51 protein-coding genes and 1 pseudogene (1 of these 52 running past the window's edge) are annotated in these 57,671 nt (G+C 40.4%); 14 read left to right on the top strand and 38 right to left on the bottom strand.

Annotation, left to right across the window (positions count from 1 at the left end):
• The 7 genes from QMA12_RS07655 to argC all read right to left on the bottom strand — a co-directional run.
• A protein-coding gene (locus QMA12_RS07655; protein ID WP_087533501.1) for a hypothetical protein crosses the window boundary here: on the bottom strand, window positions 1–129 show its beginning. 402 nt of this gene lie to the left of the window's left edge; only the first 129 of its 531 coding nucleotides appear in the window; its start codon is at window positions 127–129; its stop codon lies off the left edge, out of view.
• A gap of 14 nt (window positions 130–143) precedes the next feature.
• Complete coding sequence (locus tag QMA12_RS07650) at window positions 144–350, bottom strand: hypothetical protein (protein ID WP_087533500.1); 207 nt, start codon at window positions 348–350, stop codon at window positions 144–146.
• Between the two features lie 292 nt (window positions 351–642).
• A complete protein-coding gene (gene argH / locus QMA12_RS07645) occupies window positions 643–2,508 on the bottom strand; it encodes an argininosuccinate lyase (RefSeq protein ID WP_290209115.1) in 1,866 nt (621 codons plus the stop codon).
• A gap of 49 nt (window positions 2,509–2,557) precedes the next feature.
• The gene (locus tag QMA12_RS07640) at window positions 2,558–3,760 is read right to left on the bottom strand and encodes an argininosuccinate synthase (RefSeq protein WP_290209114.1); all 1,203 of its coding nucleotides are present in this window, start codon (window positions 3,758–3,760) and stop codon (window positions 2,558–2,560) included.
• Between the two features lie 9 nt (window positions 3,761–3,769).
• Window positions 3,770–4,690, bottom strand: a complete 921-nt coding sequence (locus QMA12_RS07635; protein WP_087533497.1) for an ornithine carbamoyltransferase — start codon at window positions 4,688–4,690, stop codon at window positions 3,770–3,772.
• An 8-nt stretch (window positions 4,691–4,698) separates the two neighbouring features.
• Window positions 4,699–5,460, bottom strand: a complete 762-nt coding sequence (gene argB / locus QMA12_RS07630) for an acetylglutamate kinase (protein WP_290209112.1) — start codon at window positions 5,458–5,460, stop codon at window positions 4,699–4,701.
• 7 nt (window positions 5,461–5,467) lie between these two features.
• A complete protein-coding gene (gene argC, locus QMA12_RS07625; protein WP_087533495.1) occupies window positions 5,468–6,472 on the bottom strand; it encodes an N-acetyl-gamma-glutamyl-phosphate reductase in 1,005 nt (334 codons plus the stop codon).
• 210 nt (window positions 6,473–6,682) lie between these two features.
• Between argC and argE the strand changes: the two genes are divergently transcribed.
• Complete coding sequence (gene argE, locus QMA12_RS07620; protein ID WP_290209110.1) at window positions 6,683–7,831, top strand: acetylornithine deacetylase; 1,149 nt, start codon at window positions 6,683–6,685, stop codon at window positions 7,829–7,831.
• A 51-nt stretch (window positions 7,832–7,882) separates the two neighbouring features.
• On the opposite strand, the gene panP is transcribed toward argE, so the two are convergent.
• Window positions 7,883–9,511 (bottom strand): pyridoxal-dependent aspartate 1-decarboxylase PanP, encoded by a 1,629-nt coding sequence (panP, locus tag QMA12_RS07615; protein ID WP_087533493.1) that lies wholly within the window; start codon window positions 9,509–9,511, stop codon window positions 7,883–7,885.
• 268 nt (window positions 9,512–9,779) lie between these two features.
• On the opposite strand from panP, the gene QMA12_RS07610 reads away from it, so the two are divergent.
• Window positions 9,780–11,717 carry a GGDEF domain-containing protein gene (locus QMA12_RS07610; protein WP_087533492.1) on the top strand — a complete coding sequence of 646 codons (1,938 nt, stop codon included), beginning with the start codon at window positions 9,780–9,782 and terminating at the stop codon, window positions 11,715–11,717.
• On the opposite strand, the gene QMA12_RS07605 is transcribed toward QMA12_RS07610, so the two are convergent.
• From QMA12_RS07605 to mpl, 5 genes are read right to left on the bottom strand one after another with little or no spacing between them, the layout of a single operon-like run.
• Window positions 11,647–12,315, bottom strand: coding sequence for an SAM-dependent methyltransferase (locus QMA12_RS07605; RefSeq protein ID WP_290209106.1), 669 nt, complete (start codon window positions 12,313–12,315; stop codon window positions 11,647–11,649). The two genes, QMA12_RS07610 and QMA12_RS07605, sit on opposite strands and share 71 nt — an antisense overlap.
• Complete coding sequence (locus QMA12_RS07600; RefSeq protein WP_087533490.1) at window positions 12,315–13,082, bottom strand: ABC transporter permease; 768 nt, start codon at window positions 13,080–13,082, stop codon at window positions 12,315–12,317. Before QMA12_RS07600 ends, QMA12_RS07605 begins: the two co-directional genes overlap by 1 nt.
• Window positions 13,083–14,012, bottom strand: coding sequence for an ABC transporter ATP-binding protein (locus QMA12_RS07595; protein WP_087533489.1), 930 nt, complete (start codon window positions 14,010–14,012; stop codon window positions 13,083–13,085).
• A complete protein-coding gene (locus tag QMA12_RS07590) occupies window positions 14,009–14,632 on the bottom strand; it encodes a flavin prenyltransferase UbiX (protein ID WP_290209104.1) in 624 nt (207 codons plus the stop codon). Before QMA12_RS07590 ends, QMA12_RS07595 begins: the two co-directional genes overlap by 4 nt.
• A gap of 19 nt (window positions 14,633–14,651) precedes the next feature.
• On the bottom strand, window positions 14,652–16,001 hold the full coding sequence (gene mpl, locus QMA12_RS07585; protein WP_087533487.1) for a UDP-N-acetylmuramate:L-alanyl-gamma-D-glutamyl-meso-diaminopimelate ligase: 1,350 nt from the start codon (window positions 15,999–16,001) through the stop codon (window positions 14,652–14,654).
• Window positions 16,002–16,575: 574 nt separating this feature from the next.
• Between mpl and QMA12_RS07580 the strand changes: the two genes are divergently transcribed.
• Window positions 16,576–19,479, top strand: a complete 2,904-nt coding sequence (locus QMA12_RS07580) for a TonB-dependent receptor (protein WP_290209103.1) — start codon at window positions 16,576–16,578, stop codon at window positions 19,477–19,479.
• Between the two features lie 71 nt (window positions 19,480–19,550).
• Here the strand turns inward: QMA12_RS07580 and QMA12_RS07575 are convergent, their stop codons facing one another.
• The 5 genes from QMA12_RS07575 to folB form a co-directional block, all read right to left on the bottom strand.
• Window positions 19,551–20,636: a hypothetical protein gene (locus QMA12_RS07575; RefSeq protein WP_290209102.1), complete on the bottom strand. Its 1,086-nt coding sequence runs from the start codon at window positions 20,634–20,636 to the stop codon at window positions 19,551–19,553.
• Between the two features lie 57 nt (window positions 20,637–20,693).
• Window positions 20,694–24,341, bottom strand: coding sequence for a hypothetical protein (locus QMA12_RS07570; protein ID WP_290209101.1), 3,648 nt, complete (start codon window positions 24,339–24,341; stop codon window positions 20,694–20,696).
• A gap of 283 nt (window positions 24,342–24,624) precedes the next feature.
• Window positions 24,625–25,428 carry an undecaprenyl-diphosphate phosphatase gene (locus tag QMA12_RS07565; protein ID WP_087533483.1) on the bottom strand — a complete coding sequence of 268 codons (804 nt, stop codon included), beginning with the start codon at window positions 25,426–25,428 and terminating at the stop codon, window positions 24,625–24,627.
• A complete protein-coding gene (gene folK / locus QMA12_RS07560) occupies window positions 25,425–25,913 on the bottom strand; it encodes a 2-amino-4-hydroxy-6-hydroxymethyldihydropteridine diphosphokinase (protein ID WP_087533482.1) in 489 nt (162 codons plus the stop codon). The genes QMA12_RS07565 and folK overlap by 4 nt, the downstream gene beginning before the upstream one ends.
• 1 nt (window position 25,914) lies before the next feature.
• Complete coding sequence (gene folB / locus QMA12_RS07555; RefSeq protein WP_290209100.1) at window positions 25,915–26,274, bottom strand: dihydroneopterin aldolase; 360 nt, start codon at window positions 26,272–26,274, stop codon at window positions 25,915–25,917.
• Between the two features lie 238 nt (window positions 26,275–26,512).
• On the opposite strand from folB, the gene plsY reads away from it, so the two are divergent.
• Window positions 26,513–27,130, top strand: a complete 618-nt coding sequence (gene plsY / locus QMA12_RS07550) for a glycerol-3-phosphate 1-O-acyltransferase PlsY (protein WP_087533480.1) — start codon at window positions 26,513–26,515, stop codon at window positions 27,128–27,130.
• Here plsY and tsaD read toward each other — a convergent pair.
• From tsaD to QMA12_RS07535, 3 genes are read right to left on the bottom strand one after another with little or no spacing between them, the layout of a single operon-like run.
• Window positions 27,127–28,140: a tRNA (adenosine(37)-N6)-threonylcarbamoyltransferase complex transferase subunit TsaD gene (gene tsaD, locus QMA12_RS07545; protein ID WP_087533479.1), complete on the bottom strand. Its 1,014-nt coding sequence runs from the start codon at window positions 28,138–28,140 to the stop codon at window positions 27,127–27,129. The genes plsY and tsaD overlap by 4 nt on opposite strands.
• Window positions 28,141–28,168: 28 nt before the next feature.
• Window positions 28,169–28,759 (bottom strand): YjaG family protein, encoded by a 591-nt coding sequence (locus QMA12_RS07540; RefSeq protein ID WP_290209098.1) that lies wholly within the window; start codon window positions 28,757–28,759, stop codon window positions 28,169–28,171.
• Window positions 28,743–29,081, bottom strand: a complete 339-nt coding sequence (locus QMA12_RS07535; RefSeq protein WP_290209097.1) for a DUF2007 domain-containing protein — start codon at window positions 29,079–29,081, stop codon at window positions 28,743–28,745. The genes QMA12_RS07540 and QMA12_RS07535 overlap by 17 nt, the downstream gene beginning before the upstream one ends.
• A gap of 99 nt (window positions 29,082–29,180) precedes the next feature.
• On the opposite strand from QMA12_RS07535, the gene QMA12_RS07530 reads away from it, so the two are divergent.
• From QMA12_RS07530 to QMA12_RS07515, 4 genes and pseudogenes are all read left to right on the top strand, one after another.
• Window positions 29,181–29,588, top strand: coding sequence for a DUF2721 domain-containing protein (locus QMA12_RS07530; RefSeq protein ID WP_087533476.1), 408 nt, complete (start codon window positions 29,181–29,183; stop codon window positions 29,586–29,588).
• 329 nt (window positions 29,589–29,917) lie between these two features.
• On the top strand, window positions 29,918–30,079 hold the full coding sequence (locus tag QMA12_RS07525) for a hypothetical protein (RefSeq protein ID WP_290209096.1): 162 nt from the start codon (window positions 29,918–29,920) through the stop codon (window positions 30,077–30,079).
• Between the two features lie 128 nt (window positions 30,080–30,207).
• Complete coding sequence (locus tag QMA12_RS07520) at window positions 30,208–31,095, top strand: LysR family transcriptional regulator (RefSeq protein ID WP_290209095.1); 888 nt, start codon at window positions 30,208–30,210, stop codon at window positions 31,093–31,095.
• Window positions 31,096–31,213: 118 nt separating this feature from the next.
• A pseudogene (locus tag QMA12_RS07515) lies at window positions 31,214–31,834 on the top strand (2OG-Fe(II) oxygenase).
• A gap of 26 nt (window positions 31,835–31,860) precedes the next feature.
• Here QMA12_RS07515 and ubiA read toward each other — a convergent pair.
• Both ubiA and QMA12_RS07505 read right to left on the bottom strand, forming a co-directional pair.
• Window positions 31,861–32,739 carry a 4-hydroxybenzoate octaprenyltransferase gene (ubiA, locus tag QMA12_RS07510; RefSeq protein ID WP_290209094.1) on the bottom strand — a complete coding sequence of 293 codons (879 nt, stop codon included), beginning with the start codon at window positions 32,737–32,739 and terminating at the stop codon, window positions 31,861–31,863.
• On the bottom strand, window positions 32,736–33,281 hold the full coding sequence (locus tag QMA12_RS07505; RefSeq protein WP_290209093.1) for a chorismate lyase: 546 nt from the start codon (window positions 33,279–33,281) through the stop codon (window positions 32,736–32,738). The genes ubiA and QMA12_RS07505 overlap by 4 nt, the downstream gene beginning before the upstream one ends.
• Window positions 33,282–33,440: 159 nt before the next feature.
• Here QMA12_RS07505 and QMA12_RS07500 point away from each other — a divergent pair, with 159 nt between their 5' ends.
• Window positions 33,441–33,848, top strand: coding sequence for a flagellar basal body-associated protein FliL (locus tag QMA12_RS07500; RefSeq protein ID WP_290209366.1), 408 nt, complete (start codon window positions 33,441–33,443; stop codon window positions 33,846–33,848).
• Here the strand turns inward: QMA12_RS07500 and glpG are convergent.
• From glpG to QMA12_RS07470, 6 genes are all read right to left on the bottom strand, one after another.
• Window positions 33,829–34,656 carry a rhomboid family intramembrane serine protease GlpG gene (gene glpG / locus QMA12_RS07495; protein ID WP_290209092.1) on the bottom strand — a complete coding sequence of 276 codons (828 nt, stop codon included), beginning with the start codon at window positions 34,654–34,656 and terminating at the stop codon, window positions 33,829–33,831. The two genes, QMA12_RS07500 and glpG, sit on opposite strands and share 20 nt — an antisense overlap.
• Window positions 34,653–34,970, bottom strand: a complete 318-nt coding sequence (gene glpE, locus QMA12_RS07490) for a thiosulfate sulfurtransferase GlpE (protein ID WP_099295066.1) — start codon at window positions 34,968–34,970, stop codon at window positions 34,653–34,655. The genes glpG and glpE overlap by 4 nt, the downstream gene beginning before the upstream one ends.
• An 86-nt stretch (window positions 34,971–35,056) precedes the next feature.
• Window positions 35,057–36,082: an L-threonine 3-dehydrogenase gene (gene tdh / locus QMA12_RS07485; protein ID WP_290209091.1), complete on the bottom strand. Its 1,026-nt coding sequence runs from the start codon at window positions 36,080–36,082 to the stop codon at window positions 35,057–35,059.
• A 49-nt stretch (window positions 36,083–36,131) separates the two neighbouring features.
• Window positions 36,132–37,328 (bottom strand): glycine C-acetyltransferase, encoded by a 1,197-nt coding sequence (locus QMA12_RS07480; RefSeq protein ID WP_290209090.1) that lies wholly within the window; start codon window positions 37,326–37,328, stop codon window positions 36,132–36,134.
• Between the two features lie 155 nt (window positions 37,329–37,483).
• Window positions 37,484–38,032: a D-glycero-beta-D-manno-heptose 1,7-bisphosphate 7-phosphatase gene (gmhB, locus tag QMA12_RS07475; RefSeq protein ID WP_290209089.1), complete on the bottom strand. Its 549-nt coding sequence runs from the start codon at window positions 38,030–38,032 to the stop codon at window positions 37,484–37,486.
• Window positions 38,032–39,108, bottom strand: coding sequence for a glycosyltransferase family 9 protein (locus tag QMA12_RS07470; RefSeq protein ID WP_290209365.1), 1,077 nt, complete (start codon window positions 39,106–39,108; stop codon window positions 38,032–38,034). Before QMA12_RS07470 ends, gmhB begins: the two co-directional genes overlap by 1 nt.
• Before the next feature lie 127 nt (window positions 39,109–39,235).
• Here QMA12_RS07470 and QMA12_RS07465 point away from each other — a divergent pair, with 127 nt between their 5' ends.
• On the top strand, window positions 39,236–39,964 hold the full coding sequence (locus QMA12_RS07465) for a 3-deoxy-D-manno-octulosonic acid kinase (RefSeq protein ID WP_087533466.1): 729 nt from the start codon (window positions 39,236–39,238) through the stop codon (window positions 39,962–39,964).
• Here the strand turns inward: QMA12_RS07465 and hldE are convergent.
• The 3 genes from hldE to QMA12_RS07450 all read right to left on the bottom strand — a co-directional run bounded on the left by hldE (window position 39,954) and on the right by QMA12_RS07450 (window position 43,532).
• The gene (hldE, locus tag QMA12_RS07460; protein WP_290209088.1) at window positions 39,954–41,393 is read right to left on the bottom strand and encodes a bifunctional D-glycero-beta-D-manno-heptose-7-phosphate kinase/D-glycero-beta-D-manno-heptose 1-phosphate adenylyltransferase HldE; all 1,440 of its coding nucleotides are present in this window, start codon (window positions 41,391–41,393) and stop codon (window positions 39,954–39,956) included. The genes QMA12_RS07465 and hldE overlap by 11 nt on opposite strands.
• Window positions 41,393–41,983, bottom strand: a complete 591-nt coding sequence (locus tag QMA12_RS07455; RefSeq protein ID WP_087533464.1) for an SIS domain-containing protein — start codon at window positions 41,981–41,983, stop codon at window positions 41,393–41,395. The genes hldE and QMA12_RS07455 overlap by 1 nt, the downstream gene beginning before the upstream one ends.
• A gap of 61 nt (window positions 41,984–42,044) precedes the next feature.
• On the bottom strand, window positions 42,045–43,532 hold the full coding sequence (locus QMA12_RS07450) for a capsule assembly Wzi family protein (RefSeq protein WP_290209087.1): 1,488 nt from the start codon (window positions 43,530–43,532) through the stop codon (window positions 42,045–42,047).
• A gap of 153 nt (window positions 43,533–43,685) precedes the next feature.
• Here QMA12_RS07450 and waaA point away from each other — a divergent pair, with 153 nt between their 5' ends.
• Both waaA and QMA12_RS07440 read left to right on the top strand, forming a co-directional pair.
• Complete coding sequence (waaA, locus tag QMA12_RS07445; protein ID WP_290209085.1) at window positions 43,686–44,948, top strand: lipid IV(A) 3-deoxy-D-manno-octulosonic acid transferase; 1,263 nt, start codon at window positions 43,686–43,688, stop codon at window positions 44,946–44,948.
• Window positions 44,945–45,505 carry a DUF1415 domain-containing protein gene (locus tag QMA12_RS07440; RefSeq protein ID WP_087533461.1) on the top strand — a complete coding sequence of 187 codons (561 nt, stop codon included), beginning with the start codon at window positions 44,945–44,947 and terminating at the stop codon, window positions 45,503–45,505. Before waaA ends, QMA12_RS07440 begins: the two co-directional genes overlap by 4 nt.
• A gap of 36 nt (window positions 45,506–45,541) precedes the next feature.
• Here QMA12_RS07440 and QMA12_RS07435 read toward each other — a convergent pair whose 3' ends face one another.
• From QMA12_RS07435 to purL, 4 genes are all read right to left on the bottom strand, one after another.
• Window positions 45,542–45,877 (bottom strand): YdbL family protein, encoded by a 336-nt coding sequence (locus QMA12_RS07435; protein WP_290209084.1) that lies wholly within the window; start codon window positions 45,875–45,877, stop codon window positions 45,542–45,544.
• 9 nt (window positions 45,878–45,886) lie between these two features.
• Window positions 45,887–46,069 (bottom strand): YnbE family lipoprotein, encoded by a 183-nt coding sequence (locus QMA12_RS07430; RefSeq protein ID WP_087533459.1) that lies wholly within the window; start codon window positions 46,067–46,069, stop codon window positions 45,887–45,889.
• On the bottom strand, window positions 46,062–48,503 hold the full coding sequence (locus QMA12_RS07425; protein ID WP_290209083.1) for a YdbH domain-containing protein: 2,442 nt from the start codon (window positions 48,501–48,503) through the stop codon (window positions 46,062–46,064). Before QMA12_RS07425 ends, QMA12_RS07430 begins: the two co-directional genes overlap by 8 nt.
• A 201-nt stretch (window positions 48,504–48,704) precedes the next feature.
• The gene (gene purL / locus QMA12_RS07420) at window positions 48,705–52,589 is read right to left on the bottom strand and encodes a phosphoribosylformylglycinamidine synthase (RefSeq protein ID WP_290209082.1); all 3,885 of its coding nucleotides are present in this window, start codon (window positions 52,587–52,589) and stop codon (window positions 48,705–48,707) included.
• 210 nt (window positions 52,590–52,799) lie between these two features.
• Between purL and mltF the strand changes: the two genes are divergently transcribed.
• On the top strand, window positions 52,800–54,275 hold the full coding sequence (gene mltF, locus QMA12_RS07415; RefSeq protein ID WP_290209081.1) for a membrane-bound lytic murein transglycosylase MltF: 1,476 nt from the start codon (window positions 52,800–52,802) through the stop codon (window positions 54,273–54,275).
• Between the two features lie 270 nt (window positions 54,276–54,545).
• Here mltF and tadA read toward each other — a convergent pair whose 3' ends face one another.
• Complete coding sequence (gene tadA, locus QMA12_RS07410) at window positions 54,546–55,049, bottom strand: tRNA adenosine(34) deaminase TadA (protein WP_290209080.1); 504 nt, start codon at window positions 55,047–55,049, stop codon at window positions 54,546–54,548.
• A 180-nt stretch (window positions 55,050–55,229) separates the two neighbouring features.
• On the opposite strand from tadA, the gene QMA12_RS07405 reads away from it, so the two are divergent.
• Window positions 55,230–56,534, top strand: coding sequence for an inosine/guanosine kinase (locus tag QMA12_RS07405; protein ID WP_290209079.1), 1,305 nt, complete (start codon window positions 55,230–55,232; stop codon window positions 56,532–56,534).
• Between the two features lie 8 nt (window positions 56,535–56,542).
• Here the strand turns inward: QMA12_RS07405 and glsB are convergent, their stop codons facing one another.
• Window positions 56,543–57,466 (bottom strand): glutaminase B, encoded by a 924-nt coding sequence (gene glsB, locus QMA12_RS07400; RefSeq protein WP_290209078.1) that lies wholly within the window; start codon window positions 57,464–57,466, stop codon window positions 56,543–56,545.
• Window positions 57,467–57,671: the final 205 nt, after the last annotated feature.

Below are 57,671 nucleotides of genomic sequence, written 5' to 3'. Positions count from 1 at the left end.
ACTAAGTAATAAAGTTAAATTTTTTTTAGGTGTCGCAAAGTAAAGAAATATATTAAAGAAAAAGGCCATCATGAAGCCCCATATAACTAGGGCTCCTAAGGATAAACCAAAATGTTCAGTCAAGTACATTCATATTCCAATAGCTATTGAGGTCGCTTATCTGGATCAATGATAATCCCGCCACCGCGTTGAATTTCTGCACCGCCAGCTGCCGCTAGTGCTTCTTGTGATATAGACACTGTATCAGATTGTAGGGTTTTATTGCTAGCGCTTTGTTCTAAAGCTGGCTTTGATTGTTGCATAGAGTTGTATGCTTGCATTTGCAGTTGGCTGTTACCTGTAACTTGCATGAGAGTGTTCCTTTCATTAATTGTTGAATTGATTGCTTAAGCAATTTAAGTTGTTATTGCAAAACGCTATGATATTTTTTTGGCGTATTGCAAAGATGTACCCTTACAGAAACATCTAATTAATACAAAGCAAATAGCGATCCAACTTTTAATGAATTCTGATCTATTTATGATCTTTTTACTATTTTTAGTAATATTCCAAGGAAGAAAAAGACGAAGGAGGTCATACCAGATGTGCTGGAACATAAAAAAACGCACAGGGGTAACCGTACGTCTTTTACATCCAGGGATTTTAAGCTACGTTTTTACACGGGATCTCCGTGTTTCGACTTGGCTTCAAAATAAATTCCATTGCGACTTCGTCACAATTGTCTTTGCGTAAACAAAGTTCACAGTCTTTCATTACCTTTTCAGGTAAGCTTTCTTTAGTACAGAATGTAAAACCTTGCTTTTCAAAAAAATCAGGTACTCGCGTCAATACAATGATGCGATTGAGTGCCAATTTTTTGGCTTTGCCAAGTAAATGCTCAACAAGTTGCCGCCCTTGCCCTGTTACGCCAGTTTCAGGGTCTATTCCTAGTGAGCGTATTTCGGCAAGTCCAGTATCATAAATATACAAAGAGGCACAGCCTGCAACCGTTGAGTTCACCTCAGTGACTGCAAACTCATTGATTGAATGCACCATATCGCTTTTAGCTCGCGGTAAGTTTTCACCTACTGTTGCCCAGTGCTGAATAAGCTTAGCAATAGACTCAACATCATCTAGGTTTGCATCACGTACCGTTATTTGCTGTTTTTTTTTGGCATCTTTCACAGCATTGGTTACTTGCTCTAATGATGTGCCACCGAGTGCTTGACGCGCTTTAATACAAGCGTCTATTTCTAATACAGGATATACATCTTGTTCAAAAATACTATGTACTGACTTAAATTGTTCTAAACTTAAATCTTCTAAGTTATTACCTTGTGCAATAGCCATTTGTACCAGCACACCTACAATGTGGTGACCTTCTCTAAATGGGATCCCTTTGGCAACTAAATAATCAGCAAGTTCGGTCGCATTTGAGTGTCCACCCTTTGCTGCAGCGAGGGTACGTTCGCCATTTACTTTTACACCTTTAATACACGCTTGTGCCATATGAATGCAGGCAAGCCAAGTAGGCATTGCATCAAACAAGCCTTCTTTGTCTTCTTGCATATCTTTATTATAAGCAAGTGGCAAGGCTTTAAGGGTCATCATCATCGCACTGAATGAGCCAAACACACGACCAGTTTTACCACGAATAAGCTCAAGTGCATCTGGGTTTTTCTTTTGCGGCATTAAAGATGAGCCAGATGTCACGTTATCAGCCAACTCAATAAACCCTGCTTCACCTGAGTTATAAAAGATCAAGTCTTCTGCCATCCGCGATAAGTGAATCATTGAAATAGACGCGCAACTTAATAGCTCTACCACAAAATCACGATCCGATACCGAGTCTAAGCTATTTTTAGTCGCAGCGGTAAAACCTAGCCCCGTGGCAAGTGTTTGCCTATCTATTGGGTACGCCGTCCCCGCAAGTGCACCGCTGCCTAATGGGCAAAAGTTCATCCGCGCTTTGGCATCACTTAAACGACTTTCATCACGCTCAAGCATTTCAACATATGCCATACACCAGTGACTAAATAACAGTGGCTGCGCACGTTGTAAGTGCGTGTAGCCAGGTAAAATAGTACCTAGTTCACGCTCTGCTAAAGCAATAAACTCACCTTTTAATTGCCCTAATGCTTCAAGTAAGTGATCGGCAGTATCACGACACCACAATCTAAAATCTGTCGCTACTTGGTCATTACGGCTACGTCCTGTGTGTAGCTTTTTCGCCAAGTCACCGACTTTTTCTATCAGTGCAGCTTCAACATGTGAATGAATATCTTCAGCGCCCGACGTCGCCACAGCTTGTGGGTTCGCTTTAACTTCATCGAGTAATTCATATAATGCTGCAACAAGCGTTTCATGCTCGCTACTCGTTAGTACATCAACTTGCTTTAGGGCACCCGCCCATGCCACAGAGCCAATAATGTCTTGCTCTGCTAATTGATAATCAAAGGGAAGTGAGTCGTTAAATTGTTTAAACGCTTCATCTGGACCCGTAGAAAAACGTCCGCCCCATAATGCCATGAAATATCTCCAAACCCTGAAACTGCCCCGTTTAACGGGGCGTATTAAATTACTTCTTCGCTAATGCCGAAATTCTGCTTGAAAGCGAGAATAAACGAATAAACCCTTCAGCATGCGATTGGTCATACACATCGTCTTCACCAAAGGTTGCGAAATCTTCGCTATATAAGCTGTTTGGTGATTTTTTCTGCACAGCTGTTACTTGGCCTTTGTAAAGTTTTAATACTACTTCACCCGTTGCCAGTGTTGATAATGCTTCTGCACCCGCTAAGATTGAATCTTTCAAAGGTGTAAACCAGCGACCGTCATACACTAGGTGTGAGAACTCACCGCCCAATACTTCTTTCCATTTACGGCTTGATTTATCAAGTACAAGCTCGTCAATTGCTTGTAATGCTGCCATGATCACCGTACCACCTGGTGTTTCATAACAACCACGTGATTTCATACCGACTAAACGATTTTCCACAATATCAACACGACCAACACCATGAGGCGATGCAATATCATTAAGCTTCACTAAACAGTCATACGGTTTTAATTGCTCACCATTTACGGCAACCACTTCACCTTCAACAACATTTAAGGTAACTAACTCTGGCTCATTAGGCGCTTGCTCAGGAGAGTTCGTCCATGTCCATACTTGATCACTTGGTTGGCACCATGGATCTTCAAGCTCGCCACCTTCGTGAGAAATATGCCATGCGTTAGCATCGCGACTATAAATTTTGGTTGCAGACGCTGAACAAGGAATATCACGCTCGGCTAAGTAATCTAATAGCGATTCACGGCTTGATAAGTCCCACTCACGCCATGGAGCAATCACTGTTAAGTCCGGCGCTAAAGCTGCAAAGCACGATTCAAAACGAACCTGGTCATTACCTTTACCTGTACAACCATGAGAAAGCGCATCTGCACCTACTTTACGCGCAATTTCAACTTGTGCTTTAGCAATGATTGGGCGTGCCATCGAAGTACCTAATAAATAAGTACCTTCGTAGATTGAGCCAGTTTTTAACGTTGGGTAAATGTAATCACTTACCATCTCATCTTTTAAATCAACTACATAACATTCTGATGCGCCTGATGCGATAGCTTTTTCTTCTACGCCTTCAAGTTCTTCAGCGCCTTGACCTACATCAGCCACAAACGCGATAACTTCACAACCGTAGTTTTCTTTTAACCATGGCACGATAGCCGATGTATCTAAACCACCAGAATAGGCTAATACGACTTTTTTAATTGAACTCATTGGTATACCTTAAACAAAATTTGGATTTAATAATGTAACAAGCAGTGCGTTTTGCGCGTGCATACGGTTTTCTGCTTGCTGTATAATTTTTGACGCCGGACCATCCATTACCTCAGAGGTAATTTCAAATTCACGGTGTGCTGGCTGGCAATGTAGTACAGTATCAGCCCCTGTTTGCTCAAGTAATGCTGCATTTAATTGATACGGCATGTACTTTTCTTTAACTTGTTCAAGCGGTGTGTCATCACCCATTGATACCCAGGTATCGGCATAAACAACATTAGCACCTACCGCAGCTTCAACACGGTCGCTCACCATTACGGATGCACCATTCATTGCGGCTATTTGCTCTGCTTGCTTTAAAATTTGCGAATCCGGTGAACTTCCCTTCGGACAAACCGCAACAAAATCAGTACCCAATGTTGCCGCCAATAACATCAGTGAATGCGTTACATTGTTGCCTTCACCTAAATAAGCAAGTTTGAGCTGGCTTACATCACCATACACTTCTTGCAGCGTTAAAAAGTCAGCCAAGGCTTGGCATGGGTGATATAAATCACACAAGCTATTTACCACTGGCACACTGGAAAACTCAGCCAGTGTGGTCAGTGTTTTATGCTGATTAACACGTGCGACAATTCCGTCTGCCCAGCTAGCTATATTTAATGCAAAATCTTTTACTGACTCACGGGCGCCCATAGCGCCATTTTGCGAATCCAAATAAACCGCATGGCCGCCTAATTTGTTAATACCAATATCAAACGATAAGCGAGTGCGCAAACTTGGCTTTTCAAATAACGTGACAACTGATTTACCCGCGAGCGCTTGGCTAAAATCAGCGGGATTTGCTTTTATTTTTTGCGCAAGATTAAGTAATTTAAGTGCGCCTTTTTGGTCTAATTCAAGACCAGATAAAAAATGATTAAACATGTAAAAACCTATGGTGTAATTTTTGTTCCGACGTGCTCACCGTTAAGTAAAGCAATTAAGTTATCTGGCTTTTGCCAGCTCGAAATATACACACCTCGTCGTAAATGTTGGGCAGCGTGAAGACTGGTCTTAACTTTGACCTCCATCCCGCCCACAATTACTCCTTCTTCAATTAAAGTATTGATCTGATTTGTGTCAAGTTGATGTAACGGCTGTTTATTTGCATCAAGTACCGCTTCTACATCGGTCATAAAAATAATTTCAGCATCGAGCTCTTTAGCTATCGCTGCGGCTGCTTCATCTGCATTTACGTTATACCAAAGACCGTCCTCACCAAATCCTATTGAACTGACGAGCGGTAAACGACCCTGTTTTAAAAGCGCAGGCAATACACTTTGAACACCGCTTTGACATTGACCAACCTGACCTAATGCTTTTAGTTTTTGCGTAGCAATAATACCGGCTTCATACAAGCTAAGACCTACAGGTTTATGACCTGCAACAATAGCTTGGCTCATTAGCTGCTTATTTGCACAACCTGCTAGCGCGCCGACAATGTAAGGCATTTGCTCTTTAGGGCTAATGCGTAATCCTTGGTGCTTAGCACTGGCAAAACCAGCCTCTTTTAACCAGCTATCCACTAAAGCCCCACCACCATGCACAATCACATATTGCGCTTGGGTTTGTGAGGCAAGCGCAGCAAACAATGCTTTTGCGGCATCTTCAGTATTAAGTACTGCCCCACCTAACTTAATTACCCATGTTTGCATTACTTAACTACCCTTTTAAACCTGTGCTATGAGGTAATCCCATAACTAAATTAATACATTGTAGCGCTTGACCAGCAGCGCCTTTTAATAAGTTATCAATAGCAGCCATAACAATCAGTTGCTCACCTTGCTGTTGCCACGCAATGTCGACATAAGGCTGTTTTGCAACCCCTTTGATGGACGGGATCTTACTACCAAGCAAACGAATTAGCGGCTCGTCGGCTAAGACCTGATAAGCATCTGTTACTTGCTCTGGCGTTACGTCTGTCTTTAATTGGACGTAGATAGTTTCTAAAATACCGCGAGGAAAATTACCTAAATGCGGTGTAAATAAAACCTCATGGCCCAAGTGTAATTCTATCTCAGGGCTGTGCCTGTGATTAAATAAACCATAAGGTGCAAGTGACACTTCACAAAAGTGGGTACCAACACTTGCTTTACGCCCAGCGCCGGTAACACCCGATACCGCATTTATAATCACAGGCTGATCAGCTAATAAACCCGCTTGTTGTAATGGCTTTAATGCATTCAATGCCGCCGTTGGGTAGCAACCCGCAACCGCAACAAGTTGCGCCGCTTTAATTGTTTCGCCATTCCACTCAGCTAAGCCATAAGCCGCTTGGGCTAATAAGTCTGTGTGCTGGTGTTCAAAGCCATAATAAGTTTGGTAGTCGTCATTGCTACTTAAACGGTAACCACCGGATAAATCAAACACCTTTTTACCCATAGCTAAAAAACGAGGCGCTAACTCAACACTCACTTTGTGATCTGTACATAAACAGACAAAGTCAGCGCTCGTCTCTATCTCGTCGAAAGCAATTTCGCTTAGCGGTAATAAAGGTGTGTCCAGTAAACCTAAATGCTCTGGATATAAATCACTCAACAACTTGCCTTTATCTAAGCTTTGCTCAGATACATAACAACCTGTTAAGGTTAATTGAGGATGCTTAACTATTAAGCTGGCTAACTCAGCACCGCTATAACCACTTGCGCCAATAATGACTACTTTCATTCGTTACTCTTTTAATCGTTAATACTGTTATTCATATAGGTGTTCAGTGCAGAACAATGCACTATTAATTAGGAATGAAATTTCGTTATCGTCGTATAATGAACATAGCTCTACTTAAATATATTTATGCTTAAAAAGTGAATTGATATTCATCATAAATACTTTTATATTGTTATGCAATTAGATTGAATAATTATTTTGGATTTTTTTATGCCTTTACCGTCGTTTTTATCTATGTATCAGCAATTGATTGCTGCGCCTTCAATTAGTGCTATGGACGAGTCTTTGTCTATGAGTAATAAAGGCGTTATCGACTTACTCGCAAACTGGTGCAAAGAGTTAGGCTTTGACTGTGAAATAACTGAACTTTCTGGGCCTAAGGGTCGCTTTAACTTATTAGCAAAGCGTGGCGAAGGCGATGGTGGTTTAATGCTCGCAGGCCACACCGACACAGTTCCTTTTGACGACAGCCGCTGGAATTATGACCCATTTAAGTTAAGCGAACATGACAACAAACTTTATGGTTTAGGTAGCATTGATATGAAAGGTTTTTTCGCTTTCGTATTGCAAGCGATTAGCGAGCTAGATGAAAATCAGCAGAGCCAACCTATATTAATTTTAGCGACCGCAGATGAAGAAACCACAATGGCAGGGGCGCAACAAATATGCAAACACCCCAATTTAAAACCAGCACGCTGTATTATTGGTGAACCAACAGATATGACTCCCGTATTTACTCACAAGGGGCACATGAGCACAGCAATCAGAGTAATAGGCCGCTCAGGTCATAGCTCAGATCCTGAGCGTGGTTTAAATGCCATTGAAGTCATGCATCAAGTCACTTCAAGGCTGTTAGTATTAAAGCAAGAATTAAAGAATAAATATTCAGTAGAGCATTTTGTTATCCCTTACCCTACTCTTAACCTTGGCCATATCCATGGTGGTGACAATGCTAATCGCATTTGTGGTTGCTGTGAAATGCATATTGATATGCGACCATTACCGGGTTTAAGTGTACAAGAATTACAAGCTATGCTGCTAACAATCGCGGCAGATATAAATAACCAATACCCTGATGCAGTCAGTGTAGTTGATATGCATGAACCTATTCCAGCGTTTACAGGTAGTACTGATTCGGCGCTCGTCAAACTAGCCGAAAAAATCTCAGGCGAACAAGCTGTAGCTGTAAATTACTGTACCGAAGCGCCGTTTATTCAACAACTTGGTTGTGAAACGATCGTGATGGGACCTGGTTCAATTAACCAAGCCCACCAGCCAGATGAGTTTTTAGCAATGGAAAAAATTAAGTCATCACAACATATTATCAGTGAGATGATTAAAGCGAGTTGTTTTAGCTGAACAGTAAAAAGCTGTGGTGTTTCTTTTTAGTAAAGTAACACCACTAAGCTACTAATCCATATATTTAGCTAAGAACTTTTTAAATACGGGGTCTGTTTTAGCGAGCTCTTTTTGCTCGGCTAAAATCTCTTTTAAAATGGCTTCTGAGGTCAATGGGTTTGCCAGCACTACACGAAATACCACAGTTGGTTGGTGGTCGTACTTTGCAGGAGTAAGGCGAGTACGTGATACAAAAGAGCGTCCGGCTTCACGTTGACGTTTTTGCATACTCGCAGTAAATCGATTTAACGAGGCATAAATTTCTAAGCGAGTCTGTTCATCAGCTTGTGCGATCTTTTGCTGAATTTGCTTAGGTACGTAACGGTATGTCAGCAAACACAGTTCAGGCGCTGATATTAACTCAAAATCTTCATCAGCATTTACTAGATCAGCAAAGTAACGTGCTTTTTCAATCCCTTTATCTATCAATATCTCGTAGCCTTTACGGCCAATAACACGTAAGCAGGCATGTACTAACATCGCCATACCTGGCCGGCTACCTTCGAGTGTGTGACTGCCTAAGTCTTTTGAGCCTTTACGTAAGATGTATTCTGCATGATGCTCAATTGCATCGGTTGCCGCTGGATCTTTAAATAAAACCAGTCCGGCGCCCATTGGCACATACATTTGTTTATGGGCATCGATGGTGATTGAATCTGCCCGTTCAATCCCTTTTAGTAAAGGACGGTACGTATCAGATAATAAAGTGGCTCCGCCCCACGCAGCATCAACATGAAAGTGGCAACCAAGTTCTTGACTTAAATCAGCCATATCATCGAGCGGATCAATGCTGCCAGTTTCAGTTGTGCCTGCTACGCCGACAATCGCCATCACTTTAATACCTTGTGCTTCAAGCTCATTTGCTTTGTCGCGCATTGCCCCGATATCAACTTTATTATTACTGGCTGTTTTAATAGCGATAAAGTTGTCACGACCTATCCCCAGTAAATCAGCTGATTTCCCTAACGAATAATGGCCACGTTCAGAAACCAGTACAGCAAGTCCTTTATAGCCATAATGTAGCATGGCACTTATTAAGCCTTGTGCACCAATACCTTTAAACTCACCGTCGGCCTTCAACAGTCGATTTCGAGCAATCCATAAAGCAGTAATATTCGCAACCGTACCACCAGAGCAAAACGCGCCCAATGACGTTTTAGCACTGTGCATCCACTTACTATAAAAAGCATCATTTTGGCCATACGCAAGATGATGCATCATGCCAAGTACTTGGCGCTCTAATGGGGTGAATGCTTTTGACGTTTCTATTTTTACTAGGTTTTGGTTAAGGCCAACCATGAGCTTTGATAGCGGTAATACAAAGTGTGGTAAAGCAGACGTCATATGCCCGATAAAGCTAGGCGCAGCAGTATGCACCGAATGAGCAACAAGTTGATCCATAATGTCCTGCGCATAAGCAGAAACAAACGTGGGATCTTCAGGGATCACTGCCGATTGAAAATCTTTTTCAATTTCATGCAATGGCTTTTCTATTGCCGCTATATTTTCATTCAAAAAGCCAGCCAAGTTACTCGAAATCTCAAGCTCGATTTTACTCAATGTTGAGTCAGGGGCTTCTGGTACAGTAAATATACGCATCAGCGTTTCTTTAGAGGCGACGGCACTACGCTTTTGATCCATCTTGATACCCAGTAAATGCAGTTTTTCACAATCTTAATACCCAAATAGACTAACATTCGATAAGTAAGGCAAACTGCAGTGTTGCTACGAAATGCGCTAACTTTACTGCAATATAGTATAAATGTCTCGTATTAAGCCATAAAAGCCAACAATTGCATGACAGATTAATGATAAATTGATTAATTATTTACCTCGCTAAAGACTAATTATATATAGTCGCCGTCAAATTTTTTTGTATAATGTCCACGTCAATATATAAGGGACTAACATGATAAGTGCAAGTTTGAGGACAAACTGGATAATTGCGGGCTTTTTGGTTTTTCTAATTAGTTTGCTTAGCTATGTTTATTATACTTATCATACTACGCGTGCAGATATCATGCGCCAAGTTGATGCCCGTTTACTCAATGCTGCAGTCAGCGTAAAGCACATATTAGGAAATGAGTACCACGACCAAATAAACGCAGGGGTTTTAATCCCTCATTCAATGTATCAACTAAAAAGTCGCCAGTTGTCTGAGTTTGCCAACGCACTGGATGTTGCCTATGTGTATTCAATGGTATTAAAAGATTCCAATGTACACTTCAGCGCGTCTAGCTATACACAAGAAGACCAAAACAGCGGCAAAGTAACACAGTTCCTTGATTTATACCCAGAAGCCACCAAAGCTAATATAAGCGCTTTTTATTCCACCGAACCGGTGTTTGAAACATCCAAAGATCAATGGGGTCATTTCAAAAGTATATTCGTGCCGTACGTTGATAAAAACGGTCATACCTATTTAACCGGTGCTGATATCACAATCTACGATTTAAACGAGCAACTGAGCGAGAGTGTTTCTAAAGCGGCAGCCCTTGCTAGCTTCTTCTTTTTTATTGCGTTGCTGGTAGCAGGCATTTATATCTATTTACTTAAACGTGCTTTATCTACTGATAGCAGCAGCGGTTACGCAAATCACATAGCACTTGATTACTATATAAAACAATCATCGACCTCTCACATGCAAGTTGCAGTTATTTGGGTAAATGAAATAGAAGACATTAATAGTTTTTATGGTACAGAAGTGGGTGACAAAGTAATGAAATGCCTCCTAGAACACTTTGCATTACGTCGCCCAGCTAGCAGTAAAATCTTTCGCTTAGCAACGAATAAAATAGTCTTGATTGCCCCTTTTGATGAAGAACACACGGGGTTTAGCGATCTTATTCAAAATTATAATTGTAGCACTCCATTACTAACCGACCCCTTTATTTACATTACATTATGTGCAGGTATAGCCAGTGGTAATAAAGCCATGCTTCTTGAGAATGCGCACATTGCTGCGCTACAAGCTAAGCAAGGCCGATTCAATGTTGTGAACTACTCAATCGCATTACATGATGTTAAAAATCAATACCAATATAATGTAGAAATGGCAAAGGATGTGCGAGAAGCGTTTGAAAATAATCGCATAGTGCCTTATTTTCAACCTGTTTATGACTATGAAAACAACTCAATTATACAATACGAATGCCTAGCACGTATGATCACTTGTCATGGCGAGATATTACTGCCCGATGCATTTTTAAATGTAGTAAACCGCTCTCGTATGGATGGTATGTTAACCAGAACCATGCTTAATCAATGCTTTGAGCGATTTAGAAAAACAAGTATCTGCTGGAGTATAAATATCACAGCACAAGACATGCTAGATCCAAGCTTAACAGAGTTCTTAGCAGACGAGCTTAAACGCTACCCACAGCCAAGCAATATTACTCTCGAATTATTAGAAACCGAAGCAATCGCGAACTTCTCCGAAGTGAAAACATTTATAAGTATGGTTAAACAGCGTGGTGTAAAAGTGATCATTGATGATTTTGGTACTGGTTACTCTAATATCTCCAATGTTTTAAAGCTCGACGTAGACGGTATAAAGTTAGATGGTTCTTTAATACGACAAATTATTAACGACCAAGATATTTACCTTTATATTGAACATATTGCTAGTTTCGCAAAACAACTAAATTTACATGTTATTGCAGAGTGCGTTGAAAGTAAGCCGATAGTCAACGCACTAATAAAAGCAAAGGTAAACTTAATGCAAGGACACTACTTTGCCTGTGCGGCTCCGCAGATATCTCCCCACACGCAGATCGTTAATCCAAATCGATTACTAGCCGGTGACTCTGTTGACCACTCGCCCAATATTTACGCTCAAACGGAGTGATTGCTTCTTCGCTTTCATACAGTTCAACCTGTGTCTCTTGGCCTGCCAAATAAAGAGCATGAGCGAATTCTTTGACATATATATCCCAATTACTGCGCACTTCTAACCGGCCACCTAATTTAACAATAAATGGAAATATTGCAGCGCCATGCCAACGACGCTGAATATGCTTCGCTTTAGGCCAAGGGTTTGGATAAAGTAAATAGTGATGTGTTGGCTGCCAATTAGCTGCCACAGCTAAACGCCAAAAATCGTTTAAGTCAGCCTGCACTAAAATATAGTGGCCTGAGTCAGTCTGCTTGTATTCAACTTCATGTTTATCCAAACGATGTGATGATTTGTCTATACCGATAACTAACGCATCAGGGTGACGCTTAGCTAAGTTAGCTGTACTCTCACCCACCCCACAACAAGAATCTAAAATAAGCGGGCCTGTAAAAGCCTGTACCTTTTCATTTACTTGATCAAATGCTGTTTGTGTATGTGCTGCAATAGGTTTTTTAAACTGCGCTGTTAAATGCTTATTGACTATTTCATCCAGCTTATCATGTAAGCCATCTTGGTTTGATACAATACTACGTGAATTTGCATCACTCATCAGTGTCTAAGCCCCACACCTTTTTTAATTAACGTCAATGCTAATGTAAATAAGGCTGTAATAAATAAAAATAACACACCAAATGCAACTGATAAATCAACATCTGACACACCTAAAAAACCATACCTAAAGGCATTAACCATGTAAATTATTGGATTAACCTGCGATACACCTTGCCAAAAATCAGGCAACAAAGTAATTGAATAAAACACCCCTCCCAAGTAGGTCAGTGGCGTTAAAATAAACGTAGGAATAATGCTTATATCATCAAAGCTATTTGCATAAATTGCATTTATTAATCCACCTAATGCAAACACTGCCGAGGTTAAAGTCACAGTCGCGATAATAACAAAAATGTTATGAATTTGAATATCAACAAACAACAAGGATACACAAGTAACAATTAAGCCTACCAACATGCCTCGCGTCATCCCGCCACCCATATAACCAAGTACAATAATATAATTAGGTACAGGTGCAACGAGTAGCTCTTCAATACTTTTTTGAAATTTTGTAGAGTAAAAGCTGGATGCCACATTAGAATATGAATTAGTGATCACCGACATCATAATAAGGCCAGGTACAATGAACTCCATATAACTAAACCCACCCATATCACCAATACGAGAGCCGATTAAGTTACCAAAAATAACAAAATACAAACTCATTGTAATAGCAGGTGGTACGAGTGTTTGAACCCAAATACGCAAAAAGCGGATACATTCTTTTATCCATAAACTCTTTAAGGCTACGCCGTATTTAAACATCTACTTCTCCCGCCCTTGCTCTAGTAAACCAACAAACAATTCTTCTAACCTATTTGCCTTATTTCGCATACTTAATACTGTATTACCTTGCTCAGTAAGTGCTGAAAATACGGCATTTAAGCCTTGTGCTTTCGCAACTTCAACTTCAATTGTATGATCATCAACCATAGAGAACTGATAGCCATCTAGGGTCACCGCCTGCACAGGCTGCTTTAAGTCCAGAATAAAGGTTTCTTTATCCAGTTTGGCTAACAAAGCTTTAATTGTAGTATTTTCAACGATGATTCCCGAGTCAATAATTGCGATGTTTTTACACAATAATTCAGCTTCTTCAAGGTAATGAGTAGTCAGTATAATCGTCACCCCTTGCTCGTTAATTTGCCTTAAAAAATCCCACATGGAGCGGCGAAGTTCAATATCAACACCAGCCGTTGGTTCATCTAAAATAAGTAACTTAGGTTCGTGCATTAGTGCGCGAGCAATCATTAAGCGACGTTTCATTCCACCCGATAATGTGCGCGCTTGTTTATCTTTTTTATCAAGTAAGCCCAGCTGCGTCAGGTATTTATCGGCTCGCTCATGGGCTAATTTACGAGGAACACCGTAATAACCTGCTTGATTTACCAATATTTGAGTCAGAGTTTCAAATTGGCTAAAATTAAACTCTTGTGGCACTAAACCTAGCTCTGATTTAGCCGCTTCTAAATGGGTATCAATATTATGACCAAATACTTCAACTTCACCTGCGGTTTTATTTACTAATGAAGAAATAACCCCTATTGTTGTTGATTTACCAGCGCCATTGGGACCAAGCAGTGCAAAAAAATCGCCTTTTTGTACTTCTAAATCAATGTTTTTTACTGCTTCTACACCATTTTTATAAACCTTATTCAGGCCTTTAATGTTTAACGCTATTGTCTGTTTGCTCACTTTTTACCTTCCCCATAACCCCAGCGTTTAGTGAGGGTATGCTCAATGTTTAAATGATCTAAAATCCGTGCCACCATAAAATCAACTAAGTCACTTATTGACTCCGGTTGATGATAAAAACCCGGCGCTGCTGGCATAATTGTAACCCCTAACCGAGCAAGTTTAAGCAGATTCTCTAAATGAATTTCACTAAATGGGGTTTCTCGTGGCACTAAAATAAGCTGTCCACGCTCTTTAATAACCACATCAGCAGCACGCTCTAGTAAATTATCAGATGCACCTACTGCAATCGCTGAAACCGAGCCTGCGCTACATGGGCAAACAATCATTTTTTTCGGTGCCGCAGAGCCTGACGCAACCGGGCTAAACCAGTTATCTTTACCAAATACTTGTAGTTGCTCAGGTTGCGCATTAAAAAGTGTGCATAATTGCTCGGTGGCTTTGTCTTCATTAGCTGAGAGCTTAATATTTGACTCAGTATCAAGCACCACACGTGCTGCACTTGATATCAATACATACACTCTAAATTGTTGTGCTAAAAGCACTTCAAGCAACCGTAAGCCATAAGGGGCACCTGACGCCCCGCTAAACGCAAGAGTGATGGTTTCTTTATATTGCACTGTGGCTCTCTCTTTAAATTTAATTAAACTTATCAGTTAAATGGCTAATCAATAGCTCGTGTAAACCATTAAACCCACCATTACTCATAATTAAAATATGCTGATGCGGGCGCACTTTATCAACCACTTGAGTCACTATTTCGTCAGTACTGGATAAGCAGTTCATTCCCGCTTGCTGCGCTTGCTCATTCAAAGACCAGCTCAGATTGTCAGGTTCAAATAAATAAACCTCATCGGCATCAACTAATGATGCTAATAATGTATGTTGATGAACGCCCATTTTCATTGTGTTAGAGCGCGGCTCTAAAATAGCGATAATCTTATCATTACCTACTTTAGCACGCAGGCCCGCAAGCGTGGTTTTAATTGCCGTTGGGTGGTGGGCAAAATCATCATAAACCTTAATATCAGCAATATCCGCTTTAAGTTCCATTCGCCTTTTTGGACTAATAAACTGTGCTAAAGCTGCAATACTGTGCTCCATTGCAATGCCCACGTGACGCGCCGCAGCAATAGCCATAATGGCATTTTTAACATTATGCACACCAATTACTTGCCACTTAACAGTCCCTACAGACTCGCCATTAAGCAAAACGCTAAACTCACTGCCATCAGACTTAAGTAAGTTATAATTCCAATCACTACCAAGCGTTTCACTTTCGCTCCAACAGCCTTGATTAATGACCTCAGTTAAAGCCTGTTCATCATTGGGCCAAATTACTTTACCTGTACTTGGTAGTGTACGCATCAAATGATGAAATTGTTTTATTATTGCATTCAAATCGTCGAATATGTCAGCGTGATCAAATTCTAAATTATTCAAAATCAGTGTACGCGGCAGGTAATGTACAAACTTACTGCGTTTATCAAAAAATGCAGTGTCGTATTCATCTGCTTCAATAACAAAAAACGGGGTGTCACCGACTCGGGCTGACATTCCAAAATTTTGTACAATTCCACCTATTAAAAACCCTGGTTTCAAACCGGCATATTCGAGTATCCAAGCAAGCATACTTGCTGTTGTGGTTTTACCATGAGTCCCCGCTACAGCTAACACCCATGAATCTTGTAGTAAGTTATGTTTTAACCACTCTGGACCTGATGTATAAGGTAAGCCTTTATCTAACACATACTCTACACACGGATTACCACGACTCATCGCGTTCCCTATGACAACCATATCTGGCGCAGGCTCTAGTTGAGAAATCCCATAGCCTTGAGTAAGTGTGATACCAAGCTCTTCAAGCTGGGTACTCATTGGGGGATATACGTTTTGATCTGAGCCAGTAACTGTGTGACCTAATGATTTAGCTATCGCGGCAATGCCACCCATAAAAGTGCCGCAAATACCTAAAATATGAATATGCATGTCTATTCCTTTGCTGCACTAGTTATAAGCAGCATTGTTTTTATTACCTGCCATAATGCCAAAATTAGCAGCTAGTTGCCATTGCCATATCGCATTACAGTTTTGCAAAAAATCAGCTAATTAAGCAGCTTATTGCAAAAAGTTCCATGCCACTTGTCTAACTGGTGACAAAACAAACACCACTTTTTATACAAAATTAACATTAGTGCCGATTTAAACCACTAAAATATTTATATTTAATTTAAATAAAGTTAATAACAGGAATAAAAAAACACTAAAAAACAATCTAAACAGGACGTTGTAAATATATGCTTACATAATTTCACCTTAAATATCATATTGATACCAATATATATTCAAAACAAAAACAAAGCACACATTATTGAAACAACATACACATTACCATTTTTTAAGACTCTTATTAGGTACTATGTTAAAACGTAGCGCTAAATTACATCTGGTTACATTGTCTGCCATTTATTTAACTTCTTAAGTTAAAAGTGCCTACCTTGATAACTAGTTAGTTCAATCATGCTTTAACTCCTAGTTGAAGCTTGTCGAAATTAAAGGTGTTATGTTGAAAAAATTAAATCTTATCGCAACAGCCGTAAACGCAGTTTTAGTGACAACTGCATTTAGTGCATTAAATACATTTGCACAGTCAACGACTGAAACGAAACCCGTTGAACGCATTCAAGTTACCGGCTCAAAAATAAAACGCTTTAACCTAACGTCTCCAACCCCTGTTACTGTGATCAGTGGTGTTGAGATGGAAAACCAAGGTATAACTAACGTCAATGATTTACTTGCAGAAATGCCACAGGCAACAGTTGGCCTTTCTCCGGAAACAACAACTAACACTATTTATGCGTCAGGCCTTAACACTACGGACCTTCGTGGTTTAGGTTCAGAGCGAACTTTAGTGCTTGTAAATGGGCGCCGTTTTGTACCTGGTTCTGTGGGTGATACAGCAGTTGATTTAAACAACATTCCTACCACAATGATTGAACGTATCGAGATAGCTACAGGTGGTGCAGCAGCCGTTTACGGCGCAGATGCAGTAGCTGGTGTGGTAAATATAATTACTAAAAAATCAATGGATGGGATTGAACTTGATGTCTCTACCGTACGTCCAGAGCAAAGTGGTGGCGAGCAAAACAACTTCTCAATTACTGGCGGTATGGAAGGCGATAAACTCTCTTTTATTGCCTCATTTAATTACACTGAAAACAAAAGTTATGGCAAGCTGAGCCGTGATTTCTACCGCAACCCTGTAAACTCATACGCAAACCCGGCAAATAAAAGTGGTAGTGATGGCATCCCTTCACGGGTTGTTTTAGGTCAGCCGACAGGCCTTGCTTATTACTCAGAGGGTGGCGACTTCTTCGCTAAAGACTCACTTAAAGATAATGGTTACGACAATCATCACTACACCTTTGATGCAAATGGCAACCTAAAACCGTTTGACTATGGCTTGGGGCGCATTCCTAATCCAGGTGTTGGAAGCGATGCGTCAAACTACTTTCAAGATAATCAAAATCAAGGCGATGGTGTTTTTGGCCACGGCTATAAAGATTACTTTCAAACGCCATTAGAAAGAATAATTGCTTCTGCGTACGGCACATATGAACTCAATGACGACCACGCTTTAACCTTTGATTTCACCTATTCAAATACAGAAGCCACAACAGAGAGCTCACCTTCTTTCTTTCGCCATACGATACGTCGCGACAATGCGTTTATTAAAAACGATATGGCTAAAGTAATGGACGACAATGAGCTTACAGAGGTAACACTTCGCCAAGCTAATGAAAACTTATGGGGCGACCGTGCATATAACCAAGAGCGTGAGGTATTTCGCACCTCAATCGGCGCTGAAGGTATTTTAAACGATGACTGGGGCTACTCTGCTTACGCACAATTTGGCCGCATCGAGCAAAACACTCTTTGGACTGGCGAAGTATTAACACAAAACTTAGCTAACTCTATTGATGCCGTTGAATACCAAGGTAATGTAGTGTGTGCCAAGCGTAATGAAAACGGCGATGTTATAGGTGCTATTGAAGGTTGTACACCATTTAACACAATGGGCGCGACGTCAGCAACACAAGCACAGTTAGACTATATAGCGACTGATGCAACACGTTTTGCTAAGCACGACCAAGCCGTGTTTGCTGTTACTGTAGATGGCGCCTTATTTGAACTACCAGCAGGATATGTTGCTGCGGCCTTCACTGCTGAACACCGCAGAGAATCAGCGATCACTAGGCCATCTGAAAACATGGAAAAAGGCCTTATCTTTGGTAACTCAAGTTCACCGATGGACGGCGAAATAGATGTAAACGAACTTTCAGCTGAAATTTCAATTCCATTATTAGAAGAAACCTTCCTAACAACAGATTTAACCCTTGAAACAGCGTTCCGTTATATGGATTATTCGGTTACAGGTGAAGATAATGCTTGGAAGATAGCTTTAAATTGGGGCGTCACTGATGAGTTACGCGTACGTTTAAATCGTTCAAAATCAGTACGCGCTCCTAACTTAGGTGATTTATTTACTCCTAACTCAAAAACGTTCAGCTCAGGACGTGCTGATGTATGTAGAGCTGATTCTATCGCTGAGTCAGGCAGCAAATATAAAGATAACGTAATCAAAAACTGTCAAGCTGCAGGACTGCCTCAAGGTTGGATGCCTTCTGAAGAGTGGTTAGCAGGAGGTAGTTTACCGGGTTATATTCAAGGTAACCAAGACCTTAAAAATGAAACGTCAAACGATTACACAATCGGTGTTATTTACACTCCAGAGTTTATTGAAGGATTAGATTTAACTCTTGATTATTGGTCATTTGAAATTGATGATGCTATTGAATATTATGGCCGAGATAATGTTAAGCTTTGTTATGAATCAACATCACTAGACAATCTATTCTGTAACAACGTGGAGCGAGACCCTCAAACAGGAGAGATAACAAACTTCTACAATCGACCTATCAATGCCGCAACTGTAGCAATTAAAGGTATCGATGTTGAATCTGCATACCGTACAGAGTTGTTCTCTGGTGATTTGGCATTAAAACTAACAGCAACCTATTTAATAGAGGACAATAATAACTCTACAGGTCGTGCTGAAGACTTTAGAAGTGATGTAGGCGAAACAGCTTCACCTCGCTTGAAGGGCCGCTTTAATGCTGTTTATTCACAGGATGACTCTGCTTATGTATTAACAATGAATTATCGCCATGCAACTGTTAATGACAACGACTGGACCATTGAAGACAATAACTACAATGATATCCCGTCTTACACAACATTTGATTTCATGTACAAAACTTATCTAATGGATGAGCTACAGTTACGTGTTGGTGTTAACAACATATTCGACCGTGAGCCGCCACGTAACCCGTTCACTTACGACGATGGTGAGTTCTTTGATGTTAAAGGCCGTCGCTTATCGTTAGGCGCTAAATATACTTTCTAATAAAGCTTGTATTTAATTGCTTATAAAACGGCTCAGTTCATTGAACTGAGCCGTTTATTTTTAACCAGCGACTAGAACAGCCAATTTACCTGCATATTTAACGATAATTGCATCGCTTTGTTTGGGTTCAACTTATCCATCGCCATCTCAAGTTTAAAAAAATCAATTTCATAACCTAACTGAGGCGTTAAATTAATTGGATCAAGCATTAACGCAAACTTGCCTTTTTTGTAAGCAAACTGAGCACCTATCTGCATAAAGTTAATATCACCTTGGCGTGATAAGTTTAACGCATAGTCAATTTTTTCATGATGGTAGGTAAACGCTAAAGCTATTTGTTCTGGTATTTTAAATTTATGCTTGCTTTGCCCCTCAAACCCTTTGAGCAAAGGTCTAAAGCTATTAAATCCTTGATTATCAATAAAGCTACCCTTGGTGTTTATATCTGCTGATGTATAACCTACATTATCAACACTAAAGCGATTGTAAATATCTATCAGATCAGCACGTACAGTTAGGTTATCTAATACATTCATTTCAGCAAATAAGTCGACTGAATAACCCTTGCCTTTACTATCCCAATTACCTTCATTAGGGCGTTTTAAAAAGTTGTTATGCGTGTAGTACTCTTCATAATTAAGGTCGCCTAATAAACTATTATCAGCCCTTCCTTGCACATTACCCGAAACAACAGAGTGACGAAAATAATTAACTCGCCAATAGCTGCCTTTAATGCCAATCAATAAAGCATCACTAAACTCATAGCTATAGCCCGCAGCAAACCCTTTGCTCCTATTAGCAAAGTAATCAAGCTTCACCTTGTAGTTCTCTTTATCTAGTAATGGAATATTATTCTGTTCTTGATAATAGCCTAAAGCAGTATCAGCATGACTTTTAACAAAATAATCTAGGCGCTGTTCGATATGAAATGTAAAGCCTTCTAGACTTGAGTGTTGATAGCTTATGCCTAGCTTTGTTTGCGAGAAGCCCTTATCAGCATCTGGCTGAGGTGGACTCTGCCAGTCATCATCGACTACCGCCAACACCGGTGAGATATTACTAAAACTATTAGAATCAGCATATACAGACACTTTTTGCTGAGCATTACAATGTAATGCCATTAAACCTAAGCAGCTTAGGAGTGTATTTTTTATCATTTATTATTTCTTTTATAAAAAAGGCCTGCAAGAGCAGGCCTTGAACTTCATGCAAAATTATAATGTTTCAACAGTTCCATTTTCATAAACAATGAGCACCAACGAATCACGCTTAACAATTTCAGCTGCTTTTTCATCACCGACCATAATTGTGCCGAGCACTTGCTGCTCTGCTTGTTCATCATCTGAATCAGCTAAAATTAGCTTAACGTTTTCAGCATTCGTCGCTGATAAAGTTTCAAGTTTAGTGTCATAGCTTACAATAAAGCTGCGTAGCTTATCACTCTCTGGCAGTTGATATTTAACATCTAGCGCAAGCTTACCTTGTTCTAGCTCAGTCCGTTCTCCCGTTAAATTTAGCTCAAGGTTATATTCCCCAACCTTAACTTGTACATTGAGTGCGGCATTAACATCTAAAAAGGTTTCTTCATTTTCAACATTAGTGCCAAGTTCTGGTTGGGTTAAATACATATCTATCGTATAAGTACCATCAGCAGACCATTGCATGTGTTCAGGTTGCGTAAAATCAGCTCTTATTTCACCTAAACCACTCACAAAACTACGATAATAAACAGGTTCAAATGTTGGCTCTTCGCCAGAGATTGATGGAGGATTAATACTATATAAACGGCTCTTAAATGTATCTACGGCGGTAAAATTAGCAAGGTTTTCCCCATTTATACCAAAACGAGAAAACTGCCAACTATAAGCAGCAAATTCTGTAAAGTTAGCAAAATGACCGCAATCACCACTTTGCTCGTTAATATCAATTAAGTTCCCATCATAATCGTAATACAGACCATCTGCTGTTTTGCTATGAAAATCAAAGTTAATACAATCGAGAGAGTCCGCTATTTGATCGTCATCATTATCAATTGCTGTCAATTTTTCATAACGACCCCAACTACCATCAAGGTACCGATCAAAAAACTCAACGGTTGTAGTTTGCGCTAGACCTTCACCTTGAGTTATTACGCTAAGCGTTTCACTTTGGACAAAGTCACCACTCTTAGAGACTGTAACATTATCTACTGAGAAATTAGTTTCGGAAGACTTTGCAACATTAATCGTCTGCACTTCCCCATCTTGAACGGATGCTTGTAAAGTTGCGGCTTCATCACTAACTGTAATAGTCAGCATATCTTCTAAAATTGGTGAAACTAAGTAGCCATCCAGATCTATATTGAGGCCAGCTGCAAGTGATGTATCATTATCGTCAAAGATTAAACGATAAGAGCCTTTATCACCAACAGCAACACTAAAGTCATTCGCGAATGCGTCGTCAAAATAATCAGTAATTGTGGAGATTTGCTCAACTGGCGTTTGAATCCCAATATTCAACCCATTTAACGCATCATAATAATCATGGTACTCACCATAATTATTAAACATGATATCAAGTACAGCTATACTGCTTCCGTCCTCAGTAATAAGCACACCATCATTATATTCTTTAAAATACTGATAATGCCTTTTAACTACAAATGGTTGATAATATTCATCAAACTCTACTTGTTCAATGAATTCAACATAGCCATAATAATCATCATTTACCTCGTTATAGTAGTTGTATAAATAAAATTGCACACCTTGATAAGTAAACGCTTCTCTTGTAAAACTCCCTTGAAAGTACCCTTCAATATCAGTAGTTCGATTCGCAGACACTTTCCAGTTTCCAGCATCTGGCGCAGTCTTTACAAATGTATAAGCAGTCACTGTTTCATCGTCATTCACTGATAGATTTAACGCTGTATTGGCTTCATTTATAGTGATTTCAGCAATACCTTCATACATTTCACCAAACCCTTTAAGCTCCGGCGGTACATATGATTCAAGATCTTTAATATTAACGGTTGCAGTGGCTTTTACAAACTCACCATCTAGTGACGAAAACTCACCACTTAAGCTCGCCATTTTAGGTAGCACAAGCGTATCTTGCTCAAGCGTGTAATCCCAAGCTGTTTGTTCCCAACCATTTAATGACTCCGTACTATAAACTCTTAGTGGCAATAATTCAGCAGTTAGGTTACCTGTAAAACTTACCGGGTTTGCCACCGTGTCAGTCGCCTTTTGCGCAAGTGTCACACTCAGCTTTAGCTCCCCTTTGGTTGGCTCTGCATTAACATCACCACTTTCAATTTGGCTTCGCGTAACAGCACTATCCAAGCTCAGTGTTGCGTGACTACCTTCTCCAATTGTTAATGCTACAGCGTCATTCTCAGCCATACCTGATAACAACAATTGATACTGCGTATTTTCTGCTAAGGCGTTAATAGCAACATCAAGGGTTAACTTTTCGGCTCCAGCTTGCGCATCAACACTAAATACAAGGTTTTCTTCATCGATAGTTACACTACCTGTACCTGCTGTGCTTAAATAATCTGCTAAATCAAATACTGTGCCTGTTACTTCTTCGTTTTCAAGTTGTTGGTGAATATCTGTAACAGCTTCGATAACATCACTTAATAGAGCAAAGCTATCACCTTGCTCTGCAACCATGTCACCAGCAGCTTCAACGAGATTTACAAACTGCTCCCCTTGCGACTCAAAGTGTTCTCCCGATGAATTTGTTACATCAAATAAATTAGCAAATAAGCGAATATCATTCACCATCGCACTGGCTTTTGCTATCGCGTCGCCTTGGGTTTCATCACTTACACTACCTTTAATTCGCCCTTCATCATCAGCCTGAGTAAGCTTAACTTGAATTTCATTAGCTATATTCGTTGCAATTTGCTCTAAATCATCTAAGTGTTCAACTAGCGAAGGGTCCTCTGCAATGACTTCTATAAGCTGCGTTAATGCCTGCTCAGAGCCGTTGAGAACATCTTCAATTGAAAGTTCAAACTCATCGTCATCATCTGCATCAGCAGAAACTAACATTCCGCCATTTGCTGCAACCATATCATCTATCGCGAACTTTAATTTAGCACTCAGAGAAAGATCAGGCTCTTCAATGTATAAAGCATGAGCAATACCAGCGTTGATTAAGGCATAACGCATTGCGTTTGTATTTTCTTGATCAAATAAAGAAGAAGGCGTTTCAATTGCACCTGGCGTAAGTGAGTTCAAGGCTCCAACCAATCCAAAAGTATTTGCTATCTCTGATTGTGCATCTGAAATTGTTTGTTCTGATACATCACCACGGCTTTCAGCTAACGCAGTTGCCATATGAGTTAATGGTGTTATATTTGCTGTATCTTGGGTATCAGCTGAGTCACTGCTAACAGATAAGATACTGGTTAACGAAAACTCAGGATCTTGTAGTGTAAGATTAACGTTTTCACCGAATTTAATAGCAACGTCATCAGCACCAACCCCACAACCTGTTGGTGCATCACACACCATAATTGTCGGCGAGTCTGCATCGCTACTTACAGACAGTTCAACCTTAACAACGCCCTGAATATCATTAAGCGTAACTAGGTATTGTCCGTTTTCATCAGTAACTAAGCTTGAATCCCCTAATTCTTCATCAGTTAACTCAACAGCACTGCCTTCTACGTACTTATAGAAAGTAAGCTGTGCATTTTTTAATGTGCCTTTAGATGCCACCCCATTAATTTGTGCCTCACTGACCGTCGGTGTTTCTGGATCTGTGACTACAGGGGGATTGGTAACTTCACTATTATCATCTGAAGAACCACCGCAACCGGCTAAAACCGTAAGTACACTTAACGCTAGAATTGATTGTTTAAATTCCATCTTTGTCCCTTTTAATCAAATTATTATTTTTAAAATCCTAATAATCATAGCTGGAAAAAATAATAAAAACAGCAACGCTTTTATCTTAACGCTAACTGAACGAAGAAAAAAGAAATGGAATAAGGAGGCTTACGTGAAATTTTTTAACTAAATACAGCTGGAGAACTAATTAAATAAAGGCTTCAAGAAAATCCGACAGGATAATCTTGAAACCCAATCACATAATAAATAAACGTTACTACGTAATTTAACTATTTTTTTCTCATATAATTTAAAATTTATTTCAGAGACTCAAGAAAAGAATCAATCCAGCGCCTAATAATAAACGGTAAATGACAAATGGCATCATGCCCATGCGTTCAATGATTTTCAAGAAAAAGTAAATACAGGCATACGCAGATACAAAAGATAAACCTGCACCTAACAAAATTGCTTGCCAGTCAATAGCTTCACCTGCTGTGAACAGTTTGTAGGTATAGTAAGAGCCAGCAGCAGCAATAACAGGGATAGACATTAGAAATGAAAAGCGTGCTGCACTTTGCTTATTTAGCCCTAATAATAAACCAACCGTTATTGTTATCCCTGAGCGTGATGTACCAGGAAAAACCATCGCAATAACTTGTGAAAAACCTAATAATAACGCGCTCACTAAATTGAGTTGATAGATGTTCTTTACCTGTTTTGCTTTTACATCTGCATACCAAAGTAATAAACCAAATACGATCGTAGAAGTGGCTATTACCCATGCATTTCGAGAATAACTTTCTACAAAGTCTTTAAAGAAATAACCAATAACAAGCGCTGGAATAGTCGCTGCAATAATCCACCAGCCTAGTTTACTGTCATCTGTTGCACCTTGTGCTCCAAACGATTTAAACCACGCACCAAGTATATCGACAACTTCTTTTCTAAAATAAATGACAACAGCGATTAATGTACCAACGTGTACTGCGACATCAAATGCCAAACCTTGATCTTGCCAGCCTAAGATTTGTGAAGGAAGAATTAAGTGGGCTGAACTTGAAATAGGTAAAAACTCAGTCAATCCTTGGATCAGGGCTAAAACAATAATTTCTATAATACTCATGGGTTAGTAAACTCCACCTTCCATAGTTTTTGATTAGGGTTATTATATTCATTCCATAGCTGCGCAATCGTCTTCTTTGCGACTGGGTGAATAAAATGAGGGGCTATTTCTGCCAATGGTTGTAGCACAAATGCATTTTTTGTTATTTCATCTCGAGGTAACTGTGCTGGCGAGTCGCAAATTACATCATTATAAAATAATAAATCAAGATCTAAGGTGCGCGGGCTAAACTTTTTATCGTTGAGCTTGCGACCATTATCTCGTTCAATTTTTTTCAATAACAAACACAACTGTTCAAGCGGCATTTCTGTTTGAGTACCAACAACAGAATTATAAAAGTTACTACCTGAAAAGCCAACAGCTTCACTTTCAAATACACTTGAATGCTCAAGCTCGGTAAAGTGCTCTTTTAAGGTGGTAAGTGCTTGGCGAAAATAATGCTCTTTATTCACGTTAGAGCCAAGGCTAATATAAATCTGTGCCATGCTAGTTAGTGGCCTTTTCTCGCGTAATTTGCACACCAACAGTGTGTGCTTGGGCTACCGCAGCTGGCTTGCTCACTTTTATTGTAACCTCTGAGGTATTGAACTCGGCTAAAATAATGACTGCAAGTTGCTCGACTAGCGTTTCTAAAAGCTCTACAGGCTTTGCTGTTGTATGCGCAATAACTCGATCGCTTACTTTGGCATAATCTAAGGCTAAATTGATATCATCACTTTGAGCTGCAGGTTTTATATCGCAGAGCATTTCTATATCGAAATATAAACTCTGTTTGGTTTCTTTTTCAAAATCGTACACGCCAATGATAGTCTCAACATGTAGTTGCGATATAAAAACTTTATCCATAACTGCTCCAACTTGAAAAATTTAAACTCAATTGACGAGTTTTACCCACTATAATTAACTTTTATAGTGTTTATACACTTTAACTATGTTTTATTATGTAAAAATTAACCATACAATAGTCAGTGGGTACAAAAACAACTGCTCTATTGTTGAACATAAAAGTATGCAATGTTATTTTGCCCTCGATATTTGCGGCCAATGATAGCCGAAAAAGCGCGATTAAAAAATAAGGAAGCGTGTGATAGCTGTTTTAATGTTAGTTTTAGCCTACTTACTAGGGTCGATTTCATCGGCTATTCTAGTCTCACGGCTGTTTAAACTACCAGATCCACGCACTAATGGTTCAAATAACCCTGGCGCTACCAATGTCTACCGTTTAGGCGGTAGTTTTCCCGCTTGTTTAGTCCTAGTATTCGATATTCTTAAAGGCACTATACCTGTATGGGCCGCATACTTTTTAAAACTTGACCCGCTTATGCTAGGTTTGATAGGTGTAAGTGCTTGTTTAGGCCATATGTTCCCGGTGTTTTTTCGTTTTAAAGGCGGTAAAGCCGTTGCCACTGCATTTGGAACTTTGTTACCAATTGGCCTTTCTTTAGGTGGGCTGCTAATATCGACTTGGGTGGCAGTTGTTGCAATTACTCGCTACTCGTCGCTCGGAGCGCTGATTGCAGTTTCCTTAGCGCCTTTGTACACATGGTGGATTAAGCCACTCTATACCTTGCCTGTGACATTTTTAACTGTACTTATAATTATTCGCCATCATGGTAATATAAAACGTCTTTTCAGTGGAGATGAACCAAAAGTTGGTGATAAAAAGAAACCACCAACTCAGGATAACAATAGCACTAGTTAAATCGCTTCTAAGCTATCTATAGGCCAACGCGGTTTTGTTTTCATATCGAGACTAGCAAATTGTCCAGCTTTTAAGCGCTGCATACCGGCATAAGCTATCATCGCACCGTTATCAGTACAAAACTCTGTACGTGGATAATATACTCGCCCCTTCATACCTTGCATTACCCGCTCAAGCTGTGCGCGTAGCTCCACGTTTGCGCTTACACCACCTGCGATCACAAGACGCTTAATTCCTGTTTGTTTCAGCGCACGTTTACATTTGATCACTAACGTGTCAATCACAGCGGTTTGAAATGCATGGGCAATATCAGCTTTGGTTTGCTCATCGCTATCATTATCACGAATCGTGATAGCAGCAGCCGTTTTTAAACCACTAAAGCTAAAATCAAGGCCAGGCTTGTCAGTCATTGGGCGTGGGAAAATAAATCGTTTAGGCTCGCCTTGCTCCGCCAGTTTAGCTAAACGAGGACCACCAGGGTAATCCAAGCCTAGAAGTTTTGCTGTTTTATCAAATGCTTCACCTGCGGCATCATCAACAGACTCACCAAGCACTTCATATTGACCTATGCCTTCGACTTTCACCATCATGGTATGACCACCTGAGACTAACAACGCGATAAATGGAAAGTCTGGTACATCTTCTTCTAGCATTGGCGCCAGTAAATGCCCTTCCATATGATGCACTGCGACAGCAGGAATATTCCAACCATAAGCAAGTGAACGTCCAATAGAAGTGCCAACCAACAGAGCCCCTACCAGCCCAGGCCCTGCTGTGTAGGCTATCCCATCAATATCATCTGCAGTACAGCCCGCTTGTGCAAATGCAGCATCAATCAATGGTAGGGTTTTACGAACATGATCGCGTGACGCAAGTTCAGGAACCACCCCACCATAATCAGCGTGCACTTTTACCTGACTATACAACTGGTGCGCCAGCAATCCTTGTTCGTCATCATAGATTGCAATACCTGTTTCATCACATGATGACTCAATGCCTAAAATTCGCACTGCTTTTTCTCCTACCGATAAATTCGTGTTATAGCGCTAAACCAATATTTGTTTGACCATCTGCAATAGCATGTAGTTTCAGTTCTTTAACACTCTGTGATGTGACACGGCCCATTTGCTCGACAAAATCGATCATTTCACTAAGCACTTCAATTTCATATTGCATTAAAGGGTGTTCGCGTACTGTTTTATTATCGGCAACTACCCCCTCAACTGTCAGTTGATATTCAATAAAACGAGCAACGGTTGCTTGTGATATCTTGCTTATACTGACAAATTCACTATCATTTTGGGCAATTAAACCGTGCATTAACCCAAGTAAAGCCGTTGCCGCATCGATCGCGGGATATGTACCAAACATATCAAAATCGGCAAGTTCGGGGACATTAGGTTCAATTTTTTCGATTTGTTTTTCTAAATCAATTTTACTTTTAGGGAGCAGAATTTTTTCCCAGCACACATTCAGTGCACTACGAAGCGTCGCTTCATCACCAAACCCAGTCGCTTCACTAAACAAACCATAGTTTGGTAGCATGCGCTCAATTAATGCAGCCGCTAATACGGCTTGTTGTAAATAATTAAGCTCTCGAATACGCTGAAAATTATTCGCTTTTGTCATTCTTAGGAGTCCTACAAGACCAACAAATTTCAAATGTTGGCCCATTATGCTCATTACAGTTGGGGCATACCCAATCCAGAGCAGATTGCTGTTCTTGGCTATAGTTTAACAATATTTCGCGCGCATGGCGCTCTTTTATCGCATAAACCTGTACACGAACTTCTGTTTGAGCAATGGGAATTTCACCTACTGCGCTTTGTAATGACTCGCCTAACAATTGGCAGTTTATTTCGTTCCCTATTAGCAGCCCTTTCACTATATTTGCTTCAACAGCATCTGCAGCGCTATAAACCGTTATCCAACGAAATGGTTCATTGTTCATAATTTCATTTCCTATTTATTATATGAATGAACTCTTTTACTTTGTAATTAAACTCCCCTAATCTATTCTAAGCGAAGTATTTGTTATTTAGGAATAATCATGACACTAACCACCCCAGGCTTACTTTTTCCTGCTATCTCATTATTACTATTGGCTTATACAAACCGATTTTTAGTATTAGCGCAATTAATTCGGGAATTAAATGCGCGAGAGGGTGAAACTATACGACCACTTGTTGTTGCGCAGATCACCAACCTAAGAAAGCGTATAAAGCTCATTAGAACCATGCAAGTATATGGCGTAGCATCATTTTTAATGTGTACTATTTCAATGTTTGCATTATTTATTGAGTTTAAAACCACAGGCGTTATTTTATTTGGTATTAGTCTAGGTTGTTTAGCTTTATCGCTTTTAACTTCTTTATATGAAATACACATATCATGCGATGCCATAGAAATTGAACTCAAAAACATTGAAAAAAAACCATTAAGTGATAAAGCAGACTAACTATCAGGCAATAACCCTTTTGGTGAAGTATTAAACGAAGGGGATTTATGCGACAGACTTTTTATTTTCAGACGAGACTGTAATTGAGCCACAAAGTGAATACGCAACAGTCATTTTGGCATATTCTTATTGTCGACAATGGTGCAAGTATAGCCACCAAGTCACCAAGTCAGTTTTATCTGGTTTTAAATTTGAAAGCGGACCACTTCGCTTTCACCAAACCTAAAAAGTAAAAGAACTATTACAACAACATAATGACATCTCTCGGGTTAATTGATGTTGTGATGAAAAAAACCATGCTGGACTCGCTCTGAAAAAGTTTAATCGCGATGACAGCAATAATCATTAAAGTATCTTCGATGGCTGAATCAGTGATCGTTATTATCGTGCTTTCATTGATAAAAGAGCAACGCACAAAGCAGCTTTCCCCTAAAATTGTTGATATATCCATCAACAACTTAGCACTTTTTTTTGAGTTTAATCAACGTTAACCTGACTAAAGTTGTAATATTTTTGTAAAAAGAGACTTTTCAAATTAGGTACAATACATTACTATCTGTTAAGATAATTTCAACTATGCTCGCACTCGTGCGACTTACTTATACAAAGGACTATAAAAGTGAGATTTGAACAATTAGAACAGTTTGTTGCATTAGGCCAACTTAGACACTTTCGCCAAGCGGCCGAAACCACTAAAATAAGCACTTCAGCGCTAACACGTAGCATTCAAACCCTTGAAGATGAAGTTGGCTATCAATTAGTTAAACGCTCTACTCGCTCAGTTAAACTTACTGCCGAGGGTGAATTATTTTTAGATTATGCACAAAATACCCTATCAGCTTTAGAAGCGACCAAAAAAAGCTTATTTCAATCATTCAACGGCTGCTCAAGCGAGAAGTTGATAATTGGTTATACGACTAAGGCAAGCGCAATTGTACCTGTATCATGTGGCCAATTTTTAGCACAATACCCGCATGTAAAAATAGAAATGCAGTTACAAGAACAAAGTGAGTTACTTCGTAAGTTGCAACTAGGTGAAATTGATATTAGTGTTTGCTCACAAGCTGTAAATAGTATTGGTACTGATATACACCTACCTGATCAACTAATTTTATTTGTGGCTAAAAGCCATCCATTAGCCAAAAAAAGTGATATCAGCAAGCAAGACCTTATCGACTTCCCAATATATGGCTGTTTTTCGCAATCAAAGCAAATTCAAACTATGCTTAACGAAGCAATTGATGGTTTAAATAAAGCTTCAAGTATTAAAGTTGGTAGTATTGAACAAGTAATGGACGGCTTGTGCAAATCGAACCACTTTGCCATTGCAAGCATTGAACATGCAAATACAGTTGCTGAGCATTCAGATCTCGTGCAGTTAAAAACAAATAAAGACTTAGCTCATGAGCAGCTGATTGTGCAAACTAGTCAGCAAGTATCCCCTGGGGAGCACATAAACCAGCTCTTGTCCTTAATAGAAAAGACAGCGCTGTCGGTTAGTGAGTAAGATTGATATTGAAAGCCTGATTTATTCAGGCTTTTTTTGTTTTAAGTCCGAAATAAAAAGCTCGCTTTAAATAAATATTAAGCTAAACTAGCGCACCTCCCTATACTTAGTATATAAAATGAACGCTCATTTCATTTCTGAAATCTATTTAGATGATATTGAAAGCCGTGGCTATACCATTATAAATAATGCTCTATCTAAAAGTTTAACTGCAAAATTGATGCTTGATTGCTATCGCATTAACCCCGAATTTAGTGTCGCTGGCATTGGCCGTAAACATGACTTACACGTCAATAAAACTGTTCGCAAAGACAAAACATTTTAGTTTGATGGCAGTAGCCAAGCACAACTAGGTTATTTAGCATTAATGGCAAAGATGAGAGTCGTACTCAACCGGAGTTTCTTTTTAGGTTTATTTGATTACGAATGCCATTACGCCAAATACCAACAAGGTGATTTTTATAAAAAACACTATGATGCCTTTAAAGGCCGCTCTAACCGCGTCTTTACCACAGTGCTTTACTTAAATACTCCAGATTCTGGTGGTGAATTAATAATATACAAACCCAAGAGTAAACAAGTCGAAGTGTGCATTAAGCCACTGGCTGGCACACTTGTTATATTTGAAAGCGAGCGCTTTATGCATGAAGTGTTACCTGCAGGTGATGAGCGCTATTCCATTGCGGGTTGGTTCAGGATGAATGCCTCAATTAGCGGCGTGATTGATCCACCGCGCTAGTAAACTAACCGAGCAAGCGATGAAGCTTACAAATTAAGTGGCAAGGACGCCACTAAGCCAACAAATACAACTAAACCTACGTAGTGGTTATTTAAAAATGCTTTGAAGCACCGCTCTCTATCACGAGAATGAATTAATATTTGCTGATAAACTAAGAACCCTGATGCCACCAGCATACTAAGCCAATATGGTGTATCAAGTTGCTCACTCCAACCGATGTAACAAAGTAAAGCTATAAAACTGCCATTAAGACACAAGATGATTGCTCTATCTGCTTGACCAAACAAAACTGCTGTTGACTTTACCCCGATTTTTAAATCGTCATCTCTATCAACCATGGCATACATCGTATCGTAAGCCACAGTCCAAATAACATTGGCCATAAACAGCAACCAGGCAGAGGCAGGCACATGACCGCTTGCAGCCATATATGCCATTGGAATAGCCCAACTAAACGCAGCACCTAATACCACCTGTGGTAAATTAGTAAAACGCTTCATAAAAGGGTAACTAAAAGCTAAAAACAGCGCACCGACAGATAGCACGATGGTTTGCCAGCTGAGTAATAACACAAGTCCAAATGCAATTAATATCAAAAGGACAAATAGGCTAAGTGCTTCTCCACTAGTAACAAGCCCTGCAGCCAAAGGGCGCTGGGCAGTACGTTTGACAGAACCGTCAATTTTACGATCGGCATAATCATTGATCACACACCCTGCACTGCGCATCACAAAAACCCCCAAGCTAAACACTATAAAGTTTAATAAACTTGGTATACCACCACTGGCAAGCCATAAAGCCCAGTAAGTTGGCCACAACAACAAAAGCGTGCCAATTGGCTTATCGGTGCGCATTAGTTGTTTGTAGTGTGCAATGTTCGCAGTTTTTAATGCAGCTAATGTCATTGGTAAATAAACGCCTTAGGTAAAAATATTTCACACACTAAAAAGCGACTTTGCGCTAAAGAAAATATACTACGCCGCCCCCATAATGGACTTACACAATCAAGAGGCTGCTCAGCCAGCTGTTGTACTGGGTGATCCTGATCAAAACATGCAATTTCAATCTCCGTGCGTTTTAAATCAGGGTGTCGAAAAATCACATCACCTAATGGTTTATCCCCAAGCTCAAGTAACTGTTGTTGTTGCATATCTTGAGAAACAGGTAACCAACTTTGTGCATAAACCATAGGGTGACCATTACACCAAAGTAACACTTCACGGTTAATACCTTGCGATAAATGACAATCAAGTAATTGCTGTTGGTGCTTGTTTAAAGTGAATTGTTTTTCACTCAATACCTGAACAGAGAAATCACGACCATGGCTTTTAAGTTTAGCCGTCAGAGAATTTGGCTCAAGCAGCCAGTTTTGTTCTTGCTGTGAAAGTGAGGTAACCGTATTACCACGTTGCCAATTAGCTGTTAGGGAAAGAGGAAATGTAATCACAATAGCTCTATTTAATAAAAACCGAGTAAATGATAACACTGCCTAAGCTATGGAAAAAGTAATTGAAGATATTCAATAACAAATAACTGATTCAGCCTGTATATTAATCAGTATTACGTATAAACTGTTAACATGAAATATGAATCACCTCACTTACCTATGAAAAAAGCGCTTTACTCAGGCATCTTAATAGTTGCATTGTCATTTAGTTTATTAGCAAGCTTTAGCAGTCGCGCAGAGTCTACCGTGGGCTACTTTGGTTTTGAACCAGATATAATCGCCAATTACATCGCGCAAAATAACAAAAAGTTAGGGTATGTCCGCGTAACTGTAGACTTAATGCTAACAGATATGGCAAATATTGCAGTTGTTGAACACCATACACCACTGCTACGCGACGCACTGGTAGAAATTTTATCGAAAGAGCCTGAAGAAAATATAAAGTCACTCACAGGGCGTGAAGAAATTCGTAAACGCTGTGCTGAGCGATTAAAAACCCTGCTTAAACAAGAAACAGGGCAAGAAATTATTCGCGAAGTATTATTTACTAAATACCTTTATCACTAGCTTTAAAAAACTGTGCGGTATAAGCGTAAGCCATACCGCTAAGTAAGCCACCTAAGTGCGCCCAATTAGCCATATTAACAGGCAGCATATTGCCAAACCCTAAAACAACCCAAATAAGCATAAAACCAATCACCGTGTTACTCACCAGAGCAGGCTGCTGTGGGTTGAGGGCTCTGTGAATCCAACAGTAACCCAGCAAACCATAAACTACACCACTCAAACCACCAAAGTTAGGGCCTACCATTAAATACTCAGCCCAATTACTAAACAAGGCTGTGGTTAAAAACAAACCTATTAAAGTGCTTTTACCAGCAAGCTTTTCGATACCATCTCCCAGTGAGATCCACCAGATAATATTAAAAATTAGATGAATCGCGCTAAAGTGCACTATCGCAGGCGTCAACCAAGTTAAAGGTTGATTAGGGTTAAATTGTAAAACACCATAAATTGACTCAAAACCACCGAGTAAGAAGGCGATATAAATTCCTACACATAATAAGGTGACGGTTTGGTTTAGCCAGCTAAGTGCTTTAAAGCGCTCTTTTAAGTTAAGTGACTGACCTTGGTAATTAAGAGGAGATTGCGTATTACCAACTTGCCACGATGCATCTTGATAACGTACATGGTTAGGATTTTCAACAAACGCTTGCCATAATGGTTGAGCTTGATGAAAGTGCTCAGGGGCAATACAAATAATCACATTTTGGCCATCACTTGAGCGCAATTCGCCGCTAAGCCCTTGGCTTTTTATATAGTCGATAAAGCCTTGCGCAGCACGAGGATTATTAATACTGCCAAGCTCTATCATTTTTCAACTAGCTCCGGTAACTGTACTTCCCACTGTGTAAAGCCGCCATCCATACTATACACGTCTTCAAACCCCTGCTCTGATAAGTAATTAGCAGCACCTTGCGAACTCATACCATGATAGCAAACAATAATAATTGGCTGATCAAACTCTTTGTTCATCATAAATTCGCCAATATTCGTATTTGATAAATGCTCAGAGCCGGGAATGTGGCCTGCTTGATATGAATTAGGATCTCGAATATCTGCAATCACCACGTCTTCTTTATTAAGTAGTTCTTGAGTTTGGGCAATTGAAATATGTTTAAATGCCATTGCTGCCTCTTAAAAATTAAATAAATCAATAAAAAAGGCGGCTTTAATCGCCACCTTTATTTAAACTAACTAAAATGAGATTAAAATTAATCCCAATTAAGGATAACTTTACCTGACTGGCCTGAAATCATCATATCAAAGCCAGCTTGGAAGTCATCAACTGAATACTGATGAGTAATGATTGGGTTTAGGTCTAAGCCTGATTGAATAAGGCTGGCCATTTTATACCAGGTCTCAAACATTTCACGACCGTAAATACCTTTTATTACTAAGCCTTTGAAAATAACTTGGTTCCAATCAACCGCCATATCTGACGGTGGGATACCGAGCATGGCAATTTTACCACCATGATTCATGTTATTTAGCATAGCGTTAAATGCCGATGGCACACCTGACATTTCAAGACCAATATCAAACCCTTCGGTCATACCAAGGTCAGTCATTACATCTTCTAGCTTTTCGCTTGCAACATTAACTGCACGCGTTGCGCCCATTTTACGGGCTAAGTCTAAGCGGTACTCATTTACATCGGTGATTACTACGTGGCGAGCACCTACGTGCTTAGCAACAGCAGCCGCCATGATACCAATTGGACCTGCACCAGTTATAAGTACGTCTTCACCCACTAAATCGAACGACAGTGCCGTGTGAACAGCATTGCCAAACGGGTCGAAAATTGATGCCAGCTCGTCGCTAATGTTATCGGGAATTTTAAACGCATTGAATGCAGGGATCACTAAGTACTCAGCAAATGAGCCTTCTCTGTTCACACCAACACCGGTTGTGTTACGGCATAAGTGTACGCGCCCAGCACGACAGTTACGACAATGACCACAAGTAATATGCCCTTCACCTGAAACCCGATCACCTACGCTAAAACCACGTACTTCTTGGCCCATATCGACCACTTCACCAACATATTCATGACCCACAACCATAGGCGTTGGAATGGTATTTTGCGCCCACTCATCCCATTTATAAATATGTACGTCTGTACCACAAATGGCCGTTTTACGTATTTTGATTAATAAATCGTTATGGCCTACTTCTGGCTTTGGTGCATCTGTCATCCAAATGCCCGGTTCTGCCTTTAATTTTGATAATGCTTTCATGATCACACACTCAACAAAAACCGCGGACATGCCGCGGTTTAATAATTAATTAAATAACACCCATTTCTTTACCAATGCGGGTAAAGGCTGAAATTGCTGTATCTAGCTGTTCAATGCTGTGTGCAGCTGAGATTTGCGTACGAATACGAGCCTGACCTTTTGGCACAACAGGGAATGAGAAACCAGTTACGTAAATACCCTCAGCAAGGAGTTTATCAGCCATGGCTGATGCAACTTTTGCGTCCCCTAGCATAACAGGAATAATCGCGTGATCTTTACCTGCACAGGTAAAGCCTACCGCTTCCATTTGTTCACGGAAGTACTTAGCGTTTGACCACAATTTAGCACGCAGCTCACTGCCATCAGCTAGCATTTCAAGCACTTTAATTGAGGCTGTCACAATTGACGGCGCAAGTGAATTTGAGAACAAGTAAGGGCGCGAACGTTGACGTAACCACTCAACAATTTCTTTTTTACCCGAAGTATAACCACCTGATGCACCACCAAGGGCTTTACCTAAAGTACCTGTAATTATATCAACACGATCTAACACGTTGCAGTATTCTGGTGTGCCCTTACCGTTTTCACCGACAAAGCCCACAGCGTGCGAGTCATCAACCATCACTAGTGCATCATATTTATCCGCTAAATCACATACGGCTTCTAAATTACAAATAACGCCATCCATTGAGAATACGCCATCTGTCGCGATAAGCTTGGTTTTAGCACCCGCTTCATCTGCTGCAATTAATTGCTTTTCAAGGTCGTCCATATCGTTATTCGCATAACGGAAACGTTTTGCTTTACATAAACGCACACCATCAATGATAGAGGCATGATTTAAAGAATCTGAGATGATGGCATCATCTGGGCCTAAAATAGTTTCAAATAAGCCAGCATTCGCATCAAAACATGATGAATATAAAATTGTATCTTCAGTTTCTAAAAACTCACTAATTTTTTGTTCCAATGTTTTGTGAATATCTTGAGTACCACAAATAAAACGTACTGACGCAACACCAAAACCATGCTCATCAAGACCATGTTGTGCGGCTGCAATTAGCTCAGGGTTATTAGCTAAGCCTAAGTAATTATTGGCACAAAAGTTAATAACTTTATCACCAGAGGCAACTTGAATTTGTGCTTGTTGTTGCGAGGTGATCACTCGCTCACTTTTATACAGACCTTCGGCTTTTACTTCATCAATTTGTTGCTGAAGTTGGCTAAAAAATGCAGATGCTCTCATCTGAAATCTCCAAATAATTGAACGGGTAATCAAGCGTAAATTTAATCGCCGATCACGAATTGTGGCTATTGTAAAAGTTTAGCCAACTAAATGCACTGTTTGTAGTTCATCGCATAAATTGAGACTGACAACTTAAGCTGCCAGTTTATATTTAGCTACAACAGTAATGCGGGTAAATCAGCTAAAGAGTCACAGATATGATCTGCCGCTGCTATAGCACAGGCATCAAATGCTTGGCCTGAACGTACAAGTACTTTAGTTGCAATATTCGCATTACTTGCGGCTTGCATATCACTGAGCTTATCACCCACCATAATACTTTGCTTAGAATCAATATGATGATCATCAATACCTTGTAGCAACATCCCAGGTGCAGGCTTGCGGCAATGACATTCTTTTAGATATTCAGCAAGTGCTTTTTTTGGGTGATGAGGGCAAAAATAAATCCCACTGACAGTGACATCATGCTCTGCAAATTGCGCTACGACCCAGTTGCTTAACGCATGAAAATCAGCCTCTGTATAATAACCTCGCCCTATTCCTGATTGATTGGTCACAATAATTAATTTATAGCCTGCATCAACAAACGCCTTACAGGCAGAAAATACGCCGTCGACAAATTCAAACTTCTCAGGTTCATACACATAACCATGATCAACATTAACAACACCATCACGGTCTAAAAAAAGCGCTTTATTTAACATTAGCAAACCTTAGTTGCGAGCAACTGCTCTTTTTTAACGACTAGATCAAACATTAATGTTACGTCTTCAACGGTTATCTGGGCCATTAAATCACTCCCTTTAACCCGTGTACCCCAAGCAACTTGCTCAGCGGTTTTACCCGTTTGCTGTAATAAATTTTGATGATAAACCTCAACCACATAATTTTGGTACAAATATGGTCCTGTACGTTTTGGGTTTGAATGGGCATATAAACCAATAACAGGCGTACCAACGGTGACAGCCATATGAGCAGGCCCGGTATCAGGCGCGAGCACCAATGCAGCACGCTTAAGAACACAGAGTAATTGTTTGAGTTTTGTTTTGCCGACTAAATTTAATATAGGTGCGTTAGTGTAGCTAATTATTTGCTCGCTCAGTTCGATTTCAAGCTCAGTTGGACCACCCGAGATCACAACTTGAAACCCTTGGCGATCAGCATGTTCTGCAAGAGCTGCATATCGCTCAGGTAACCAATTACGTTCTTTTTTACTCGCAGCTGGCGATATCACAAAAATAGGGCTGGCAAGACGCTCTGCCCCGAGTAACTCATCAGCGACGATTTGATCTTGTTCTGTCACTGGCATAGCCCAGCTAGGTTGGTAGTCAGGTACACCTATCGCTTTAGCAAACCCTTTAAAACCTTCAAGTACATGTGCTTGTGGCTCTGCCTCTATACGTTTGTTTATAAATAAGCTATGGAGCTCTTTAGCACGGGCCCAGTCAAACCCAACTTTAATCTTTGCCGGAATACAGCGTGCGACGAGGTTTGCGCGTAAAGCGACTTGCATGTGTAAGAGCACATCAAATTTGCGGCCTTTAAATTGCTGCTTTAACTGCTCAAATGCTTGCTTGCCCTGTTTTTTATCAAACACAACAAGCTCTACGCCTGGTAAATCAGCCAACAGCATGGCTTCTATTTTACCCATCACCCAGGTAATTTTAGCATTAGGATGTGCTTTTTGAATTGCTTGGACCGCAGAAACCGCATGGCATACATCACCAATTGCTGAAAGTCGTAAAATACAGATATCTGAATAGTTTGCAGTCTGGCTCACAGGCATTGTTCACTTTATTATTAACGAGAGCTTGATCTTAAATTAACCACTCACTATTGCAAGTACTTATGCTTGGCATTAAAACGCGTTAAGATACCGTTATTGCCTGCTACAAAGTATATTTGCCATGTTTAATCAACAAGTAATCAACCAACACATTATTCTGAGCCACCCAGAGTACAGCGCTCAAATTAGCCTAAATTGGTTTGATGCAGAATATTGGCAACAGCAAGAAAAGATAGTCGGCAGTAAAAAAGGCCGAGCTACCGCATGGTTTTTTTGTCATAAAGAATTAACAGCCGTGCTAAGACACTATTGGCGCGGCGGTTTAGTAGGTAAAGTTTTAAGCGATCAATACTTGTACCTTGGCCTTGAAAAGACCCGCGTTTATCAAGAGTTTGCTTTGATGATGAAGCTTTGTGAAATGGGCCTCAACGTACCAAAACCCATTACTGCAAAAATTACTCAGCACGGTTTAATCTACCGCGGCGATATTATCACTCAAGCAATAGAGGGTGCACAAAGCTTACTAGATGTATTAAAAAAGCGTGCTTTAACAGCTGATGAGTTAACAATGATTGGCAACACCATCGCACAGTTCCATAACTTAGGTGTTTATCATGCAGATTTAAACATTAATAACATCTTATTCGACAATACGGGCGCTGTGTATATTATTGATTTCGATAGAGGTGAGATAAAACCTGTTCAAAAGCAGTGGCAGCAAGCGAATATATCGCGTTTACTACGCTCGTTTGAAAAAGAGCATGGCCGTAACCAGGTAATGCATTGGCAACAAAGCGACTGGCAGCAATTAAGTACTGCGTACCAGTCATCCCTTAAGCCTAAGATTTAATTTTACTGATCACTTTAGAGGTTGAGCAACCGTCTAAAAACTCCAGCACTTCGACCTTACCACCATGGCGTAATACGTGTTCAGCACCCGCGATTTGCTCTACGGTGTAATCCCCGCCTTTAACCAAAATATCAGGGCTGATCTTTTCGATTAATTTTGCCGGCGTGTCATCTTCATCAATGCTGCCAAACGGAATGACCCAATCAACTGATGCTAATGCACTCAGTACCATTGCACGCTCATCAAGCGGGGTAATAGGTCTTTGTGGACCTTTCAAACGTGCAATAGACTCGTCATTATTTAAACCAACCACTAAACGATCGCCTCGAGCTTTTGCTTGCGCCAAGTAACGGACATGACCTGCATGTAAAATATCAAAACAGCCATTGGTAAACACAATTGTTTCACCATTTTGTTTTGCAAATTCAATATGCTGCAATACATCATCAAATGGTGTTTGGTAATGCTCACCATTTTTTTGTAAGTACTGACCAAGTTTACGACTCAACTCTTCAGGGGAAACTGTTGCGGCGCCAAGCTTACTAACAGCAATGCCTGCTGCAAGGTTAGCAACTTCAACCGCATCTTTTGGCTGCATACCCGCTCCAAGCATTACCGCAAGTGTTGCGATAACCGTATCGCCAGCGCCTGTTACATCACTGACTTCAAGCTGCTGCGCCGAATAATCGTACTTTTCATTTGCGCTTATCAGTGACATACCTTGCTCTGAACGAGTAAGGAGCATAGCTGCAACACCGGCATCTTTTATTAGTTGGCGCGCGCTGTCGGTTAAACTTTGCTCTGAATCAGTTTGGCCACCAGCGAGCTTAAACTCATTTAAGTTTGGTGTAATATAGTCAGCACCACGGTACTGATTTAAATCTGATGATTTAGGGTCAATAAGAACCGTTTTACCTGCCGCTTTAACCACTTGAATCATTTTTTGAATTAAGCTCAACGAGCCTTTATCGTAATCTGAAAAAAGCACAAAATCATACTGTTCTAAAACAAGTTCTAAGCGATTTAACAATAATTGACTGTGCTGCTCGGTAAATTTTTCTTCTAAATCTAATCGAACGACTTGTTGGTGGCGACTAATAACACGCATTTTAGAAATAGTGGGTAAATCACACACACTGACTAGCTGCGAATCAATACGTTCATCATTTAAAATGCTTTCGAGGATTTGACCACTTTCATCCTCGCCAATTAAACCAAGCAAACCAACTTTACCGTCTAGCCGAGCAATATTTTTAGCCACATTGGCTGCGCCACCGGCTTTGTCTTCAAACTTACTCACCCTAACAATCGGCACCGGGGCTTCTGGCGATATACGCCCTGAATCACCATGCCAATAGCGGTCCAACATGACATCGCCAACCACCAATACCTTTGCGTTAGATAAATTTTTAAGTAACCCTAAATCCATTACTCTTGCCCCGCAACAACCATATCGATGGCTTCACATAACCAATGACCAATAAACATATGCGCTTCTTGGATGCGAGCTGTTTCATCATCTTTTATAATAATTGGCAATTTTGCGATATCTTTAACTTTGCCACCATCACGACCTGTCAATGCAACAGTGTAAGCACCTATTTCATTTGCTGCTGCCAATGCCAAATTAATATTAGCGCTGGTACCTGACGTTGTTAAACCAATGACTAAATCTTCAGGCTTGCAGAGTGCTTGTACTTGGCGTTCAAACACGGTATCAAAATGATAGTCGTTGCTATGCGCCGTCAAAATCGAAGTATCTGTTGTAAGTGCAATGGATGCCAAAGGGCCACGCTCTAATTTATAACGTACCACAAATTCTGCGGCTAAATGCTGTGCATCAGCGGCACTACCACCATTACCAAACCAGACTACTTTGCCGCCCGCTTGTAACACGCTGTGGCATACTTCAAGTAACTGCATTACTTGTGGGTGATACGTCTCCATTGTCTCAAACAAGGCTTGATGACGAGTTAAGCTTTCAAGATAGCTATCTGCAACTGAGTCAGTGTTAGACATAATTATTTCTCTCAAATTTATTGCGGTATTTTAATTACTTAAAAACAATTAAGACTATTAATTACCAAAAAAGTGCCACCGATAACCATGTATAGTCATCACCGAATACATCTTCGCCATACGTTAGCGTAGTTTCAATATTATAGTCTTGCCATTGTCGGTTATTACTAAGTTGTAGTTCAATGGCTTTATCATAATCCGCCGTTGTTTGGCCAAACTCATTTAAATAGTTGCTCTTATTTTCAATAGTAGTCAGCTTTGCACGCCAAAAAGAATTGTAATTATCATTATACACAAGCTCAAGTGAGTGAACTTGTGTCGGAGGTGCATCAGCGTAAACCGAAGAACTGCCCGCGTGTTGTTCTAGGTAGCGTTGGTCTGCTGCAAAATGCCCTGTACTAAAACCATCTTTAGTATTTCCATAAACAGGATACACTTGATTCACATACCAAAGACTATGCATATTTGTGTATTCGTACCTAAATGATAATTCTTTGGTGAGTTGAGGTAAAAATAAACCAACGTTAGCGACCGTATTACCAAACTGGTAATTTTTATGGTTTTTAGTATCTTCGCCACCATATTCAAAGTAAAACTCTGTTGGCATGCCCCAGTCAAAATTAATACTGCTGGTGATTGTGACATACTGATCACCCAGCTCGTTATCTCGTCCACCCTCGACCAAACCAGCATTATCATTGCCTGCAGGATCAAAAAAGGCTTTAACTACGTCACTAAAATCAACTTCTCTTGGGCCGCCACCAAACTGCATCATACGGTTTAAACCTATTTTCCAACCGCTTACAGGTTCAATACTAATATGTGTACCAGCTAGTTTTGGCGTGCCATCATGTAGTTCACCTTGATATAAAATACCTTTTTCAACATGCTCAAGCTCAGAGTAATAAAGCTCAAAATCAAAGTTCCACCAATTATGCGCTGGCGCCACCATACCTAATGAAATTGATGGCGAGGTACGGGCATTGGTTGAGATTATTTGCGCTGATTGCTTAAACGGTGAAAACCAATGTTCCTTATAGCCAATATTTAGCTGTAAGTCGTCACCTGCAAAACTAATAAAACTATTATAGTTGGTAAATTTATTCTGTTTGGCGCGGTAATCGGCGCCAACTTGCATTAGCATGTAATCGTTCGGTCGCCAAATACCTTCAAAAAATACCTGCCCCCATTCATCAGAGCTAACTCCACGTTGATTGGCAAGTTTTACTGTTTTATCACCATCCACTGTGAGTTTTACACCGACACGGGTGATATTATCAGTGCCTTGGTAAGGCTTTATTTTAGCACGAATTGCACTTACTAAAGCCGGCTGTGTAGCTTGTAATTTACTTAACGCAGCCTCAACTTCTGTAAGACGATATGGCTTAGCCATCGGCGTGCCCGATGTTAATGCAAATAAGGTATCTAGTTGGTGATCAAGCTGCGCATCCATGCCAATTGGTAAATAAGCCGTGGGGCTAGCAATAGTTGGAAACGCACCAGCTAAAAAACTGGCTACGACTGCAGCTTTGATAAATTTGAATTCCATAACATCACACATTTTCTAATAAGTGGCCAAATATTACCAAATTAGGGCAAACTAAACACTCAAAACTCTCTCAAATAACGCTTTTTAACAATTTCATATTTAGCTTATTAGGTATCCACGTTATTATGACCCTTTATTATTTGAGGCTTAAAAATGGCACGCTTTTGTTATTCGCTTATTCTTTATCTATTAAGCCCACTAATTATTTTTTATCTATATGCAATAAGGGGTAAAAAAAATCAGGCCTATCGCCATCAATTTACTGAGCGCTTTGGGTTTGTAAAAGCTAACAAGGCTTCTCCTTTGCTCATTCACTGTGCCTCGGTGGGTGAAGTGCTTGCTGCGACACCTTTAATAAAGCAACTACAATCGCAGCACCCAGAGTTAGCAATTATTATCACCTGTAATACGCCTACAGGTCGTGAGCAGATAAAAAATAACTTTAAAGACTCCGTACAAGCACTTTACTTGCCACTTGACTTACCATTGGCAACAGCCCGTTTTTTAAAGAATATACAACCGCAAGCACTGTGTATTTTAGAAACTGAACTTTGGCCAAACTTAATGGCGCAGTGCCTAAATAAAGATATTCCAGTATTAGTATTAAACGCGCGTTTATCGGCAAAATCACAGCAAGGTTATAATAAAATAAAGCCACTAACCCGAGTAATAATGAGCTCAATAACACGCCTTGCAAGTCATAACCAACAAGATGCACAGCGCTTTATTGAGCTCGGCCTAACACCTGATAAAGTAGTCGTAACTGGCTCAATTAAATTTGATATTCAACCAAACACAGAGCAACTTAAAACTGTATCTGAATTGAAGGCACTTTATAATCAGCAACGCTTTATCTGGGTCGCAGGCTCTACTCACCCAATTGAGCATGGGCTAATTTTACAAGTTCACTCACATTTACTAACGCAGTTCCCTGATGCATTATTGGTTATTGCTCCACGCCATCCAGAACAATTTAATAAAGTTGCCGACCTATTAACTGACTCCTCTCTTACATTTAGCCGCAGGAGCGAAGGTAATTATGCTAATGAGCAAGTATTATTAGCGGATACCTTAGGTGAATTGCAGTGCCTCTACGGGATGGCTAAAGTAAGTTATATTGGAGGCAGTTTAATTGAGCGTGGTGGTCATAACCCGCTCGAAGCAGCTGCATTTTCTGTTGGAGCAATAGCCGGCCCGCATACCTATAATTTTAACCATGTTTACCCAGAGTTAATAGCACTTGGCGGCTGCATACAAGTTAAAAGTAGCGACGAACTCTATAAACAACTTTGCTTATATGCAAACAAACCTCAATTATGTGAAGCACTCGGTATACAGGCCAATAAATGCCTAATGAGTAACCAAGGCGCTATTGCAAATACACTCACCATAATTAATCAGTATATTAAATCATGAACAATCAAACCGTCACGTTAGCAGAACTACAAACTCGTCAGTGGGTCTCAAATGTTATCGTCAAATACAACTTCTGCCCGTTTGCTCGTAAAGAGGTCGAGAATAACTGTATTCATTATTTTACCAGCCAAAGTATTAGCATCGATGATGCGGTAATGGAAATGCTTGAACAGTGCAATCAACTTAATTGCTTAGCTGAACGTGAAACAGCACTTATCATGTTTGAACAAGGCTTTAGCGATTTTGAAGAGTTTTTAGATTTAGTAGATTTAGCTAATGCTTTACTCGTTGCACAGGGATTTGAAGGTAAATACCAAATAGCGAATTTTCACCCTGATTATGTATTCGCTGATAGCGATGAAAGCGATGCCGCTAATTATACTAACCGAGCTCCTTTTCCCACGTTGCATTTAATACGTGAAGCAAGCATGAGCGCGGCGTTAGATGAATATAATGAGCCAGAGTCAATCCCTGAACACAATATCAATTTAGCACGCCGTAAAGGCATCGATTTTTGGCAAGCCTTATTAGAGAACTGTAAAAAACCGAGCATGTAAGCTCGGTTTTTAATGCCCTTGAGTAATGCGCTGAGTTTATTTTTTAACCCACTCACCATTTACTTCAACAAAGTGCCCTGCTTGGGTTTTTTCTATGGTTTTCGCTGCTGCCAGCGCTTCTACTTGAGCAAGTGACAAATTGTTCTTTTTCGCAAGTTTTAAATACTGTGCTTTACGCTTAGCGTTAATTTCATCAACAACCGCTTTCGCCTCTGCATTTTGTACGACCAAACCTAAATAACCTGAGCTGTCTTCACCAACAAGCCCTTGATTTTTTGCATCATCTAACGTTATTGCCCAAGCAGAAAATGACAAAAAAACGGCACTTAAAAGTGTAATCACATTTAACTTTTTATTTTTTAATAAATTCATAATTGCTCCTTAGAATAACTCACTGTCATCGCCAAATAGATCATCTAGCTCTTTATCAACTTTCACACGAATTTCATGATCAACCTTAACATTTAAGTTAATGGTGATAGGTTCTTTCGCCGCCACTTCAACACGGTGCGTACATGCACTAAGTAAACCCAGCGCCGTAAGTATTACCAGCCATTTAGTCATTTTTAGTTCCTTTTGTTGAATATTCTTGTTCAACCTTTTGAGTAATCTCATCACTTAAGCGTAGTGCTCTTAAGAGTGTAAATACATTTTCTTCATGGTTGTAATTAAAGTTAACCTGCTGTGCCTGCTCTTCATTGTAACCTTTTAGGTTTACACCTAAATAAAGCCAACCATCAGAATTTAAATCAACACTGCTTTTTAAGCCTTGAATGTCTAAATCTTCCAATAAGCTTAAAATTGGGCTCAACTCCTGTTGCTGTGCTTTAACTGCATCAAAAGCAGCATTATCAGTAATAATTAGTTTACCTGTTCCTTGGTTTGATAACTCACCCGACTTTACCGATATACCTTGTTGATCAAAGTAAACAGGTAAACGCCCATTCACTTGACCTGTTAATGTAATGCCTGATTTATCATCTAAGGTAATTAATTTACTGGCATCAATATTTTCAAATATCACCAGAGACTGCTGAGCCTCTTTAGTCATTTTATAGCTATCTAAAGCGAAGCGACCCCCCAGTACATCACCGGTTAACTGGTAAGCGCGTGCAACAGAGTTATCAATGCTTAAATTACCTGCCATGTTACTCACAACAGCACCCGCACGTAACTCGTTTAGTTCAAATGTAGTGGGAGCCACATTAAGCTGACCTGAATTATAATTTCCCGTTAGCCGGCTGCTAAAATGCTTCGCTAAATAATCGTTATATAAGCCACTTAGCTGCTCTACTTGTAATGTAAACTCAGCCTGCTGTAAATTAACATCTCCGCGAACAACGCCATTAAAGCTACCGTCGGTCAGCGTTGCTAATGGCTCAAACTGCTGTAAAACAGGGTTAAGTTTAGTCGCGGCTTGCTCTGCAATTGTTATCTCAAATGGATGCTCCACAGCAGATACATGGTGACTGGCGACTAATTCAATTTCATCAATAAAAACGTGATGTGAGGCTTGCAACGCTCTGCTTTGCAAGCCTTTAGAGCTTATACGAATATTACTCAGGTTTAAAAAATCACTGTTAAATTGGGCAAGTTTAGTTTCACTGTTTAAATCCACAAATAATTCACCAACGGCTAGGCTAGATGATGCTGATAATTGATTATTTACACCAAGCAATTGATATTGCTCATAAGTCACTGAGCGTAATTGACTATTTAAACTTGCATGTATATTTTGTTTATCATCAAGTTTAGTCGTGAACTGGGCTTTGTAATCCTTTGCTGTTAATTTATCAAACTTAAGCTCAGCAAAAGTAAACTCGCTGGTTATATTCGCATTTTGTTGAAGTTGTAAAACATTCTCTATTTTAAATTGCCCCCTGCTTGCTATCTTTTTAGCTGATGCGGGCAAAAAATTAGGGAGTTCATCGATGCTTAATTGGTAATCGCCATTTATAGCCAAGTTATTCAAAGCTGCATTTACTTCTACTTGTTCAATATCCTCACTGATAAATAACAACTTGATATCGCCTTTGGCTTGCTCTAATGGCTGCTGAAGATTAATTGCTAGGTTTGTCAGGCTGAGCTTCGCGTCACTATTTTTAGCGTTTAATAACATTGACGGCATAACAAGTTGTTCATTTTCAAACTTAATTGTATCACTTAGCATAATTTGCCACTTTAAAGGCAGCTGCTTAAATATAAATTCACGCTGTGATTGATTGTTTATTAGCGCCAAACAAGCACTATCAAACGCTACCCAACTCGTTAATTGCTGCGCATCTAACGAAACTTTATTATCATTTAAATGGTAGTGAGTATTTACATCACCAAAAGCATTTAGCATCACAGGGCACTGACTAAACTCTTGAGTAAACTCAGCATCTATATCTGATTTTATATCAACGGACAATCCGTCAAAGGTGAATGCATGCACACTGTTTAATGTAAGCGCGGGTAACGGTTTTATCTTTGTAAGTAACCCATCAGCTAGATTAAAACGACCAGCAACTTTATGATTGTTAACTACGACCTCAGCTGTAACATCACCTGAAACCACAAATGTATTTAGCCTTTCCTCATCAATGCTAACCGTCAGTTCATCATGAAGTTGTGGATGGGTAATTAGCAGCCTTTTGATCTCAATTTTAGGTCGCTCTTTGGGTAAGTTAAGTGCCAGCTTTTTGAAGGGTTCATTACTTGATGAGTCACTCTCGCTATCATTTAAGCGAAGGTTAGCGCGACCAACGGTTATTTTTTTAGTATCAGCTATTATGCCGCCAAGCTCAATTTGATGACCTTGATAAGTCAGACATAATCGATTTACGCTTAAGCTAATATTTGAATTGAGTGACCAATCTAAACAATGTAATTCAACGCCTGATTGGCTCAAAGACGGGGCTATAGCCCATTGAGTGATAGGCATACGAAATACATAACCAAGTGTTAAAACACTCAGCAATAAAAACACGATTCCCCATGCGATGCGTTTGATCATACTATCCTTAACTTGAACCTTGAACCTTGAACCTTGAACCTTGAACCTTGAACCTTGAACCTTGAACCTTGAACCTTGAACCTTGAACCTTGAACCTTGAACCTTGAACCTTGAACCTTGAACAGTGTAGACAAAAAAGGCTGCACAATGCAGCCTTTTATTTTACAACTAGATTCTGAATCTAGTGTGTATAAATGTAGCTTAACCTACATTTTTACGCGCATTTCTAAACATACGCATCCATGGGCTATCCTCTTTCCACTCATCTGGGTGCCAAGAGTTAGCAACTGCACGGAATACACGTTCAGGGTGTGGCATCATAACTGTTGCACGACCATCCGCAGATGTAATACCGGTAATACCTTCAGGCGAACCATTCGGGTTATTAGGGTACTGCGTTGTTGGGTTACCATGGTTATCAACAAACTTAACCGCTACAGTGCCTGAATCAACGGCTGCTTTAACAGCTGCATCATTGGCAAACTCTGCATGGCCTTCACCGTGAGAAACCGCGATTGGCATACGAGAACCCGCCATGCCTTTGAAGAATACAGATGGACTCTCTTGTACTTCTACTAAGCTAAAGCGTGCTTCAAAGCGCTCTGATTTATTGGTCACAAAACGTGGCCAATGCTCAGTGCCAGGGATCAACTCTTTTAATGTTGATAACATCTGACAACCATTACACACACCTAAACTAAATGAATCTTGACGTTCAAAGAAGCTTTGGAATTGGTCACGCGCCATATCATTGAACAAGATTGATTTAGCCCAACCTTCACCCGCGCCTAATACGTCACCGTAAGAGAAACCACCACATGCAACTAAACCTTTAAATTCTTCAAGGCTCAAGCGCCCTTCAAGAATATCGCTCATGTGTACATCAACCGCAGCAAAACCTGCACGGTTAAACGCCGCAGCCATTTCTAGGTGCGAGTTAACACCTTGCTCACGCAAGATAGCCATCTTAGGCTTAGCGCCAGTGGCAATGTATGGTGCAGCTACATCTTCGTTTAAGTCAAAGTTAAGTTTAACGTTAAGACCTGGGTCTTTCGCATCAAACTTAGCATCAAACTCTTGCTTAGCACAATCTGGGTTATCACGACGCGCTTGCATTTGATATGTTGTTTCTGCCCAAATTGTACGAAGCTCAATACGTGTATTATTCAGTACAGCTTTACCTGCACGGTTAAATACCACAGTATCATCACTATTAAGTGTACCAATTTCATGGCTAATAGCAGCAATACCGTGCTCAGCAAATACCGCATTCACAGCCTCTAAATCGCTATTAGCAACTTGGATAACAGCACCGAGCTCTTCGTTATAAAGTGCTTCGATATCTGAACCAGTTAAACCATCAAGGTCAACAGTTACACCCGTGTGACCTGCAAACGCCATTTCAGCTATTGTGGTAAATAAACCACCGTCTGAACGGTCATGATAAGCAAGTAGCTTATTATCAGCGACAAGTGCCTGCATTGCATTGTAAAAGCCTTTTAATAACTCAGGGCTGTCAACATCAGGGGTTACATCACCAAGTTGCTTGTAAACTTGCGCTAAGCTTGACGCGCCCATGCGGTTTTTGCCAGCACCTAAGTCAACTAAAATAAGTGATGTTTCACCTTTGTCAGTACGTAATTGTGGAGTCACAGTTTTACGTACATCATCAACGCGACCAAACGCAGTGATGATCAAAGATAACGGCGCGGTGACTGATTTTTGCTCGCCATTTTCATCCCACTGAGTTTTCATCGACATTGAGTCTTTACCCACTGGAATAGTTAAGCCTAGCGCTGGGCAAAGCTCTTCGCCTACTGCTTTAACGGCTTCATAAAGGCCCGCATCTTCACCTGGGTGACCTGCTGCAGCCATCCAGTTTGCAGATAACTTAATATTCTCAAGGCCACCAATATTAGCACACGCAATATTAGTTAATGACTCAGCCACAGCTAAGCGTGCTGATGCGCCATAGTTAAGTAGTGCAGCAGGTGTACGCTCACCAAGCGACATTGCTTCACCGTGGTAAGTATCATAAGTTGCTGCTGTAACGGCACAGTTAGCAACGGGCACCTGCCAAGGGCCAACCATTTGGTCGCGGGCAACAAGGCCTGTTACCGAGCGGTCACCAATGGTGATTAAGAAGGTTTTTTCTGCAATCGTAGGCAAACGTAATAAACGATTTGCTGCTTCAGCTACGTCAATTTTGCTAGTATCAAGCGCTTCGCTTACAGCTTTTTGCGTGTTCGCTTCACGGTGCATTTTAGGCGCTTTACCTAATAACACATCTAGCGGTAAATCAACTGGGCTGTTATCAAAGTGACTATCAGCAACCGTTAAGTGACGCTCTTCTGTCGCTTCACCGATTACAGCGTACTGCGCACGTTCACGCTTACAAATCGCTTCAAAACGGTCAAAATCTTCAACAGCTACAGCAAGCACATAACGCTCTTGTGATTCATTACACCAAATTTCGTGTGGTGCCATGCCTGGCTCATCATTTGGAATATCGCGTAGTTGGAATTTACCACCACGGCCACCATCATTTACAAGCTCAGGGAATGCATTTGATAAACCGCCAGCCCCAACATCGTGGATAAATGCAATGGGGTTAGCATCACCTAGTTGCCAGCATTTATCGATAACTTCTTGGCAACGACGTTCCATCTCTGGGTTTTCACGTTGTACTGAGGCAAAATCTAAATCTTCATTAGATTGACCTGATGCCATTGATGAAGCGGCGCCGCCACCTAAACCAATGTTCATTGCAGGGCCACCTAAAGCGATTAACTTAGCACCAACTGGAATATCCCCTTTTTGCACATGGTCGGTACGAATATTACCTAAACCACCGGCAAGCATAATTGGCTTGTGGTAACCACGTACTTCAAATCCATTATGGCTAGTTACTTGCTCTTCATAAGTACGGAAATAACCCACTAAGTTTGGACGACCAAACTCGTTATTGAATGCAGCACCACCTAATGGGCCTTCTGTCATAATATCAAGGGCATTAACAATACGAGCTGGCTTACCAAAATCGGTTTCCCAAGGTTGTTCATAACCAGGAATACGTAAGTTAGATACTGTAAAACCAACTAAGCCAGCTTTAGGTTTAGAACCACGGCCTGTTGCACCTTCATCACGAATCTCACCACCCGACCCAGTCGCCGCACCAGAGAATGGCGCAATTGCAGTTGGGTGATTATGGGTTTCAACCTTCATCAAGATTTCAATGTTTTCTTGATGGTAAGTATATTCACCTTCAGCATTGGGGAAGAAACGGCCTGCTTTTGAGCCCGTCATTACTGCTGCGTTATCTTTATAAGCTGATAACACATTTTCAGGGTTTTTCTCGTAGGTATTTTTGATCATTTTGAACAATGATTTTGGCTGCTCTACGCCATCAATTGTCCAATCAGCATTAAATATTTTATGACGACAATGCTCTGAGTTTGCTTGTGCAAACATAAATAATTCGATGTCGTTCGGGTTACGTCCTAACTTTTGGAAGTTTTCTACCAAGTAGTCAATTTCATCATCCGCTAATGCAAAGCCTTGCTCAACATTTGCACTGGCAAGTGCCTCACGACCACCACCTAGAATGTCAACAGATGACATTTCACTCGGTGCATCAGTGCGGAATAACTGTGCTGCAGCTTCTAGCGAGTTATGCGTCGCTTCTGTCATACGATCGTGCAGCAGAGCTGCAACCTGACTAACTTGCTCAGCGTTCAAATCACCTTCAACATAGTAAGCAATACCACGCTCTACACGGTGAATTTGCGTTAAACCACAGTTGTGCGCAATATCCGTTGCTTTTGAAGCCCATGGCGAGATAGTGCCAGGACGCGGCGTTACTAACACCAAAGTGCCTGCTGGTGTATGTTCTGCGATCGTTGGGCCATAGGTAAGTAACTTCTCAAGCTTAGTTTGCTCATCACTTGAAAGTTCTGCTGTTAAATCAGCAAAGTGAGCATACTCGGCGTACACGTTGGTGACTGGAAGTTGCGCCTGTTGGCAACGGGCTAAAATTTTCTGAACTCTAAAATCGGAAAGTGCTGGTGCACCACGAAGGATCAACATAGGTATTTTCATCCGGGGTTAGGGATTGAACGATATTTTAGGTGGCTATTATAGTGCAAATGGCGCTTAGATTTAACTCAAAATTACGCTTTTCGTAAAATTATCTTTTCTTGTATCCATGAACATGAATAAACACAATAAAACTAATCGACAAGTGACGCGATGCAAAAGTTTTGATATAAGGGTATCAGGGCATTACAGGGGCGCACTATGATCAAACAAAAGTTAATAACAATCATTACGTTAGTTATGCTTTTGTGTGCCTGTGATATGCAACAACAGCCATCTCAGTTAAGCCAAATAAAAACTCAGAACAAAATCAGAGTAGGTACTCTAGCTGGTGCAAGCAACTATTATCAGGCTGTTCAAGGCGAGCAAGGGTTTGAGTATGAGTTGGCGCAAGAGTTCGCCGATCATCTTGGTGTTGAACTTGAGATGGTGCCTTTTTTTAATTTATCTGACATGTTTTCTCGACTAGATAACGGCGATTTAGATTTAATTGCTTCAGGTTTAACTTACGATAAAACTCGTGCTCAGCGCTATCGGTTCGGACCAACTTATCGCACGATCAGCCAAAAACTTGTGTATAAGCAAGGTCGAATTCGCCCAAGAGACTTTGATGACTTAACAGGTAATTTAACCGTTTTGTCAAAAAGTAGTCATTCTTTAGCGCTACAACAAATAAAACAAACTCACCCAAATTTAAATTGGCAAGAAACCGAAGACCTTGATGAAGAAGAATTATTACAAGCTGTGATTGATGGTGAGATTGATTATACACTCGCCGATTCGCACACTTTATCGCTATTTCGCCGCTACCATCCAAATTTAAGTATTGGATTTTCAGTTACTCGCAACGATCCAATTGCTTGGCTGATGCGAAAAGATGGAGATGACTCCTTATATGCGCTAATGGTGCCTTTTTTTGGCGATGTAAAACAAAATAACCAACTCTATGTGCTCGAAGAAAAGTACTTTGGTCATGTGCGTCAATTCAATTATGTAAACACCCTTGCCTATATTGAAGCAATAAAAGAGACTTTACCTAAATATCAGCCTTGGTTTGAACAGTATGCTGGCAGTTTGGATTGGCGCTTACTTGCAGCGTTAAGTTACCAAGAGTCGATGTGGAACCCAACAGCAAAATCCCCCACAGGCGTACGCGGGATCATGATGCTTACACGCGGTACGGCAAAACAAGTAGGTGTTACTAACCGCCTGGCACCTGAGCAAAACATTAAAGGGGGAGCTGAATATTTAGAAAAACTGGTTAAACGTATTCCTGAGCGTGTTCCACAGCCCGATAGAACTTGGCTTGCGTTGGCATCTTATAATATTGGTTGGGGCCACGTGAACGACGCACGTATTATTACAGAACAGCAAGGTGCCAGTCCCGATAAATGGGCTGATGTGAAAAAGCGTTTACCCCTGTTAATCAAAAAGCGTTATTATCGAAAAACAAAATATGGCTATTCTCGTGGTGATGTCGCCGTGAAATACGTTGATAACATTCGTCGTTACTATGACGCGCTAGTATGGCTTGATGAAAATAATGCTATCAGTGAACCTGAGTCGCCTAAAGAAAATAGCGATATGGGACCGGCTTCTGTAACACAGCAGCAAACCCCTATAGGTAAGGCCAAAGATAAAGCGACTGATAAAACACACAGCCAAAAGCAAACATAAAACAGGTAAAATATCTATTTACTTGTCATCAATTGATCACTAATGTGTGGTATCAACAAATTATCTAAATTAACTATTTCTTGCTTTCACGTATTCAGGAGAAAACATGCTTAAGCGTAGGCGCACACATTCATTTAAACGTAACGTCTTTTTTTCAACCGCGACCCGCCGTAGAATTATGCTACGAAATTTGCATAAAAAAGTTATTTGGCGACGCCGTATGTTCGCTATGCAGCGGATGTCAGAGCAGAGTGATTCAACACCGTCAAGTTAGGATTGTTGCTCTCGCTTTGCTTGCTTTAGGGCTTTTATCTCCTGACGGCGGCGTTTAAAAAACGCAGAAATAGTCTCTCCACACTTATCAGCTAATACTCCTGAGGTTAGCTCTACTTGATGATTTAATTTAGGTTCTTGCAATAAGTTCATAATGGAACCCGCAGATCCTGTTTTCGCATCAAAAGCCCCAAACACCAGTCTTTTTATTCGGCTATGTACCAAAAGCCCCGCACACATTGAACATGGCTCTAAGGTTACATAAAGCGTGCAATCAATTAAGCGATAATTCTGCAGTGCTTTACCTGCTTCACGTATTGCGATCATTTCAGCATGGGCAGAGGGATCATTATCTGTGATCGAACGGTTATAGCCAGCCCCAATGAGTTCGTTACCTTTAACAAGTACAGCTCCAACAGGGATTTCGTTGAGTTTTTCAGCCTCTTTTGCGTACTCTAACGCTTTTTCCATCCAATACTGATCACTAAATTGCTCGTTCATTTTATTTAATCTTTCACTAATTATTGTTTTATTATACTCACTTAGAACACAAAAATGACTACCAAGCTGATTAATGACAAAAATAAAACAAATTAAAACCGCTTAACCATGGCTCAGCCTGTGTGATTTGCGCTATAATCTCCCGCTTTTTTTATTTAGCTCACAACACACGGGTAGCAAATGAAATTTCCTGGACGCCGCAGGCATAAACATTATTTTCCGGTGGAAGCCAAAGATCCACTAACGAATCAACTCAACGCCAGTGATAAGTTGCAGCGCAGCTACATCACAGGTATTGATCAAATTGTAGTTGATATCGAAGCAAAAGTTGATCAAGCTTTCCTCGATGAGTTTCAGCTGCGCCGAGGTATGTCGCAAGTAATTGATAGTGAAATCACCAACGCACTTTATGACCGCTTAAAGCTCAACGACATGATTGATTATGAGTTTGCCGGAGGTACAATTGGTAACACTATGCACAACTATTCAGTGCTTGCTGATGACCGCTCTGTGCTACTGGGTGTCATGAGCGAAAATATTAAGATTGGTAGTTACGCCTATCGCTTTTTATGCAACACATCAAGTCGTGTAGACCTTGATTACTTGCAACCTGTTGATGGCCCAATCGGCCGCTGTTTCACCTTAATTGATGACAGCGGTGAGCGTACCTTTGCAATCAGTGCAGGGTTGATGAATCACTTACGCCCAGAATCTATCGATAAAGAGCTAATAGAAAACTCATCTGCTCTTGTTATCAGCGCATACTTAATGCGTACTCAAGGTAGCGAAACAATGACCGAAGCTACCATACAAGCGGTTAAATACGCAAACGACGCTGATGTACCAGTCGTACTAACTCTTGGTACTAAATTTTTAATTGAACAAGATCCAACTTGGTGGGCTAACTTTGTTGCTGAACATGTTGATATTCTTGCCATGAATGAAGAAGAAGGCTTTGCGATCACCGGATTTGAAGATCCACTCCTAGCTGCAGATAAAGCCCTTGATTGGGTTGATCTTGTTATTTGTACAGCAGGAGAAAAAGGCCTATTTATGGCCGGCCACGTTGACGACAAGTTCAAGCGAGAAACTGAATATCCACTTTTACCAGGTGCAATAGCAGACTTCAATCGTTATGAGTTTTCACGCGCGATGCGCAAAATTGACTGTGAAAATCCAATGCGAGCTTACAGCCATACAGCCCCATTTATGGGCGGTCCTGATAGCATTAAAAATACCAATGGTGCGGGTGATTGTGCACTAGCTGCCGTGCTTCATGATTTATCAGCTAATGTGTATCATAAGCTTAATGTGGGTAACTCAGCTAAACATCAGCAGCCCGCCATGACATATTCATCACTAGCGCAAATTAGTAAGTACGCTAACCGTGCCAGCTATGAAGTATTAGTGCAACACTCTCCTCGCCTTTCACGCGGCTTGCCAGAACGAGAAGACTGCCTAGAGCAAGTTTACTGGGAGCAGTAAACTTGTGACTAGAAAATAGAAATATCGAGCTTTTTAGATAGCAGCTCCAGAGCTGCTATTCCTGCCACAGAATTACCAAAGCTATTTAATCCAGGCGACCACACTGCAACGGTAAATTTATTAGGTAATACAGCTAAAATAGTACCTGATACCCCAGACTTTCCTGGCATACCAACTCGATAGCCAAAATCTCCCGCAGCATCATATAGACCACTAGTAAAGAGTAACGAATTCAATTGTTTGTTTTGCAAACTAGAAAGGACTTCCTTGCCAGAGATATTATCAACCCCTTTATTTGCAAGAAAGTTATAAGCTTTTGCAAGTTCCACGCAATTAAGTTCAATCGCGCAAAAATTAAAGTACGCCCATAGCACATCATCGACCTCATTATGAAAGTTGCCAAACGACTTCATTAAGTGACCCATAGCTGCATTACGGTGGCGAAATTCATACTCTGAGTTAGCAACTTTTTTATCAATAACAATGGTGTCATTTCCTGACAGAGCACGAAACGTTTCAAGCATGGAGTGCATCGGTGCCGATAAACGGCTATATAAAGCATCACAAGTAACAATAGCACCCGCATTAATAAACGGGTTACGGGGTAAACCTTTTTCAAACTCAAGCTGCGTAAGAGAGTTAAAAGCAGTGCCTGATGGCTCTTTACCTACACGATGCCACAGCTCATCACCGTAACGTTGTAGCGCAAGTGTTAGTGTCATTACCTTTGATACTGATTGTATCGTAAAGCGCTTAGAACAATCTCCAGCGCAGAAGGTCTGGCCATCTGTGGTGTATATTGCAATTGAAAATTGTTCTGCATCAACCACAGCTAGAGCAGGAATATAATCAGCCACCTTCCCTTGAGAAAGTAATGGCTGCACCTGTGCCGCAATCTCATTTAACACTTGTTGGTAATCAGAATTAACCAATATCGCTCTCACTTTCTATGTCGATAAAGATAAAATTCTAACATGATAGTTGAGAGCAGTTGAGGCCATTTGTAGATAATACCAATACTTTTTATTAAGTGATCAAATTTATCCATTTTCTCGAACAGATACGCTTAACGTTATCAATATCTGAGCGAAATGTATTCCACGCCCTACTTACTTGCTCCACAATATCGTCATAACT

Source organism: Pseudoalteromonas sp. APC 3893 (genome assembly GCF_030408095.1).
Taxonomy (GTDB): domain Bacteria; phylum Pseudomonadota; class Gammaproteobacteria; order Enterobacterales; family Alteromonadaceae; genus Pseudoalteromonas.
This window is presented reverse-complemented; position numbering and strand designations above follow the sequence as displayed.

What these genes read in the sequence shown, in the direction of transcription:
- QMA12_RS07650 (WP_087533500.1), bottom strand. Translation starts at nt 350, where the DNA reads ATGCAAGTTACAGGTAACAGCCAACTGCAAATGCAAGCATACAACTCT.
- argH (WP_290209115.1), bottom strand. Translation starts at nt 2,508, where the DNA reads ATGGCATTATGGGGCGGACGTTTTTCTACGGGTCCAGATGAAGCGTTT.
- QMA12_RS07640 (WP_290209114.1), bottom strand. Translation starts at nt 3,760, where the DNA reads ATGAGTTCAATTAAAAAAGTCGTATTAGCCTATTCTGGTGGTTTAGAT.
- QMA12_RS07635 (WP_087533497.1), bottom strand. Translation starts at nt 4,690, where the DNA reads ATGTTTAATCATTTTTTATCTGGTCTTGAATTAGACCAAAAAGGCGCA.
- argB (WP_290209112.1), bottom strand. Translation starts at nt 5,460, where the DNA reads ATGCAAACATGGGTAATTAAGTTAGGTGGGGCAGTACTTAATACTGAA.
- argC (WP_087533495.1), bottom strand. Translation starts at nt 6,472, where the DNA reads ATGAAAGTAGTCATTATTGGCGCAAGTGGTTATAGCGGTGCTGAGTTA.
- argE (WP_290209110.1), top strand. Translation starts at nt 6,683, where the DNA reads ATGCCTTTACCGTCGTTTTTATCTATGTATCAGCAATTGATTGCTGCG.
- panP (WP_087533493.1), bottom strand. Translation starts at nt 9,511, where the DNA reads ATGGATCAAAAGCGTAGTGCCGTCGCCTCTAAAGAAACGCTGATGCGT.
- QMA12_RS07610 (WP_087533492.1), top strand. Translation starts at nt 9,780, where the DNA reads ATGATAAGTGCAAGTTTGAGGACAAACTGGATAATTGCGGGCTTTTTG.
- QMA12_RS07605 (WP_290209106.1), bottom strand. Translation starts at nt 12,315, where the DNA reads ATGAGTGATGCAAATTCACGTAGTATTGTATCAAACCAAGATGGCTTA.
- QMA12_RS07600 (WP_087533490.1), bottom strand. Translation starts at nt 13,082, where the DNA reads ATGTTTAAATACGGCGTAGCCTTAAAGAGTTTATGGATAAAAGAATGT.
- mpl (WP_087533487.1), bottom strand. Translation starts at nt 16,001, where the DNA reads ATGCATATTCATATTTTAGGTATTTGCGGCACTTTTATGGGTGGCATT.
- QMA12_RS07580 (WP_290209103.1), top strand. Translation starts at nt 16,576, where the DNA reads ATGTTGAAAAAATTAAATCTTATCGCAACAGCCGTAAACGCAGTTTTA.
- QMA12_RS07575 (WP_290209102.1), bottom strand. Translation starts at nt 20,636, where the DNA reads ATGATAAAAAATACACTCCTAAGCTGCTTAGGTTTAATGGCATTACAT.
- QMA12_RS07570 (WP_290209101.1), bottom strand. Translation starts at nt 24,341, where the DNA reads ATGGAATTTAAACAATCAATTCTAGCGTTAAGTGTACTTACGGTTTTA.
- QMA12_RS07565 (WP_087533483.1), bottom strand. Translation starts at nt 25,428, where the DNA reads ATGAGTATTATAGAAATTATTGTTTTAGCCCTGATCCAAGGATTGACT.
- folK (WP_087533482.1), bottom strand. Translation starts at nt 25,913, where the DNA reads ATGGCACAGATTTATATTAGCCTTGGCTCTAACGTGAATAAAGAGCAT.
- folB (WP_290209100.1), bottom strand. Translation starts at nt 26,274, where the DNA reads ATGGATAAAGTTTTTATATCGCAACTACATGTTGAGACTATCATTGGC.
- QMA12_RS07540 (WP_290209098.1), bottom strand. Translation starts at nt 28,759, where the DNA reads ATGACAAAAGCGAATAATTTTCAGCGTATTCGAGAGCTTAATTATTTA.
- QMA12_RS07535 (WP_290209097.1), bottom strand. Translation starts at nt 29,081, where the DNA reads ATGAACAATGAACCATTTCGTTGGATAACGGTTTATAGCGCTGCAGAT.
- QMA12_RS07530 (WP_087533476.1), top strand. Translation starts at nt 29,181, where the DNA reads ATGACACTAACCACCCCAGGCTTACTTTTTCCTGCTATCTCATTATTA.
- QMA12_RS07525 (WP_290209096.1), top strand. Translation starts at nt 29,918, where the DNA reads ATGACAGCAATAATCATTAAAGTATCTTCGATGGCTGAATCAGTGATC.
- ubiA (WP_290209094.1), bottom strand. Translation starts at nt 32,739, where the DNA reads ATGACATTAGCTGCATTAAAAACTGCGAACATTGCACACTACAAACAA.
- QMA12_RS07500 (WP_290209366.1), top strand. Translation starts at nt 33,441, where the DNA reads ATGAAAAAAGCGCTTTACTCAGGCATCTTAATAGTTGCATTGTCATTT.
- glpG (WP_290209092.1), bottom strand. Translation starts at nt 34,656, where the DNA reads ATGATAGAGCTTGGCAGTATTAATAATCCTCGTGCTGCGCAAGGCTTT.
- glpE (WP_099295066.1), bottom strand. Translation starts at nt 34,970, where the DNA reads ATGGCATTTAAACATATTTCAATTGCCCAAACTCAAGAACTACTTAAT.
- tdh (WP_290209091.1), bottom strand. Translation starts at nt 36,082, where the DNA reads ATGAAAGCATTATCAAAATTAAAGGCAGAACCGGGCATTTGGATGACA.
- QMA12_RS07480 (WP_290209090.1), bottom strand. Translation starts at nt 37,328, where the DNA reads ATGAGAGCATCTGCATTTTTTAGCCAACTTCAGCAACAAATTGATGAA.
- gmhB (WP_290209089.1), bottom strand. Translation starts at nt 38,032, where the DNA reads ATGTTAAATAAAGCGCTTTTTTTAGACCGTGATGGTGTTGTTAATGTT.
- QMA12_RS07465 (WP_087533466.1), top strand. Translation starts at nt 39,236, where the DNA reads ATGTTTAATCAACAAGTAATCAACCAACACATTATTCTGAGCCACCCA.
- hldE (WP_290209088.1), bottom strand. Translation starts at nt 41,393, where the DNA reads ATGGATTTAGGGTTACTTAAAAATTTATCTAACGCAAAGGTATTGGTG.
- QMA12_RS07455 (WP_087533464.1), bottom strand. Translation starts at nt 41,983, where the DNA reads ATGTCTAACACTGACTCAGTTGCAGATAGCTATCTTGAAAGCTTAACT.
- QMA12_RS07450 (WP_290209087.1), bottom strand. Translation starts at nt 43,532, where the DNA reads ATGGAATTCAAATTTATCAAAGCTGCAGTCGTAGCCAGTTTTTTAGCT.
- waaA (WP_290209085.1), top strand. Translation starts at nt 43,686, where the DNA reads ATGGCACGCTTTTGTTATTCGCTTATTCTTTATCTATTAAGCCCACTA.
- QMA12_RS07440 (WP_087533461.1), top strand. Translation starts at nt 44,945, where the DNA reads ATGAACAATCAAACCGTCACGTTAGCAGAACTACAAACTCGTCAGTGG.
- QMA12_RS07435 (WP_290209084.1), bottom strand. Translation starts at nt 45,877, where the DNA reads ATGAATTTATTAAAAAATAAAAAGTTAAATGTGATTACACTTTTAAGT.
- QMA12_RS07430 (WP_087533459.1), bottom strand. Translation starts at nt 46,069, where the DNA reads ATGACTAAATGGCTGGTAATACTTACGGCGCTGGGTTTACTTAGTGCA.
- QMA12_RS07425 (WP_290209083.1), bottom strand. Translation starts at nt 48,503, where the DNA reads ATGATCAAACGCATCGCATGGGGAATCGTGTTTTTATTGCTGAGTGTT.
- purL (WP_290209082.1), bottom strand. Translation starts at nt 52,589, where the DNA reads ATGTTGATCCTTCGTGGTGCACCAGCACTTTCCGATTTTAGAGTTCAG.
- mltF (WP_290209081.1), top strand. Translation starts at nt 52,800, where the DNA reads ATGATCAAACAAAAGTTAATAACAATCATTACGTTAGTTATGCTTTTG.
- tadA (WP_290209080.1), bottom strand. Translation starts at nt 55,049, where the DNA reads ATGAACGAGCAATTTAGTGATCAGTATTGGATGGAAAAAGCGTTAGAG.
- QMA12_RS07405 (WP_290209079.1), top strand. Translation starts at nt 55,230, where the DNA reads ATGAAATTTCCTGGACGCCGCAGGCATAAACATTATTTTCCGGTGGAA.